This window comes from Dyadobacter sp. CY323 (genome assembly GCF_021390245.1).
GTDB lineage: Bacteria > Bacteroidota > Bacteroidia > Cytophagales > Spirosomataceae > Dyadobacter.
This window is the reverse complement of the sequence record NZ_JAJUXH010000015.1, coordinates 173,014-230,684: the sequence shown is the minus strand read 5'-3', so window position 1 is coordinate 230,684 and position 57,671 is coordinate 173,014. Positions and strand designations below refer to the sequence as shown.

The window sequence follows — 57,671 nt, the reverse complement described above, 5'->3', positions numbered from 1 at the left end:
ACAATTATTTTTTGAAAGCAACTCAGTTTGCGCGCGATAGTCTCCACTAAGCAGAAAGCGATTTTTCAGAGGATTCGGGCTATTATCGTACTGATAGGATATCGTATACTTCCATGCTTTGTTTTCATCCAAAACCTGTCTGGTGATGATGTTACCATTACTATCATACGTAAATGTCGAATATGACCAAGGTGCTAATTCTTGATACTCATAATTAAAGGCACTTAGCATTATCGTTTTATAGAAACACTCATTAATGCTAACGATTCTGCCGTCCTTCCATTTAAAATATGCTTTATACTGTGGCACTTTGTTCACTTCATTGGCCGTTCCTGGATTTATTGGGTCTTCATATGTGGTTACACTTTCAAGTAGCGATTGTTCATCGTACTTGAACCTTACTAGATTATTTACATGATCTGGGTTGCCGGCATTGTTATATGTTACAGTTCTTTTTTTACTCACTAGATTGCCCGCCCAAGGGTCTGTCCACGTTGTAACGTAATAATCAAGGTGAGGACCATTATAATGCTGGACAACGTCCCATGGAATACCAGTGCCCGTGTCCCATTTATATGAAACGATCCTACAAGATTCATCTTGCTCCAACAGTAAATTCGAAACTTTTTCGGGATTGAGTGCTTCCTTTTTACATGAAATTATCAGAACAAAAATGCCCAGCAAGGACATTGATTTTATAAATCGCCAATGACATAGCCTTCCATGATACTTGTTGCTGAGTAAGATTCCCCAGCTGGATATTGTCGCAGGCACCCATGATGGCGCCGCACCTGGTGTGGCCCAATACGGTGTCTGCCCATCTGCGGCTTTATTCACCTGTTCGAGCAGGTTGCGGTTTTGTTCAAGATTGTTGACGAAACGCTCATTTCCTTCTTTCAGAATCTGTACGGCTATTTCGGGCGTTATATTTTTGATGAAGTCTTCTGAAAGGGTATGCATGGCTTGAAACGGGTTTAACTATTTAACATAAAAATCAGTTGAAGTTATCGGCTGCGGAACATTTTTGTCATTGATCAGCTGCCGGAGGTTTATTTCTATTGTAGTTGCAATCGCCGTCATGGCCGTATCGGTCGGCTTGTTGCTAAACGGGTCCTGCAGGTGTGTTGCTGTGCGCTCCAAGAGAAAAAAGAGGGCGGCGATGATCAGTAGCAGGGGTATTTCAAAATAGCTTTCCAGGGTCCTCAGTGAAATAGAAAGCAGAATAATAAACAAATAGATGATCATATGCAGGAAAATGCGGTAAGTAACCGGAAAAACCGTTCCTTTTATCCGCTCGGCCATTCCCATGGAGTTGGTCAGATTTACCAGTGTATTGTTTAACTGGACGTGGCTGTAAACATCGACCTGCCCCTCGTTTTTTAGTGCCGCAATATCCCTGGCTGTCAGTTGCAGCAGGCCCAAGGGTTTATTTCGATGTTGCTCCAAGCCGCTCAAGTCCCGATGATCCAGGTATTTTTCCAAACCTTCTACGGGGTTGAGCTCCCTGAGCGTCAGCCCCAGCGAATAACACCAGGCAATATGTCGCAGCGCAATGCGCCTGATGATCTCCTGATTTCCTTCCCTTACGAAAGATTGCAACTGAATAATCAGAGTTCGCGAGTCGTTTACAATGCTTCCCCAGATCTTGCGCGCTTCCCACCAGCGGTCATAAGACTGGCTTAATTTAAATGAAAGAATGACAGAAATGGCAGTTCCTAAGAATGTGGGAATCGTGAGCGGAATCTCCGGTATTGCATAATTGAACAGCGTTTTGACCAGAAGTACGGCCAGTCCGATCAGCAATACATACATCAATTCGTGTTTGACCTTGTTGAAAATATACTTGAAAGGGATTGGTTTGTTTAGCAGCATAATTAATCCTGTTTTCTGTTTGACTATGTCATCGGAAGCACTGGGATTTAAACGCTGTTCCCAAGTCTAGAAAACTGAAAAAGTGGCAGAATTTGAATCGCATTCCGGGTATCCTGCTTGCCAAAATTACAGAAATAAGTGAAAAAATGACACAAACAGGCACATAAGAACGCATTTTTAAGCAATGGGGGCCGCTGGAATGCAGTTTGATAGGTAGCTGCTGATGCGAGAGCATATTGTACAGTTTTATTGTTTAACCAAAAAGGATAAAGTCATGTCACTCATCAAAAAGAACCGGAATTCATTTAACACGATCCCAGCTCTGTTCGACGATTTCGTTGGCCGCGAACTTTTTAACTGGGGTAACAGCAATTTCTCATCAACGCAGACCACCATACCCATGGTGAACATTAAAGAGTCGGCTGAAAATTTTGAAGTCGAAGTTGCCGCTCCGGGTATGGACAAAAAGGATTTCAAAATCCAGCTGGATAATAATATGCTAACGATATCTTCGCAAAAGGAAAATCAAGAGGAAACGCAGCAGGACGGTTACAGTCGCAGGGAATTCAGCTTTCAATCGTTCCAGAGAAGCTTTCTTTTACCTAAAGATGTGGTTGACCACGATGGCATTTTGGCAAGCTACGACAATGGGCTTTTACGTCTGACAATCCCAAAAAGAGAAGAGGCCAAACAAAAAGGCCCGCGATTGATTGAAATACAGTAAATAATAGTCTGGCCGCTTCAACTCAGAGGAAGCGGCCATTTGATTTCGATACTAACGGGATAAGTTTTTGAATATGTTGGACTATTGTTTTCTCACTCTTTCGGGTAACACCAATCTCAAAAAATTCAAATTGTGAGCGGTTTCCTTTCTCAGGAGAAATCAAAGTGTCCTTAGCAACAATATAGCTTGTTATGCGGTATTGACCTTCTATTTGACTTGCCGGGTCTTTTTCGACGTCTTTTTTACAATTCAGCAACAAAATGCAAAGGGAAGTATAAAAAATAATGTTTTTCATTATCCAATAAATTTTACCTAATAATTTGACAGAATTGAATGTTTTGCCTTATGCTCCTGACTGGCTGCAACATCATCTGGCCGTGAAATGTCCGTTTCGCCAGAATTCATGGCCAGATGAATTCCAAACAACTGAATCAAAGTAGCTTTTCCTGCACCGCCTTGTAGACTGTCCTAATTGCTGGCTGAAAACCTAAGCTGCGTGCAAGTGAACTGTCCGAATGCAGATACCAGGGATCTGTGAGAGGCTCGGATGATGATTCCATCGTAACGCCGACAAGCTTGCACAATTCATAAAGTGAAGTCGGGGCTTCATCCGAAATATTCACGGTGCGACCATCCATGGTTCCTGCCATCGCCATGTTCACTGCGGTGGCTATGTCACGGTGGTGAATGGTGCTCATTCTCATTGCAGGATGCCATTTGGCCGCAATCACGTGTTCTGGTAACGTTTCCAGATGTTTGTCGCCATCTCCATACACAAAGGGAAACCGCAGGACCGACCAGTTGAGACCACTTTCACGCAGCTCCTTTTCAGCTGCGACCTTACTGGCAGGATATGCGTGTTGCGGATCCTCAGGATCACTCTCCCGGCCCGGATGCGGGTTGTTCTTGTTGTAGACATGGGTAGTGCTTGCCAAAATGAAGCGGGCACCGGGTGCATGAGCCTTCGCTGCATTGATCAGGTTGCGGGTGCCCTCGAAATTACTTTTCCATATCAGATCGGTGTCTTGCGTGCGGAACACTGCGGCAAGATGGAGGATTGCTGAAACATCTTTTACCGCCGCCGCCAGTGACACTTCGTCCAGCAGATCCGCTTCCACAGCTGTAACCCTGGCAGGAATATCCTTCCCGCCACGCACTACTGCCCGGCAGTCAAAGCCTGCGTCCACCAGACGCGGTACAAGGCGTGCGCCAACAAGCCCTGTCACACCCGTTACTAATATCGTCTTTGATTCTTTGTTCATACCTTCATGTTTTTTGATGAACAAAGCTCGGGAGAATGTTGGCGGCAGAGCTGGACGAAAGCCGGTCAGCTCAGGACAAATCCTGGAAAAAGACAGCAACGGTTTTGCCTGTCACCTTCTTGAATAAGCGGGAAAAATAATCCGGGTCGTTAAATCCCAGATCGAAAGCCAGCTCTTTTACAGAAGTCCGTTCATTATAATACAGGCGCCTTCTGGCTTCCAGTATCAAACGGTTGGTTATAAATTCTTTTGGCGAAAGCCCTGAGAAATGTTTAACGATCTGATATAACCTGTCTGTACTTACCGCAAGTTCTTCGGCAATGTTTCGGACAGTGGGGTGATCTGTCAGGTTGTTTTCAACAAACACCTTGAAGCCAATAAACTTCTCAATTCTGTCATCAGCAGGCTTTCTGTCAGCTGCAAAATAAGCTGAATTAATCTCTGTCAAAAGGCTATTCAGATGGGCAAGGATCAGTTCTGGGTCGGTATCGGCAGTGCTCAACAGGCCAAGGATAATTTCAAAGATAGCTCCAAGCCGGATAGCCGCCGCAGGTGAAAAACTGATCTTTTGCTGGTTAAGCGGGTTGAGCAGGAAAGGGAAGCGCCGGGGTAGTCGTGAAAAGCATTCTTCATCAAATCCTAATTTGTAATAATCGGATCCATGTGTGGTAGCTGAATATTGCTGGATTTGATAGGGTAGTGCAAATAGCAATTGATGTTTTCCAATCTCAATTGTCTCCAGGTCCACAGTATGCTGGCTGCGCCCATCCAAAACAAACAGGAAAAAGTAATATTGCAAGCGGCGCGAGAATCCGGATTCAGCAGCGGTTTCCCTGGATAAATGGCCAAAGTCCGGGGTGACAATTCTGATGGGCAGTTGATCATTCTGGCTGAATTTCTTCGGAAACAAATTTATTTTTCGCATGCCTCAGATATATCAAGTAGTCAAATCACACTGAAAAGCAAATATGGTCAATAAATATGATTGGTTTGATCCCAAAGTAAGGAACGTTAAGTGCACTAGCAATTCGTCCACCTAACACGATTATTAATGATACGTTTCAGACACTTGTCTGTGATCAAAGCTTAGCCTTCCGCTGGCAAGTAGCTCCGGTAGCACAGCCTGCTCTGTTGTGTGTTCGGCAAGTTTGGCATGCCGGTTGTTATAGACAACTAACCTGGATATTGGGTTAGGGTTTCCTTCATATTGTAGATGATGAAACCGTTTCAAAATCTTCATGCCCGTTTCGGTAAGGCAACCCTAAACGCTCCCTGGGGGTAGTCCTGTGTATTCTGTGCGAAGTAAACCTCGTTTTTGCAGAATAGACAGGTCATTCGGTTACCACTTTTTTGTGATTAAACCCAGTCTTTGAGTGCATAAATGATAGGCGTCAGTGTCAAATCCGACAATCGGTTATTTCTCCCATTGTGTAGCTATCGACGTTGATGAAATCGGACGTTTTGAGTGTATAAAAATGGTGGTTTTATTCAGACCGGAGTGTTTTCACAGGATTTAATGAAGATACTCTAAGGGTTTTATACACTAGAATAAATGATGCGATCACAATTATAGTAAGAACGCAGCGAGCGACAGCACCAATTTCAATATTCCAATAGTGCTTCCATAACGACCCTAACACATGGTCAACTAGTGAGTATCCAATGAAGCTACCGAAAATCGCAGCACTGGACAGTATCAGAAAAAATTCTAAATTGATGATCCTGGCAATGTCCAATTCAGATGCTCCTAACACCTTTCTTATACCTATTTCTTTGGTCTTTTTGATAATATTGAGAGAAACAAGCGTGTATAAACCAGTAACCGACATCAAAATGGCAATGAATCCCAGGCAACCAACAATTTTAACGCCGTTGGTATTGACTCGGTTTGAAGATTCTTTGACAACCTCAATCGATTGGCTATCATAAATTTTGTCAGGGAAATTTTTCTTCCATTCTGATTTTAGAAAGGTATTCACTTTTGTTGCATTTTTGAGTTCTGCTGTTACAATGATTTCCCTATACTGCTCGGGCCTTGCATATTTTAGCAGAACCGGGCTAACCGGTTCATACAATGAATGGGTGTAAATGTCTTTCAGTACACCGACTATATTATACTGAACACTATCATTAATCGTGATCCGCTTACCTATCACATTGTCTGTCCATCCAAATTGTTTGACAAACTCTTCTGTGACCAGAACCGATTCTTTTAAGTCCGTTTCTGAACCCTTTTGAAACCCACGTCCAGATACAATTTCAATTTCCAGCGCTTCACAATAATTCTCACCGACATCCATCACATCGATCTGTTTTTCCATGGATTCGTAGCTAACCGATTGATTGTCTATGGATTGTGTGATATGATCCCTCGTTGCCGCAATCAGTCGAATTTCGGGGTTAGTTTCCGCTATATTTTTAAAAATTAAAAAATCCTTTGCTTCTCGTAAATGAATAGAAGTAATCCCTGTAGTTGCATAGCCAAGATCAAAATCTTTTTGATAACGGGCATTATTATAAAAAGCCATAGCAAAAATGATGGCAAGCAAGGAGATTGTAAAGGTCAGTCCCAAGAGTATCCGGGTAAACCAATTAGTGCTTCCCAGCTTTATCTTATCCTTTAAAATGCTGACAGGGGCAAAGTTCGTAATATAAATTGTCGGATAGCTGCCAGCGATAAGAGCTGTAGCAATCAGTAAACCCGTTAAAAAAAACATGAATTCGAGGTTGCCTGCATAGTTTAGATCCAATTTCAAGAATGGCCATAAGCTATTGTACGCAGGGATTAAGAACTCGGCAAGAATGAGTCCCGCAATAAGCGCGAAAAAGCACAACAGCAGGTTTTCACCCATAAATTGGAAAATGAGCTGTGACTTATTTGCGCCCATGACTTTCCTTACTCCGATTTCTTTAAATCGTTTACTGGATATCGCAATGGAGGTGTTTGTAAAATTGAAGCAGGCCAGTAACAAAAGAAGGAATGCAGTAACATTTGGGACTATTATTGCCTGCTGCGGAATTCCATATCGAAGTTGCTGCCATTTAACGTTTGGTTCCTGCATACTACGCTGGGCCATACCTTTAAAATTTTCAAGGTAATAGTCTTTTACTTTTATATTATTACCAGACCAATTCTGAGGTTGTATATATTGACGTAGTTGGCGTTGCATGACCGAAGCCTGCTTCGGATTGTCAAATTTTAAAAACGTTGTATTCCATGCGCCCCAATCCGTTGTACTGATGTTTAAACCGTTGGAGAAATCACTTAAATTAGTGAACAGTGTAATTGCACTGAATGAAAAACTTGAATTCATTGGCTGCTGTTCAAATACAGCCCCAACGGTAAAAACTCTTTTTTGATTATTACTGATCTGCGTTATTTCTTTACCTGAAACATGGACGGAATTAAAGTATTTTTGGGCTAAATCCTTGCTAATGAATATTTTATTTTTGTCTTTGAAGTTTGAAAAAGACCCATCTAACAGCTCAAAAGTAAACATATTGAAGAATGCTGAATCGGCATAAGCCATGTCAGTATTGAAGAGTTCAGATCCAATTCTAACAGTAGTGTTGGACGGGAAATACCGGACAATCGATGTTGCTCCGGCCTCAGTTAGTTTAAGTTGCTCTCCCAGGGGCATCGGGCAAACTCCGTATCTTTCAGCATTTCCCTTCGATTCTGCCGTAAACTCCACTCTGAAGATGCTGGCAGCATTTTTATGATTGCTATCCCAACTTTCCTTGAATTTCCAGTTAAAGTACCCGGCAATGCAGCATGCGATCGCGATACCCAGACCCAGTATATTTATGATTATAAATAACTTATTTCGTCTGAAGTTCCGGAATCCGATCAAGAAGTATTTGGCAAGCATAAAATCAGGGTTTACAAGTATCTTATGTAACCTATTTGCTGGTATGCATGAGTGGTAATATGGATAGTCAGAAAGATGTGCTGAAAGTCATTCAACCTCCTAATGTATATGCTTTCTCATAATTGGTCACAGTTTGAAGTGGAGATTGAATTTATACAAACAAAAGGCACATTAGTAATTAGAGGTAGATACTGAGGGCAAAGCTGTTCATTAATGAGACAGTTATCCTTGTTGTTTGTACCATCAACATCGATTGTAACAAAAATCTTTGCATTGGGTTTTACAAGGCTATCCGGGTAGTTCTTTATTACCAATACATTTTCATAAACTTTATCCCGATCAGTCCAACTTGTACCTAAATCTGAGTTGTCTTATGACTTTTGACATGGAAAGATTGCACTTGTAAGATTCAAAATTTGCACCAATAGTTGTAACATTATAATATTGCTTGAAATCTTATACTCAAACAGCTCGAGGAGATTACCTTCTCATTCGTGAAGCCAGGCCGGTCGTGCCGCCTTAAGTAACCTACACCGCTGACGGAGTCGGGCTGGAACTTCGAATTAATGAACAATGCAATGGCCAGCTGGGCCTACAAGGATATAAAGAGGAAAATGCAAACTATTCCATAGAAAATTGCTGTAATGGTACTTTTTTAAAAATTTTATTCTTGTAAGACTTATAGTTACAGAATTAACATTTTTTAAATTAAAAGTTGATGGTTATATTTACGGGTACGTACACATTTTTAATTTTCATTGCGGTAACGTAACCGGAAATTAGGTTTAAAAAATAGTAAAGACTGAACGTATATATCAATACGTGAAGGTGTTTTATATGTCATAATCTCAACTTTAACCCCCTTTTTTTAACTAAAACAATCGCCCGATAAACCCAGAGAATCCGCCTAGCAATGCATCTGTACGCATGGTTGAAGGGCTTTCATTTTCCCACTAAAACCAAACCACTTTACCTACATGGCAATACAACTAAAATTAAACCTTATTGCGCCCCACTTTAGCAAATCCCTGCAGCAAATCCGAAAGGTGATGGGATTTTCGATAGTACTGACGGGTGCCGCCTGTTTGCCACTGCTTGCTCACGCCGGGTCGGCAGCACGGTTCGGTACCCACGTGAGTAAAAGGGTCGCTTTCAATGTTACCGGAAAAGTTACCGATGAAAAAGGTGAAGGATTACCGGGTGTAAGCATTATGATCAAAGGGACCCAGACAGGAACCTTAACCGATGCCGAAGGAAAATATTCGCTGGAAGTCGCAGACGGAAAGGCGGTTTTGTTGTTTTCTTACGTCGGCTATAAGCCTAGTGAAGTGGTGCTGAACGACCGGTCGATCTTGGATGTGCAGCTGGAATCCGACAGCAAAGCGTTGGACGAACTTGTGGTGGTGGGCTACGGTACTGCCAAAAAAAGTGACCTTACGGGTTCTGTGGCACGGATCAGCGCCAATACATTTAAAAGCCAGTCGGTTACCCAGCTCACGGACGTACTGGCTGGTACTGTTGCCGGATTTCAGGCTAACCAGGGTACGTCGGCAGCCGGTGGAAGCTCGATGGAGATCAGGGGTTCCAACTCCCTGAACGCCGCCACGTCGCCGATGATCATTCTGGACGGGGTGATTTTTAATGGTGAACTCCGGGATATCAACTCTTCCGATATCGAAACGATGGACATCCTGAAAGATGCCAGCTCCTCGGCGATTTATGGTGCCAGGGCCGCGAATGGGGTCATTTTGGTCACTACTATTAAAGGTAAGTCAGGAAAGCCTACCATCAATTTCTCCACCAAGCTCGGGATTTCCGAGGCGCTCAATAAAAATTTCGGTGCACGCGGGCCGCAGGGTTACCTGGACTTCCGCAGGGATTTTTTCCGCACACTCGGCCAGACTCAGCCTGACTTTTACTGGTTTAACCCAAACCAGCTTCCACAAGGTGTGACACTCGACCAATGGAGAGCCGCTGCCAACAATCCCAATGCCGATAATACGCGGGAATGGCTCGCCAGGCTTAATTTTTTTCCAACTGAAATAGAAAGTTATATGGCCGGCCAGCCTGTGGATTGGGCCAATGAGTTTTTTCAAAAAGGTAAAAGACAGGAATATGATCTCAGCATAGGCGGAGGTACCGACAATGTTTCGTATTATTGGTCGCTGGGTTATCTGGATAACACTGGTATTATTCTGGGCGACAAATATTCGGCGATCCGGTCGAGGCTCAATGTGGATTTCAAAGTCACGAACTGGCTGAGCACCGGTATAAATGCACAATATACCAACCGGGACGAAAGCGCGGTTCCTGCCAACATCAATGGATTGTACACCGTCAGCCCTTATGCCCGTATATACAATACCGACGGCACCATGGCCTGGTTTCCCCATGGATATCCGGGAGGTGAAAACCCACTTGTCAACCCGAACGGACAAGACCGTTCCAAGGTGGTGAACAGCGTTTTTGCATCGATTTATGCGGAATTGAAATTACCACTCGGCATCACCTACCGCATTTCCTACCAACCGCGTATAGAGACATTCCGTGACCTCAATTTCTGGTCGCCGCTCACACTTGTGGGAGGCAATGCCCGCAGCGGAGGCTACGCGACCCGCCAGAACAAATCCACATCGGAGTGGATGGTCGACAATCTTTTAAAATGGAACAAGAAAGTAGGTATCCACAGCTTTGACGTGACCCTTCTTTACAATGCTGAGCGTTTTAAATCATGGGATGAAACCAATACCAATGAAGCATTTGCTCCAAGCTATGTGTTAGGCTACCACGGTATGCAGTTTGGCGGCAAACCTACCCTGACCAGTAATGATCTCCGCTATTCCGGTGACGGTCTGATGGGACGGATCAATTATTCGCTAATGGACAAATACCTTATTACTGCTTCCGTAAGAAGGGATGGTTTCAGTGCATTCGGACAGGAAAACCCGCGGGCTATTTTCCCCGCAGCAGCTTTTGCATGGAAAATTTCAAACGAGAAGTTTTTCACATCGGAAAAAATAAACGAGATGAAACTCCGGGTGAGCTGGGGTAAAAATGGTAACCGTGACATCGGCCCGTACGCTGCTTTCTCTCAGATGAATTCAGTTCAATATTACAATGGTTCTGCGACGCAGATCGGGGTTTTCACTTCCACGCTTTCCAACCCAATGCTCAAATGGGAAGAAACTGAATCGCTCAATGCCGGTATAGACCTGGGATTGTTTGCAAACAGAGTAACCGTTACGGTGGATGCTTACGATGCTACCACCCGCAACCTGCTGGTACGCCGGTCGCTGCCAAGGGTTACCGGATTCGAATATGTAACTACTAACATAGGGGCATTGGGTAACCGTGGTTTTGAATTTACGCTCGGCTCGACGAATGTCCGTAACTCCAATATTACATGGAGATCCAATGTCAATTTCTCGCTGAACAGAAACAGGATCAAAACTTTGTTCGGGCAAACCGGTAGCTATACCCTCGAAGGAAAACAGCAGCAGGGAGAAGTTCCTGACTTTTCGAACGGATGGTTTATCGGACAGCCGATAGATGTGGTATGGAATTACGATATCCAGGGAACGTGGCAGGTCGAAGAGGCGGAACAGGCCAAACGTTACAACCTGAAACCTGGTGACCTGAAGGCCGCTGATCTGGACGATAATGGAGCTTATGAAGCTTTGCAGGACAAAAAATTCATCGGTTATTCTGAGCCGAGATTCAATGTCGGCTTCCGGAACGAGGTGGAATTCCTGAAAAATTTCACGGCATCCATCTTTCTTCGTGCAGATCTTGGCCACATCCGCGATTTCCCGGAATCGGTTGCGGGCTGGTCGACCATCGACAGGAACAGCACTGCCAATTATCCATACTGGACACCCGACAACCGCAACAACGAATTTCCGAGGCTCAACAACAACGTAGCTCCTTTCGGTGGCGGGATCATGCCTTATAAGTCTGTTTCATTCCTTCGTGTTCAGGATGTGTCGCTTTCATACAATGTACCGTCGGCCATTGCAAGTATAGCTAAACTAAACAGCGTACGTGTTTTTGCAGCGGTTCGTAACCTTGCCACTTTCACAAAATGGCCGGGATGGGATCCTGAAACCAGCCTTGACCGTACAAAGCCAAGCCTGGATCCGATGCCAAGAACTATCACGTTCGGCTTGAACGTGTCTCTGTAACGAACCGATTTTAATCCAAAATTCCAACCAATAGTAATATGGAAATCAAAAAGAAACTAAGCTGGGTTCTGTGTGCCGGGCTGGCATTTATATTCTCCTGCTCCGAAAAATTCCTGGAACCCAGGCCGGAGTCGTTTTTTACGCCTGAAAATATTTTTGTCAATGAAGGTGGCTACCAGTCTATGCTTGTGACGATGCGTAAGGACCTTACTCGGGAGCAAACTGCGCAAAAGAACTTTATGGCGCATCAGTGGGCTGCCTCAGAAGCCGGAGTTCCCTGGCTGCAAATGGACTACCGCGCGTTGACGCCAAATTCTGATCAGTATCAGCAGTTTGTAAATCAGATCAATGATATTTTTCAGATGGTCAAAAATGCGAACACGGTCATCAGCCGTATTGATGAGATCAAATGGAGCAGCGAGGAAAACCGTAACAAAGTGCTGGGCGAAGCCCTCTGGCACCGCTCCTACTGGTACTACCGCCTGATCGGAAACTACGGCGATTTGCCTTTTATCAAGGAGGAATTAAAAGGTGCTAAACTGGATTTCAATACGCATAGCCGCTGGGCGATCTTAAACCAGATCCAGAAAGATGCAGAATTTTCGGCTGAGTGGCTTCCGGTAGTGACGAGCGCTGGCGTTCCGTCGAAAGGTGCGGCAAACCACTTGCTGACCAAAATTTATCTCGCTAATCTTCAGTTCGAGAAAGCCGTAGCAACTGCAACCAAAGTGATCGAAGGCCCGTACAAACTGATGACCAATCGTTTTGGACAGGATGCGAACGATCCGAGAAAAAATGTGATCTGGGACTTGCACCGCCCGGATAACAAAAATATTGCCGCCAATACCGAAACCATCCTTGCTTTTGTTGATCGCTGGGAAGCGCCCGTGACGGCACGTTCGGCGGGCTTGTTTACGATGCGCGTATACCATTGTGCCTATTATAACAGCGTGAGCGCTAAAGACCGGGAAGGGAAACTGGGAATGATCGACAGCGGGCCGTTGTATGATTCATTGGGCCGCGGTAACCCCGACGTGGCGCTCAGCGACTGGCACAGTTACCGCATCTGGGAAGAAGGAACGTATAATTACAAAACTACGCCTGATCTGAGAAGAGCCAACATTAACTGGTATGACCGGGAGGAGCTGTTTTACAACAATCCGGCCTCTGTTCAGTATCGCCAGCCTTTTGACCCTAAAAACCTAGACATTCCCGGTGAATACTGGGCGCGTATTTTCCCGATGCCTTTTTACAAAACCTACTCGCCCAAAAAGCCTGATCAGACCGGACAGCCGCTGGGCAGCAACGGCGACTGGTATATTTTCCGTCTGGCCGAAACATATCTTCTGAGAGCTGAGGCTTATTATTGGCTGGGACAAATGGGCAATGCCGCTGCGGATATCAATGTGGTACGGGCAAGGGCCAAAGCAACGCCGATCACCGGCGCCAATGTTACAATCGATTATATTTTTGATGAAAGCGCAAGGGAGCTTTTTGCCGAGCAGCCACGCCAGAACGAGCTGAACCGTGTTTCATATATCCTTGCAAAACGTGGAGAAATGGGATACAGCCTGACCAACATTCATGAGAAAAACTTCTTCTATGACAGGGTTTTCAAACTGAACGATTTCTATCGCCGGTCGGGCGAGGTGAGGCAACTCGGACAAAGTCCTAATATTCAGCCTTACCACTTCCAGTGGCCGATCAGCGACCCGATTATTACTGCCAATACACTGGGGCGCATTAATCAGAACCAGGGTTATGTGGGTGCTCAGAATAATAAGCCGCCGTTGGAAACGATAGAATAACCTGCCGTTATTCATCTCGATACATTCCCCAACATCGGGCCCGGTTTTCCGGAAACCTTGGTGTTGGGGGTTTTTAATTCAATAATGCTGTAACCTATCTCTCTCAGATATTTTAGGCATTTCTGATTAAACGCCATCGAGTAAGAAATTGGCTTGAGATCGGCTCAGAATCGAGCTCTTCGATCACTTCATTCTATTAATCATTGATAACTGTGCAATGGCAAGTTGGCTTTGATCATCCGTAACCTGGTGAAACATACGCGCAGCTTCGGCGTAAACGCTCATAGGGTAGGAGGGTGTAAAATACAGGTCACGCTCGATCTGTATACCCAACTTCGGATGACAGGCAGCTTCCAGTTCGGAAGTAGATACATTACCAATGTTCCGGGTAACCCACTCCAAGGTCACACAGCCCGAAAGCGATATCATCATAGAGCGGGTTGATCTCGGATAGGAGCCAGGTCGCGTTTGCAATGAACAGCTTCACAGCTGGTGGGTTATCTTCGGCGCGTTTCTCCATAGGTATGATTACGAGTCTGGATTCTTTTTACAGAATAATTCAATAAATATGCGCTGCTGGTTCTTTATTGGCTCGATAACTTTCTACTTATTTCTGGGATCGTGCCAGCTGGCTTATGGACAAACGACAGCCCTGCTGACCGGATTCGTGACAGATGCCGCGACAGGAAAACCTATGCAGTTTGCCAATGTATATATTAATGGCAGTTCGCAGGGGGCCGTTACGGACGAAAAAGGAGCATATGCGCTTGCTGCAATTTCACTTGGTACGGTCGATATTGTTGCTTCATTTGTTGGGTATGAATCTGCTAGGCAAAGTATCCGTTTTGAAAATACGTCTCCGCAAAAAGCCAATTTCCAGCTCAAAGCAAGTGAACAAATGCTGGACGCTATCACAGTACGGGGCAATCTGAAGCGGTCGGAACGGCATTTACGTCAGTTTAAAAAGCAACTCTTTGGCGAGCCGTTTGGCGGGCAGTGCCTGCTTGTAAATAGTGAAGTTCTCAACTTTAAAGAAGATAAAGGTCATCTGTATGCGAAGGCTAATGAGCCGTTAATCGTTGATAACCAGGCGCTGGGTTATAGACTTATCTATGATTTGCGACATTTCGATGCTACTCTGTCGGGGAAGGTTTATTCTGCTGGCACGGCCCGGTTCGAAGAACTCAAACCCGAAAGCGAACGGCAGGCCGACCGATTCCGGCGCAACCGGCTGATTGCATACCGTGGATCTATCCGACATTTAATGGCCAGCTTGATAGACGGTACTTTCGAACAGGCTGGCTTCCTGGTTTATCAGGAAGATGTCACTAAGCCAATCTCGGTCGAACGTCGGATCATTACGCTTACCGCTGCGATAAGCGAATACAAACGTTTGGTTCCAATTCAGGTTTCCAAGTTGATTCAACCCGGTCGGTTACCGAGCGAACGCAGATTGGTTTCGCCCATGAAACTAATCGTATTCTATACCAAAGCCTCCTCAGGTTTCTCACCGTATCCCGATGCCCGTTACGCCTATACGGAGCTGCAACTGCCCAGCGGGCAGTTGCAGATGACCGTTGATGGGGTTATTACGATGCCTGAGGGCATGGAAGCGGAAGGCTCAATGGGTGATGACAGACTATCAACGATGTTGCCCGCCGACTGGAAACCCGAAGGGCGCGAGACGGAGCCAGATATAACTGGCTCATTGGCCAGACAAGGAAAACTTGCGCCATCTGACACCTGCCTGGGCAGTATCAGTGCGGCTTTCAACGGACGATTTAAGTTGCTGGCTCCGACATTGTTTGTTCACATTGATAAACCTTTTTATGCCACTGGCGACCGGCTCTGGATGAGCACCTACTTACTTGACGCTACCAGTCACCAGCGGGCCGGTGGTGAAACCGCCGTTCATGTTGACCTGCTTACGTCAACCGGGAAACTGGTGCAGCACCAGTGGGTACACATCGCTGAGGGACGTGGCCAGGGCAACTTTCGTCTGTCCGATACCCTCACGACAGGAACGTATCGCCTACGCGCCTATACCGATGAAGATGATGCCCAGCGACGCCCGGCTTTTGAGCGGTCGGTGGCTATCTATAATTTGTTTCGTAACGACGTATCAATGCGTAGCGATTCTGTTGCTCAGCAATTAGACATTCAGGTTTTGCCTGAAGGTGGTCGCTGGATTTCAGGATTACCAGTGCGTCTAGGCGTGAAAATTGTACAGTCCAACGGTCGTGGTTTGTCCACCGCAGGGAGTATTGTTGACGATTTAGGTGTTGAGGTAGTTCGTTTTGAGACCAACCAACAAGGCATGACCAGCGTGTTGATAGAGCCGAAGGCGCAGCGGACCTACTACGCAGATGTATCCTACAACAACCAACTGCAACACGTTCCATTGCCTAAACCCGAAAACGAAGGGCTGTTGCTTTCAGCCGATGCGATTAGCGATACAACCCGTCTGGCATTAACCATCTTGAGCTCCAACCGGGCCCAGGCCGACTCCGTATACATTCTTATCCAGCAGCGCGGCCTGATAGTCGATCAGCGAAAAATTTTCTTGCAACATGGGGTGGCGAAGATAAGCTTGCCAGTGATGGGCTGGTTTCCCGGTCTTGCGCAAGTCACCCTTTACGATGCAGCAGCTAAGCCACAAGGCGAGCGGCTATTTTTTGTGCCGGAATTCGTTGCGCCAGTTCGTGTGACATTGAAATTGAACAAAACAAAATATCAGCCCCGTGAACACGTTATCCTAGGCATCAATCTGAAAGATAACGGATTGAATGTGTCCGCAGCCTTATCGGCGTCGATTACCGATGCCAGCATAGTGCCTGAGGATACCGCCGAGGCGACTCTTCAAGCACACTTGTTGCTTACGGGAGAGCTGCGGGGACGTGTTGAAAACCCCAATCACTACGTATTGAATCACTCTACAGAGACCCGTAAAGCTCTGGACGACCTGCTGCTGACGCAGGGTTGGCGACGGGTTAGTGGCACACCGGACACTGATTCGCTCGGTGGGGTTTCGCTGAGCGGCCGCATTTTGAATTCGGAAAATCAACCCATACCTGGTGCGCAGATTATTGTGGCGACCACAGGGGCTGGGCAATCATTTGTAAAATCGGCTGGGGCTGACAAAGAGGGGCGTTTTCGCATGGCGGGTATGGCTATTGTTGATACTGTAAATTTAATGGTACAAATCGCTGGGCGTAATTCAAGAAAAATGCCTGCCAAAGAAGCCATCCTGGTTCAGGAAGGGCCTGGCAAACTATGGGAACTCGGTAAAACGACTGCCACGCCAAACTGGCCGATGCTGCAAGCTCAACTGGTAGCTGCCCGGACCCGGCAAGAGGCAAACACCGATTTTTACCGTGATAAAAAGGTAAGACTGCTAAATGAAGTGACTGTTCGAGCGCAGAAATACAATGAAAGGCCAGATGATATTAAAATGCGTAGTCTGCACAATGATGCCGATGCCGTGATCACGTTCAATGAGAAATCGCTAATTTACTCCAACCTCTATGAAATGATTCAGGGGCGATTTGCGGGTGTGACGGTCGTGAGAACTACACCATCGCCAGGCGGCCCGCCAGCCCCCCCCGGATATCAGGTATCCATTCGGGGCATGAGCAGCTATAAAAGTGGTACACAGCCGCTGTTTCTGATGGATGGCGTTCCTGTTCCAGACCCTGATGGAAGCGCTTTGATGAACTTCAATCCAAGAGACATTGAACGTGTCGAAGTGCTGAAAAATGCAGGTACGGCGGGGATATACGGAGTTCGGGGAGGTAACGGAGTAATAGCATTTTATTCAAAAGGTGCACGGTCTATGCAGGTAAATGCGAAACCGAACGAGGGTATGGCACCGATTCAATTCATTGGTTATCCGTCGGTGCAGCGCGAATTTTATGTGCCACGCTATGATGTGGACGTGACTACCAGCACCATTTCCGGCCCAGTTGATGACCGGGATGTGCTATATTGGAAACCAATAATACTAGCCGATGCTCAGGGAAACAGCCAGCTGCGTTTTCCGCTATCAGACGTAGTACGAACGCTGCGCGTCGTGATTCAAGGCATTACAGCTGATGGCCGTGCGGTGCTGGGTATTCACTTAGTACAAATTCAATAATATTTTTGTCTATATCTCAAATATTGTAGGTATGAGCGCAGGCCATTTTCGTGCCCATGTTACGAAGTTCGGGCGGAGAGAACAAACACTGCGGCAGCGATATTTTCTAAGCAGTTGCCTTGCAACTAAACGATTGCGCCGAGACCTGGTCTCAACGGGTCTGATAGAATCATTACACACCAAGGTCGTTGAGAGGGATCTCTATGAATACCTGGGTTCCTCCTTTCTGCTGAACCTTAATTTTGCCTTTTAACCTACGAATTCTGGCCTCCGCATTTTTTAGACCCATCGAAGGTGCCCTTACTGCCGTATAGTCAAACCCTTTGCCGTTGTCATTAATCCAGATACGAAGGGAATTGCTCTTTATGTGTATCTCCAAGGTGATTTTTGAAGCATCCGAATGCTTATGGGCGTTGTGAATTAATTCCTTAACGATGAGCGAAATCTCTCGTCGATTACGTCCGGAGACCACAACCTCAGGAATTTCATTTGGAATGTGCGCTACAAAATCGACATTGACGTGTGCAAACTGTGCGTAAGCCTGATCTTTAATATAAGTGATTAGATCGATCAAAGTGTCATTCTCAACGTCTGTGGTCCAGATGGTACCGCGAATTTTATTGGATATATCATTTATCATTTGAGCAATCTGGGTCAATTCATCTCGGGGGTTCTGCTGTCTGCTTGCTACTTCCGCGAACAGCCTGATGGCAAAGATCCCAGCACCGATGTCATCGTGAATTTCACTGCTGATCCTCTGTCGCTCTTCCAGAATAACCTGTTGCTGCCAGTCAATTTTTCGTTGGAGGTGTCTGCGGTCGACAATGAATCTAAATATCAAGTAACTGACAAAACAAATGAACATCCCGATTACAAAGTTCTGGAACAACGGGTTTTGCCACCAGGAATGTAAGATTTCAAAATGATAAATTATCGGAATTTTGGCTATGCCCAGCTCAGGATTTACGGCAAACGCTTTGAGGGTATACTTTCCTGGTGCTAGTGATGCGAAGGTAATTGTCCGCATTCCCGGACTGGTAACGTTCCAGGTGCAGCCTTTTCCAATAGTAAGACAGTATTTTATGAAGGTTTGCCTTGCCTTATTATAAACTGGTACGGATACGGTAAATTGTATGTTATTCTGATTGCGATCGAAAACATGCTGATTTGCCATCATTCTGTTATTTACCAGTACACTGTACAAATAGTTGGTAAGCGGCTTATCAACTGCCTTTTCGTTCAATGCAATTTTAAATAGCCCGCTTACAGTGGCAAGGTATACCTGGTCTTCGACAACTAACAAGTCGGTGGTAAGAACGCCATCTGATGTTGACAGATTTTTACTATTACCAAACTGATTTTTTTGAACGTCCAGCACTTGCACGGCGCCCCCTGTGAGTAGCCATATGGCATTATTACTCTCGCGCAGCTTAAGAATGCTGTTTGAAAGTAAACCATCCTCAACGGTAAATTGAGAAATATGTTGATTATGATAAACTAAGAGTCCATCATTGACTGTGCCTACATAAATCTTATTGTTATAATATCGCAAAGCTTCACAGTATACGGGTTTACCTCTGAACAAAACGGGTGTTATTCCTTTTTCATTTATTGAAAACAATTCATTTTTGAAAGCGACAAACAATGTCCTTTCTCCTGGATGATAGGCAAGGGCATCACATCTCTTGCCGTAGCGAAATAAATTAGACTCCTCATGATATTCAGTAACCCCTCTCAGTTGACGGACGACCTGTTTTCTTAGTTCATCATTTCGGTGCCTGAGAAGAATAACCAGCCCGTTGGCTGTCGTGGCAAAAATCAGGTCGTGTGTACTGTCAATTTGTTTCAAAGAACTGAGGGTGGGGATTATTTGCAGCTTACCGGTAAGGATGCTATACTCGTACGTATGAATAGGTGTTCCGATCATCACACTGCTTTCATCGATTGGGGCGATCTTCCGGATGGAAGGAAAATCTTCGGGGAATTTAAGGTTATGTCGGAAATCATTGAGCTTATAGTCGTATGCATAGATCCTGCCGTTCTGAGTACCCATCAACAGCATATTCCTATGTTTAGCCATTGTTCTAACAATATCATTGGTGGGTAGCCCGGGAAGAATAATCCGCTGTCTGACTGTATGGCTCTTTTTCACAAGTAAACCATTGTTTAGACTTGAAAACCAGATATTACCTTCGTGATCTTTGACAACATCGCTGAGATTTTGTCCGCTTATGGATGCTGCGCCATTTAGCTGAGTACTTCTTTTCTGGGTATTAATCCATGTCGCATTACTTGTCTGAGAAATCGTATTGATGAATTCCTTATAGATCTTTCGTTGATAAACAAGCAGCGAATCGCCACGCACCCCCAACTTGGTAAGCGTCCCTGAAGGATTGGAAAATAGCAACAGTGTGTCGCCAAGTGTCCCAGGGTGCAGCGAAGACGCCGGATAGGACCGCATATCCTTGGGTAGGTTCAGTTGTTTCAGTTCAGCATGCGGCCCGGGCCGGTAAATGTACCAGCCGTTTTTGCCATGTGCCACTAACCCCTCATTGAGTATCGCCAAGGAGTTGGTCCCCCCGGAAGCTTTATTTTCAGCATCTACGTACTTACCTGAAAGTGTTCTGGTATCGCAGACAAATAGGCCCTTGTCAGAGGTTGCGTAAAGGAAATTCTTATGTACAACTATTTTACCAAACCTGGATTCGGAATGTGAATCATAAGACCTTAACAGATGTGTTTGGTCATGCTCTATATAGAAAATCTGCCCTGTAAAGTTGTGAAACCATATTCTGCCTTGTTCATCCTGGCTTAATCCGGACACACTCAATGAACTTTGTTCATTGGAGGCAAACGGCGTAAAACTGATTCCATCATAACGATATACACCTACCTCCGTTGCAATCCAAAGAAAGTTCTGCCGATCCAAAAATAAATCGTAAATGGTTTTTGATGGAACTTCCTGCACTGCTTCAACAAGTATCTGGCTGCTCTGGGCCATCGAACCTGACCAAATCAGCAAAAACGGCAGAAACCTAATCATCATCAGAAGGAAATTAGTAAGAACGGGTAGCTCGATTGATTTCAACTTCGGCATATGAACTCTTTCAGAGGCGATTCATCATTAGAGTGCCAGTACAAGGATATTTACTTTCATTGATGATTGGGATCACATTTTTGCATTCAGCTTTTTTCTTCTTTCTTAAAGTAACGCAATACACTCTACTGAAATTAATATACCTGCCGGGAAAGGCATAACCTGAGGAGTGCTGCGTGCAGGTGCATCTGTTGGAAAGAACTCTATGTAAACTTTGTTAACTATTCCAAAGTCGTTACCTGCTACCATAAAGAGCGTTGTTTTTACAACCTTATTCATGCTGCTACCAGCTTCTTCCAGTACAGTCTTGATATTCGAGAATGCTTGTCTGGTTTGATCTTCAAACGAGTTGCCGACTACTTGACCCGAGTCAAGGTTTAAGCCTGGCATACCGGACAGGAAAATTAAACCGTTTGCAATTACTGCCTGTGGAAACGCCGGATTCATTCGCGGGGCTTTCTCAGTATTGAAATTTGTCCTTTCATCCATAATACACTTGATTTAATTGTATGAGTTAGGTATGCTGCTTGTCAATGGCTAACTCATACACTTTGATGAGACTGCAATAAGAAAACCCATATCCTAGGTGTCTGTGATCGAAACTTTGCCGGGCTGATAGGATCGAATGCCCGAGGTTGAATACTTTGCCCACAGCAGCAATCATTGCCCATACAAAGATTCACAGCGGTCTTAGACCAGTAATTTTTATTTAATATACGATATAATCTTTTGTAGTTGCAGGGGCCAAGAGATTTTAATCTCTGAGTAGTTGTGCCTGGCGAAAAGCCGCTTTTACGTACCACTGTCCATTGGTACGTTTTTTTGTTATTGGCCGTAGTCCCAAAAGCTTTGTACCCTATTCAGGCGCGGCAAATGTCTGGCGGCTCATCTCAAACTAAAATCAAATTTTATCAAATGGAAACTTTCAAAAGCATAGCGTACGGCGCAACGGGATCATTGATTGGTGGGGAAACTCTAAAACCAATGGAGATAGACCGGCAGCAACCCAAGGACAACGAGGTGCAAATCAAAGTTTTATATTGCGGGGTATGCCACTCAGATGTCCACCAGGTGGCCAATGACTGGTCGAATACAATTTACCCATGCGTGCCGGGGCACGAAGTGATTGGCCGAATTGTCAAAGCTGGAAGTGCGGTTATTGAATTCAGCATAGATGATGTTGTCGGTGTAGGTTGCATGATCGACAGTTGTCAGCGTTGCTCTGCATGTCAGCAGGGGGTAGAGCAGTTTTGTGAAGGGCCGGTTGGGCAAACAATGACCTAAAATGGATATTGGAAGCCCGATGGGAGCGGGTACAATACCTATGGCGGATATTCGGACAGCATTGTTGTCAATGAGGCATTTTTAATCCGTATTCCGGAAAGTATGGATATCAGCAAGGCCGCGCCGATACTTTGTGCAGGGGTCACCACATACTCGCCGCTAAAACAGTGGAAGGTAGGTCCGGGCGACCGGGTTGGGGTAGTTGGGATCGGTGGCCTGGGGCATATGGCCGTGCAGCTTGCCAAAGCGATGGGCGCAGAAGTGACTGCGATCACCAAGTCAGAGGATAAGCAGGATGCTGTGCTTGAGCTAGGTGCTGACCACGTGCTGATCTCCACGGACAAGGATCAGATGAAACAGTATGAGGGCAAACTCAATTACATATTGTGCACCATCCCAGAGGCTTTTGATGTTAATCCCTATGTGGAACTTCTGTACCGGAACGGTTCATTGGTAACAGTTGGCTTGCTCGGGCCGTATGAAAAGCCGGTCAATAATATGCAGGTAGCCATGAAGAATCGCACTGTCGGTGGGTCAATCATCGGTGGCGTGGCGGAAACGCAAGAGGTGATCGACTTCTGTGCCGAGCATCAAATTTTACCGCACGTTCAGATGATTTCTATGGAGGATATCAACGATGCCTTCAAAAAAATCAAAGACGAGACGGTTCGTTTCCGATATGTAGTCGACATGAAATCGCTTCATACAGCCTCTTAAGATGTTTTTTTATCAATTTTATCAAATCGATAAAAGCTCAATGTCAAATCGCAGCTCTAAGCATAATTACCAACTTGCTTTAACCGTTAAAAGGTAAAGCTGTACGTGTGTTCCTGAGATATTTTTCCATTTTTTTCTTCTGTTTTCAATATGCTGCCGCACAGCCGTTTTATACGCGCATACGAGGCGGATTTGGCGTTGACTTATACGGTATTACTCCGCGAGGCGCTATTACTGCCGAAGCAGCATTTGGCTATTCAAATAGGTCATTTTGGAATGTCCAAGCAGGACTAGGCGCTGTCAGCAGGGCTAATTTTCGCAGTCCAGCTCTTTCCGCTGCCTTGACGCATTGCGTTATTTTAAATCCCTACAAACGTAACCCCTGCTTTCCACAGCTCAGACATTATCTGATTGAAACTTACTTCGAAGGGGGATTAGGCTGTTTTATGGTAGACCGATACGATAATGGCATATATTTAGGAACCAACAGACAGCGACTGCTGACGCCATCTGGCATAATCGGTTTTCGCTTCAACATGCTTACAGGTAAATGGATATATATTTTAAGGTTACGCTACACGCCCCATTTATTACCTAATGACCTTGCTTCATATGTCGGTGTGGGAGTTGGTATAGGCTGGCGTTAAATAACCCATCAACTCTTCTTCCCAACTTCTTCCTCAAAAATGCGCATTGCAAAGAGACCGTTTCCAACCGCCCCACCGGCCCGAAGCGCCGCTGCAATAAACACGGTCTCACCAACCTCCTCCTTAGTAGCACCCGCATCGATGGCATTTTTCATATGGGCTTCAATACAGTAAGAGCATTGTGTCGTTAGTGCAACTGCCACCGAAATAAGTTCTCTATACTTGATGGGAATGACGCCATCACTCCGTTCAGCTGTGTGTTTTAAATTCAAAAAAGCTGCTGCCTCTTTCGGGGCAGAATTAATCAGTGTATCGGTGTATTTTCGATCCTTTGGAGTTTGATATTCAGTCATCTTGTTTAATATTATATGATATATTGTTAAGGTGATTTAACATTTCCTATACTCGTTTTAGCGTATGAAATCCACATCCCTGAGACATTTGTTTATGTCCCTCAGAAGTAAGATCTTACCGTTCGAACGATGGCTTAATGAATGAATTGCTGGAACGTAAAGTCGGGCTGATGAATCTGAAATTCATTTTCGCTAGAGGACCGTTGGGCTTCGGACGCATAGATGAACATCTTTTGCTCGTAATTGTGGATAGCGCTTTTATGGTTTCATAATTCCCTTTTGTCAGATTATCTGCTAGCACTGACGCGTCCATCAGGCCGGTATTTACCCCTTGACCGGAAAAGGGCGGCATCAAGTGGGCGGCATCACCAATCAGCGTAATCGGCAAAGGTCGATTAGCCTTCCAAGGCTTATCTAACGGCAGTTTTCTGGTTGTCAAACCGACAAAAGTGGATGTATGGTTGAATAATTGATGGAAACGTTGATCCCAATCCACAAATCTTTCGGAAAGAAACGTTCGGATGTGATCCGGCCTTTGGAAATCCAGTCCATGATCATCTACCCACTCGTCGGGCTTTCGAAACGTTATGCCGTAAGCCAATGCCCCGTGGTTGCTGGGGTTTGCCACCAGTATGTTGCCCTCATAGGAACTCATCAAAATATTGCCGCTGCAAAATCGGTAGAAGTCAGGACATTTCCACTCCGGTTCAAGCACTTCCCCTTGGATAATAAAGGTGCCCGTCTCTTCGACTTGCGCAGCAGTCACATAAGGTCTTACCCTGGACATTCCGCCACTAGCCCCGATCACCAAATCAGCTATTACATCCGGCTTACCATCGAAATGCAGCCGCCATTTTTCCCTATACTGGGCAAGTCCCATAAATTTTCGGTCCCATACCACAGTATCACTGGCTAAACTATCCAGCAGCATGGTTCGTAAATCGTTTCTGCTGATTTCGGGATTATCATATTGATTCTCAACTGTCGGTCTCTTTGAAAAAAATACATTACCATGGTGATCTGCTAATGTCCTTCCCATCGGTTTTGCAAGAGCAAAATAGCGTTCCAGTAAACCTGCTTTTTTCAAGGCAGCCTGCCCTGACTCTTTATGCAGGTCAAGCGTTCCACCCCAAATCCTTGCCTGAGGATCCCTGTCTCTCTCGTAGACTGTTACGTCAATTCCTTCCTGCTGTAATAAGCGCGCCATTGTCAGGCCGACGGGGCCTGCCCCAACGATGGCTACTCGTGTATCATCATGTATCATAAGTTTTGCTTTGAGCTTGACGCAAAGGCATGCAGCCTTATAAGGATAAAATAGCTATACTTGACTCATAAATAGTCATAAAAGACTTTCTATGAAAGAAGATATTCTACCAACCGTACCGAGCGTACTAATAGAGCTGGCTCATCGATTAGGGACAGAAGTGAAAAATCATCGGTTGGACATCCCCGAAACATCCGGGACTGGTTACTGCGCCGGGTTTGTGTTTAATGAGTATATACGAATGATGATCTTCAGCTATGAACTATATGAAGACCTGGTAATTGACAATCCCGAGGTCGACACCATGAGGAGAATGATCTTGTTTAAGTTTCAGAACGTGATCCCTACAACAAACAGCATTTCAACGGGTAAGGAAATCCCTTCTGTTTTAATTGTTACCAGCCGGGTGAATCCGGACCTGGTTATCCCGATCCAACGCAACCGGGCAATGATCAATATTGAAGTAGACGCCAATTACCTGAGGGGTCTCTTTGACTTGTCTGAAAAATCGACTGTCTTGCAAAGCTTGTTAGAGAATACGCAACCCTTGTTTTTTGAAGAAATAGTCTTCCCCTCTTTACAAACCCTCGTTGATGAACTGGTGAGCGAAGTGGTTGACAAAACGTTTGCACTATTTTTCCGGCGGGTAAAAACCGAAGAACTGATTTGTCGATTGTTAATGGCCTTGGAAAGGCGTGATAAACTGCAGCTTTATGCGTTAAACAGCCAGGATATACGGACCATTTACCGGATAAAAGAGCAAATGCTTGATTGTCTGGATACTCCGCCGGTAATCAACGACTTGGCCGAAAGCGCCCACATGAGTCCGACCAAATTAAAACGGTTGTTTAGACAAATTTTCGGCGACAGTATTTTTAGTTATTATCAGGCATTCCGTATAAACGAAGCCGCTCGTTTGTTGAAAGCAGAAAAGCTGTCGGTTTCCGAAGTGGGTCATCAAATGGGTTTTGACAACCTGAGTCACTTTTCCAGGGTGTTTGAAAAGCAAATTGGTATCAAGCCGAAGAAATTTTCAGTGATGAAGCGGGTTCGCTGAAAAGTCGCAACGACATTTTTTAGATCACCAACATAATAAGTTTGTATGTTGACTCTTGTAGGCTCTTTAAAGCAAAGACAAAACAAAGCCCACTGGGATTCAGGCAAAAATGATGGCAAACCTGGGAGTTACCCAGACCATAATGCCTTTTTTCCATCATTATTGGTTTAATGCTGCTTTTCCCCCGGACTTTTTTCAATAGCAATGTACTCAATGCAATAACCATCGTTTTGATCCTGGCATTGTCGTAGAGGACATGGGATGTAAGGAAGGCATTAATTGAAATCCCATTTCTCGCATGAATGAGTCAAATGGACCTGGTGGAGAAATTGCAGGTGACACCGCAGACTGTGAATTCTGGGTGAAAGGGAATAACAATTTTACGATCGAGACGATTGTGCGGATCGAGGAGGTTTTGGGAGTGGAGTTGATTGGGGTTAGGGTTGGGTGATTCAATTGCAAGGTTACAGAATATCTGCCCATATGTTTTTGAGATCGCGAATGGAAGTCACTCTTCCAGCCTTCACGTCTTCAATACCTTCTTTGATGGCATTCAATACTTGCGGGTCCGAAAAAAAGACATCAGTTTCAGTACTTTCATCAATTGGCGTGAGTAAAACTGACTTCTTATTCTTTCCCTGGTGAATGATCACCCGCTCTTTGTATGGCATATGGTAGTGTTATCAGAATAGAGGTTTTCGACTCAGCCGCAAGCCAACTGGCTTTTTTCTTTTATTAATAGTTTTGGTGAGTTTATGAATTCTCTTCGTACGAGTTTCGTATAAGTTTCCTAGTACGTATTCCAAAATTTCAAACGCATCTAAAATATCATTTTTATCTATGGGGTCATGGTTATGACTTCCAGAGTTTCCAATCCATTTTATAGCCATCAATGAGTCAGCGTACTGAGGAAAGTTTGTTTTAAAGAATTCAATTCGTTGATGTAATGAATAAGATTTTCTTTTATTAGAAGATTTATATGTTTTTACAACTTTCAAACTATCCATTACCCTCTCAACCACAACACGTATTTTATTAGCACACGAAGCTGCGTCCATCCAATACAAATTGAAGGCACTAATTATTTCAATACGAATGGCCTCGGGTACATCATCATTAACATGAAATATGTGAATTGGAGGATGGAAAGTTGTGGGGCTAAGAATTTCAAAAATTTCCATTTCTGGCTCACCGGTCACCTCGTCGTAGTAGTTGTGTTCAGAACATCTATAATAACCAAGAATCCCAACCCTTTCACCGCAAGTCGAATTGCTGCAAGTTAGTGCTCCTGACAAGTAACCTGTCATCCACTCAGGTTCCCAAGCTTCATGACGGTGAGCTGCCTTCGATGAAACTTTTTCGTGAGTCCTTAATTCTTTTAGTTCGTTTGTTAAAACTCCTCGTTGGCAACTTGGGCAGACCCACGCTGGAATATTGTCCATCGAAAATTCATTTAGATAGAGGTTTCTTTTGATTGGCATATATGTTCTTCCTGCTAAGATTTTGACTTAGCCGCAGAGCGGCTCCCTGTTTGTAGAAAGAAAGATATTGAATTTTTTCACAAAGGCCCCAGCGGGGCCTCCTTATTGTTGGCGAATTTGAGTAGGCTGCGAGGATGCAGACAAACATTAACTAATTTTCAAAAACCTTTTCTCCCGCTCAATCTCCGCAATCAATTCTTCCTCTGTTGGCAAATAAAGCATATACTTCGTAGCAAATAATTGCTTACTATCATTCAAAATACTATACTTCACAACAGTTTCATCTTTTTCAGTACAAAGAATAATTCCAATCGTAGGATTGTCATCATCTTGTTTTTTCAGGTCGTCGAACATTCGAATATACATATCCATTTGCCCCGTATCCTGGTGTGTTAGCTTGCCTGTTTTTAAATCGAAAAGTACAAAGCATTTAAGAAGGTAATTGTAGAAAACGAGGTCAATATAGAAATGACTTGTTTCTGTGCTGATCCTAAATTGTCGTCCGACAAAGGAAAAGCCTTTTCCTAATTCTAGTAAAAATTGTTGCAAGTTTCCGATTAAAGCTTTTTCAATATCTTGCTCCAATGCACTTACTGGTTCGGCAATATTTAGGAATTCGAAAACATATGGATCTTTAATAAAATCGTTGGCTGGAATCTTATCGGAGTCTTGATCAAGAATAGAAACGTCTGACTTGGTTTGAGAGGAAATTAAACGTTGATAATAATGGGAATTGATATTGCGCTCCAATGTCCGCGTACTCCACATTTGGTTTGTACATTCATTTAGGTAATACACCCTTGCTTCTGGAACTTCTACTCTCATAATGAGCCTATTGTGGCTCCATGACAATTTGCTACACACTGTGTAGCAAATTGCTTCGTCAGGATATGTAAGATAAAATTGTCTGAAATTTCTAATGTTAGCGTAAGAAAACCCCTTGCCTAATTCAGCGGTAAGGGCGACGGAAAGTGTTTTCAGTATCGCCTCGCCATAGGCAGCTTTTTGCTCTCCATGCTGCTCTTCCTGCACTATACGCTTCCCCATTTTCCAATAGGCAATTACCATTTCACTATTTACTGCTTTATAAGCGTTTTGCCTTGCAGATTGTAAAATTTGTACAACATCTTGTATTAAAGACATTGACGGAGCGTCAGATTTATTCATCAGTGTGATGGTTTCAAATGATTCAATTCAGAGTTGAGCCTAATCCTCCCCCCAATCAACCGCTCCAACCGCCCCATTATCTCATCCTTCTCCTTCAACATCCGCTCATTCAAATAATCAATGAAATCAAACAACCTCTGAATTCTCTGAGGTATCATAATTTGCGATGCTATGCAGGTTGTAACGCCTTAGGCTGCCATATCGCATGAATTTTAGATACATCCACACGCTTTCGAGCTTGCGCTAAGTTATAATCTTCCTGCACACCTAACCAAAATTCCGCGGTTGTATTAGGAAACGCTGCACCTAAACGAATTGCCATTTCAGGTGACACTGCAGATTTTCCGTTAATAACCGCGGACAGGGTTTTACGGGTTGTCCCTAATGCTGCTGCAACCTGCTCAACTGTAAGTTTTTTTCCGGTTTCCTCATAAATTCCGTCAAGCGTTTCGCGGATAAGTTCGCCCGGGTGGGCGGGATCAAATAAAATCATATTATTCCTCCTGTTTAATGATAATCTATACAGTCAACGTCTGCGACATTCTCTCCCTCGAAACGCATAGCCGCAGAGCGGCTCCCTGTTTATAGAAGAACAAACAACAATTTATTTAAAGGCCCCAGCGGGGCCTCCTAATTGATTGCCAATTCACAGGAGGCCCCGCTGGGGCCAAAATATTTATGATCATTGATCTTTTTCTACAAACAGGTAGCTCCTCCGGAGCTTCAAGCTATCTCTTCTACTTCCCCCCAATCAACCGCTCCAACCTTCCCATCATCTCATCCTTCTCCTTCAACATCCGCTCATACAAAGCAATCTTCTCTTCGTGCAATTGAATGATTTTGTCTATGGGATTAATGTGTTGAATATTTACACCATTGTTGTTTACGGCATTACCCGAGAAATTACAGGATATGTTATTAATCGCTTGCTGCTCATCAAAATTTCGAATCGCCTCAGCCGGGATTTTCAAAATCGCCGCAACCTGCTCCAAAATGTCTGAATCGATCTTTTCCTTTTGTTCGAGCAAGGAGATCCTTTGCTGGTTCCATTCCTCGCCCAGCTCAAACGCGAGCACATCTTGTTTGATACCGAGCATTTCCCTGAATCGCTTCAAATTACGGCCTTCGTGGATCTTTGGATTGGATGTAGTATGTGCCATTCGGAGAGGTGTTTTGGTTGAAAAGGCAATTTATGTAAAACTGCCGGGAAGTGCCCGGATATTTTACGGACGTTTCGATGTAAGTTACCGGGCATTTTTTTGCCTTTATTCTTTCAGACGCTTTTTGTAAGTAGCCTCAATTCCGGCCAGTGTTTTATCGTAATCGGCCCGACCCGAGAAGGCTTCGGGACGGTGTGGATCGCCCGGTTTGTGCTTTTTATGAAGGTTAAATTGGCTCGCGTGAGAGGCAACCCAAATGTCGAATTGCTCTTTTTTCATCACCGACAAAGTATAACCGTAATCTTTCCCGATCTGCGGATAGCCGGGCATACCCGAGAGCTTGGTTTCTTCGAGGATCGACGGAATGTTGGCAATCAGGACTTTATAGGAACTTTTCTGGTCTTTAACGGTCAGTGAGAAACTGCTGGCACCGGGCGTGTGTCCCGGGTGGTGCAGCAGTTTGACGGAAGCATTGCCGAGCGTTACGATTTCCTGGTCCTTCAATATGCGGTCAGGGACAACGGGTGCGAAGGTAGCGCCATGCTTGCCGAGTACCGAGTCTGAGGCGCCGCCGTCTTTCATAAGCTGAACATCGGCCTGCTGGATCATTAGCAAGGCACCGGTGGCCTTTTTGATCGCCGCCATTCCCGCAACATGATCGTAATGAGCATGAGTCGCCAGGAGGATCTTGATATCAGAAAACTTAAAACCTAACGTCTCTATATTCTTTTTCAGCTGCGGGACCGACTCCTCCAAGCCCGTATTGATCAATATGTGCCCTTCCTTCGTAGTCAGCAAATAACTCGCTAAATCGTCTGTTCCGACGTAGTACAAATCCCCGGCAATGCGGAATGGAGGATAATCTTTTGTCCAGGCAGCCTGCTTGAAGGGCAGCTTATATTGCTGGGAAAAACCCACAACTGGCACGATGGCTAGCATCGCTAAAATGAACATTTTGAGCACGTTTTTGATCGGGGACATAAAGTGAAGGATCGTGCCCCGAAGGTACATTTAAATCAGCGATCACAATAGTTAAATTCAAATTGGTCTCGGATCGAAAAACTCAATAAAGCTGCGGAACTTATGTTTTACCCGCACCCGAACAAATGCCGATCCAAATGCAAGCCGATCTAAAAACAATCACAAGGTTAATTGTCTTGCATGAGCGAAGGCGCACCTTATACTTTACGCTCGGATTAATAATTACATTATATTTAGGGAATAGAAGCGGCTGATTAGAAGTGTTTTAGGTGACCTAATCAACTGGAAGTATCACAATCAACTTTAAACAATCGTGCTACAATGAAAAAAATTTCTTTACTCTTTCTGCTTTCCCTACCACTTATTGCTTCACGATGCGCTGATCATGCTTTGCAACCAGTCCAAAAGGTAGAAGCGACCTTGTTAGGTATAAATGAAGTCCCGGCAGTCACAACACAAGCAAGTGGAAAGTTTACAGGGACGTTTGACCCCAATACCAAAATGTTAAAATTCAACCTGAGCTACACGGGACTTAGTCCCGTTGCCGGACACATTCATTCAGGTGCGGCGGGTACGAACGGACCGGTGGTCATCCCATTCCTTTCTGTGGCTACCAGCCCGATTGCTTACGAAGTAATCCTGACAGACGCTCAAGTGACAGGATTGCAGACAAATAATCTTTACACAAATCTTCACACGCCAATGTATCCGGGGGGGGAAATACGTGCTGGCCATTGTGCCATAAGAAACTGGCTGACCGCAGATCGCGAGAGACAGATCAGTTATCCGATCATTGATTAGTGGAAGTGTCTCCAGGAATAACTACTTGTAGGTTAATCCCTTTCAGTAGACGTTCAAAATTTGCGGCGGCGGATCGCTACAGCTAGGCGAGGGGATATACCAGCGATGGCTTCAACTACACAGGCACAATTTCCGGTGATACTTTTGCCATAATAGGTAAATAGGCTTGTTTATGACGATTTTATAAAACGCGAGTTTTTTGATTAAACCTGTAGCGTATCCCCCAACTACCTCTGATTATCGGCGAGCCTTCTGAAATTATTGGCGCCAATTCAATATGAAAGCCAAAATTCTTTGAGGGAAAAGGAAAAAAATGAGCTCCTATGGGCGCGACCAGTCCAGCAAGATTATTAGCTCGCCCTCCCAGTCCTGCATACACTTCCACATCCTCTTTATTAATAAACTGGTAGGTAGCGACTGCTTCTATCGACATGTTATCCAGATGCGTGTCTATCCCCACGCGTAGTTCGGGAACAAACCGGTCTGCCAACTCATAGTTAAATCCTACGAAAGGTAAGTTGGATTGATGAAGGCTAACCCCGAACTGGGCAAAAGATATATTTGCAGTGAAAAAGCAAAAAATTACTGTCAATGGTTTAAGCAAGTACTGGATCACTTGGGTTGAATTTTGTGCTGAACTAACTAATTAAGTCACAAATAGAAGAAAAAATCCTTCCGCACAGCTATGGCCACTAAAAATAATAACTTTCCAAGTAACCGTTTGGGCGATGAGTTGCTTATTATAACAAAAAAATCCTCCCTAAGGGGAGGATTGAGCACTTGCATGATATGGTTGATCAGATAATGCTTACATTAACTGCATTCAGTCCTTTTCTGCCGTTTTCAATATCGTATGACACACTGTCATTTTCACGGATATCATCATTAAGGCCAGATGTGTGTACAAAAATATCATCTCCACCATGTTCGGGAGCAATGAAACCAAAACCTTTGGTGCCATTGAAAAACTTAACTGTTCCTTGGTTCATAACTTTTTATTAAAATATTCTACAAAGATAGTATAAAATTCTGGAAGTCTAAGTTTTTGTAGAAATAATTAGAATATAATTTTCTTATACAGTTTATCTGCCTATTGAATTCTGCATCTAATCACTGATGAGAAACGAACCTGATTCGGACAAGCGTGCCTTGTCCTGGGCTGCTTTCTATGTCCATACTGGCCTTTAATAATTCGCAAAGCTTCTTGACGATAAACAATCCAAGACCTTCGCTTTCCTTCATTTTGGAAGACAGATCATTTTTGATTGTTTCTGTTGAAGGTGGCTGGTCCATCGGATATTCTGACTTTCCACCCTTTCGATGACTGCTGCCCTGCTGGCTTAAAGGTTTTAGCTGTTCAGCTAAAAGGCCTGAGGGGCTGCTTGCAGGAAAGCCCGGCCCGGTATCCTGAATGCTAAGTATCCAGCGTGTGTCGTTTTCTTGTGCCCAGGAAATATATATGCCTCCTTCGACAGTATACTTAAGAGCATTCATTAATAGGTTTTGAAGGATTCGCTGAATCTTAACAGGATCACTCTTCACTTTAAGTTTTTCAGGTCCCTCGCCGCGTAAGTCGAGATTGCGATGATCTGCGAAAGGACGTGCGGCGGCCACACTTTTGCGTAGCAGGTCTGCCGCATCAAATTCTTTGATTTCCAGCGTTTCCTGCCCGGCCTCAATGCGGGAAAAATCACTTAATTGCACAAGCATATCGCGTATTGAACCCAAATTTCTATTGAGCATTGCGAAAAGCTCCGTCCTATCTTTTTCATTTCCAGGCAGTTCCAGCAGGTGGGAAACCCCAAACAATGTGCTAAAGCCAGATCGGAGGTCATGGGTGGTTTCCCGCAAATGCTTGTTTCGTTTTTCCCCCAGCTCTTCCAGTTGATGTAGTGCCTTTCTGGTAGCATTGACCTGCTCAGCTGCGTTGGTCTGGCGTAGCTCATCATAGTAAAGTACGCTGCCACGGCTTGCTTCCTGCGAAACGCATAGCACATGCTGATAAACTTCCAGGAGCACGTTAGCCGAAATACCTTGCTCCTTGTGAAACTGGTTAATTGTCTCCATCAGGATATTGAACAGCAGCTCTAGCTCAAATAGTAACTCTGGAAGTGAATAACCACGCTGCCACCGGTGAAGGCCGTGTTCCTGCGCCACAATGACCACCTCTGATTCCTCCGGCAATTTAGCCAGGCGCTGATTCAATATATTTAAAATTGCGGGCACCTGGTCATTGAATTCTTCTCTGGAAAAACTGGTTTTACTTAACATAACCAGGTCTTCTGCACAGGTTGAACGCCATTTATTTAAGATACTTTCCCGCTGCATTTGTAAATGCCGGACAATATCACTCATTTGGTTTTCCGTTTTGGAAGGTGCCTTTGCCATAATTCTTGGTTTTTTTATTACGCAGCTTTGCCCTTCCTATTAATAGTGTGCCAATTTCTGTTCCTGATGCCATGAAAGATGCTTACGATAGCCTGGCTCCTTCAGTTGCAGGTTTCTCACTTTCCAGTATTTTATGAGACAACAATTGTATTGACTTATGAGACCTTAAACTCATATTTTAAATCACCGCTCAGGATATCCTGTCTCAAAATCGCATCGTGAACGGATCGCGACTGTTTTTCGACCTGCTTGGATTTATCATAAAAAACTTCTGCTATGTCTGTCTTTTTTTGAGAATCGAAATATTGGCCTAGCCGGGTTAGTAACATCGTGCTTTCTTCCAGGCTCTTCATAGCTTGGAAAAGAATGGCCTCGATGTTGGTGCTCACTTCCGATAACAGTGAATTAATCGTGTATGCATGCCCCGTATGGCATCGGAAACGTATGATTTTGCCCTCTTTTAACTGCGTAAGGGCGCCATGACATTCCGGGCAAGTAAATGAGGTTAACTCTCCGAGCTTGGTGATACCGAGCTGGAAAGAATGGTCACCTTTGGCAATTATAAACTCAGTTTCCAGAAGCTTTTGTTCTTTTTTACTCAATCTTAGATCTGATGGTGCCGCTTCGTTACTTAATCGGGCTAGCAAAGCGCCCATTTGCTTAGCAGGAACTGAATAATTGATATTTACTTGCTCTTGGGCATTAAGCGGCATCTGAGGGAATAAGGCGTCATCTGGGTCTTGCGTAACAGTGATGCCACCCATCCGGTTTATTGTCCAGCACCCCGAGGTCCCGTCATCCAAAGCGCCTGATAGCACAACACCAATCACCCGGGAGCCATAGGTGTAAGCGGCGGAGCGAAAAAGCGCGTCAATAGAAGGTCGAAAACGGTTCTCTTTCGGGCCCCTTCTGACAAGGATTTTACCCTTTTCTATAAGCAAGTGATGATCTGGCTTGGCCACGTAGATCGTGCCCGAATGGAGTAGGTTTCCGTCCTGAGCAACAAGCACGGGCAGCGTTCCCTCTCGGTTAAGGATATGATGTAAGTTGCTGTCTGAATAGGGAGGCATATGCTGTACTATCAACACGGCCGCTTCAAAATCTTCGGGCAAATTCGCCACCAACTGTTGCAAGGCTGGCAGGCCGCCGGCCGAAGAACCAATTACGACTATATCGCGCTTTGTACGCTTACTTTTAATTTTAAACATTACGTTTGATATACAGTTTTGTTCCTTCCAGATTACAAAAGACACAATGAAGGCTTTTTTCCTTAGCTGCGCTTAGCTAAGGAAAATTCTTAAAAAGGTGGACCATACATTCACCCAACAGGCGAACGATTTGGAAGATGCCGGTTCATTCACAATTCCATCTTCGACCGACTCCTGTTTTTATTATTTCTGCCTCTGGCCTTCTTTCGCTGTCGTCGTAGTCTAAAAGAAAACGTGCTGCCCAGCACTTTTTGGATGGCGCTACCGAAAAAGTTGATGCTGACAACAGATTTCTAGTAGCGCCCCATTGATTATTGTTAGTTAACCTTGCCGAAGAATTGCCTTCAGGTTTTCATATCATCACTAATTTTCTTATCAACAATCTTGGCATACTGCTGAGTCGTTTTGATATTCCGGTGCCAATCATTTTCGAAACACTTTCCAGCGGTACTCCCTTAATAAGTGTCACAGTAGTTTCGAAAGTATGCAATTCTGCTCGACTTTCCACTTTCAGTTAATAACCTGGATTTTGAACAATTTTAGCTTTGTTAATATCAATTTGGCTCTGTGGTATCGGGAAAACCAGATTTTTCTCGGATAGATCAGAAACCAGCCGGATCTGCTCTTTTTTACCGTTCAACACCGGAATTGCGCGGCCGGTACGGACCAGATCAAACCAGCGTTGCCCCTCAAATGCCAACTCAACGCGTCTTTCCTGCTCCATTGCCAGGCGGAAGGCTTGCTGTGTAGGAATTTCGGTTGACGTTTTCTTGGCTAACCCAGCCCTGGTACGAACCATGTTCAGGTAAGTAAATGCGTCTCCGTTCGCCTGATAGCCCACGTCATTCAGCGCTTCTGCGTACATTAAAATAACGTCAGCGTAACGGATGAGCGGAATATTGTTACCGTTGTCACCTTTTGCAACCGGCACATCGTAGTATTTTTTGATATACCTATCAGGAATCACCTGACCGGCCGCATTGGTGTAAGAAGAAGCTACCGATGCGTCTTTACGGAGATCACCCGCCTCATAAGCATTGATAATGTCAAGGGTGGGCGCATTATTGCCGTCGCCTCCAAAAGCAATGACTGCATTACCCGAGTTTTGAGGTGCGAAAGAATTAGGCCAGGAATTTCCTTCACCGGCACCCCCCGATTTATACTGCACATCAAACACGGATTCCTTGTTGTTTTTGTTTGAAACTTTAAAAACATCCGCATAAGAAGGCAGCAAGGCATAAATGCCAAGATCGATGACCTCTTTTAATTTGGAAACGGCTGGCGCATATTTTTTTTCAGTTAGATACACTTTGCCCAGATAAGCCTTTGCCGCTCCTTTTGTGGCCCGGCCGACGTCAGCCGCCGGGTAGGAGACAGGAAGTGCGCTTTCGGCCTCGGTCAGGTCCTTTTCAATTTGCGCGTAAACCTCCGCTTTTGGTGTCCGGCTGAAAGAATAGCCTTCATCCGGGGTAGCCACGGGTTTGAGTATCAGGGGGATGTCCCCAAATGTTTGCACCAGGGTAAAGTATACAACGGCACGTAAAAACTTACTTTCAGCGATGTACCTGTTTTTTAATGTTCCATCCATTTCCACCCCTTCAATTTTGTCCAGGATCGTGTTGTAGCGCGCGATCGCATTATAGCCGTCGTTCCAGCGACCAGAGATAAATGGGTTGGTTGTTTTGATATAAAACCGGTCAAATTCGTCCTGATCGGTGACAGAGCCTGACGCTACTGCTACTGTATTATCCGAGGTAATTTCCCCGAAAATGTAACTGTTTCCTACAAGTCCGCCGGATTGTAAGGCGGCATAACCACCGTTTAATGCATTTTTGAAATCATCCGCAGTCCGGTAAAAATTATCGCTGGTCGCCGTTGAAATGGGCTTCAAGTCAAGGAATTCCTCACTGCAGGAGCTCAGGAAGGCGGTGAGGAGCAGGATTATAAATGGCTTTAAAATTTTCATTTTGCTTTTAATTTAGGATTGAATTTTCGCCTGATCTGGACAGAATGTGGTTATAAACCAATGTTGATCCCAAGTGTAAAGGTCTTGGCCAGTGGATAAACCCCATAATCTACACCGGCCGTGAGCGGACCTTCATAGTTGCTTACCTCCGGATTAAAGTTGAGGTATTTGCTAAAAGTAAACAGGTTTTGCGCCGACGCGTAAATTCGGACTTGTTGCATTTTGATCTTGTTGATCAGCGATGCAGGCAGCTGATAACCCAGGCTCACATTCTGCACCCTGAGATAGGAACCGTCTTCTACCCAGCGTGTGGAAACCGCATTATTGTTACCGGTTGTGCGGGCATTGGCACGGGGCGTCACACCATCGCCGGGATCCGAGGCAGAGCGCCATCGGGTTAAAACCGTGCTCAGCTGATTGGCATTCCCTTCCAGGTTTTCAAAAAAACGGCGGCTCAGGTTCAGGATCTCTCCGCCCTGCGTTCCCTGGATTGCAATGTTGAGATCAAACCCTTTGTAGCTGAATGTGTTGGTGATCCCATAAATGAAGTCCGGCTGGTTGTTGCCAATAATGGTACGGTCATTTGCATCGATCTTTTTATCACCATTGATATCCTCATATTTTACGTCGCCGGGCTTGGAAGTGGCATCGTGCGGATAACTGTCCAGATCAGCCTGGTCTTTGAAAACCCCCAATTGTTTGTACCCGTAAAAGCTGCCGATGGGTGAGCCGATCTGCGTAATGTTCGTCTCGCCTACACCACTGCCGCTACGGATCGGATCTCCGGTGGGCCCTAGTGCGATGACTTTATTGCGGTTGAACGATAAATTTAGACTGGTGTTCCAGGTGAATTCTTTCGTCAGGTTCCTGGTATTTACCGCAAATTCCCAGCCCTTATTTTGCATCTTTCCGATGTTCTTCACGGCAGTACTGAAACCAGTCAGCGTAGGCACGTTCACAGAAAGCAACAGATCTTTTGTAGTACGCTGGTAATAATCTACGATGACGAAAACGCGGTTGTTGAAGAGTCCCAGGTCAATCCCTGCATCCAGCTGTTGGCTGCGTTCCCATCCCAATTGCGGGTTGGCCAGGGAAGAAGGCGCCAGACCATTCACCAGACCATTGTTAAAGCTGTAATTGTCAGATCTGAGCGTCGCTACGTAAGGGTAATTATTGGTGAATGCATTGTTTCCCGCCAAACCATAACTGACACGCAGCTTGGCCTCGGATACCGATCGAATGGCTTTCATAAAACCTTCTTCACTGATTCTCCAACCCAAGGACCCGGCCGGGAATGTTCCCCAGCGGTTGTCAGTCCCAAAAATGGACGACCCGTCACGGCGGACCGAGAAGTTCACGAGGTATTTGCCCATATAGTTGTAATTCGCCCTCGCAAAATAGGAAGCCGATGCATTCTCAACTTTGGACGAAACGGCCGTTGTCGTAGTGCCGCTCGCACTTCCGTTTAAGGTTTCCACTACATCATTGGGGTAGGAGCTGCCTGTGCCCTGGCTTTCCTGATACTGGAATTTGGTGGACTCCATACCGATCAGCACATCAAAATTGTGGATGTCATTGAGCGACTTACTGTAATTCAGTGTTTGGTTGAAGAGCCAGCTCATGCTCTGATCCGAATAGGCCGTTCCGGTTGATACCGATGGTGGCAGGATCTGGTTCAGTGGCATTTTTGAAGTGCGGTATGCGTTGCGCCGGTTACCGCTGAAATTTACATTGCCTGAAACCCGGTAAGTGAAATCCTTGAATAATTTGAGTTCCGCATACGTATTACCCAGCACAGTAGCGGTTAGTAACTGGCTGTTATATTCGGCAATGTTGGCCACCGGATTCGTGATTCCGGGATAATTATAGGGAGCAGCAAATGCAGTTTGTGATGTGTAGGAACCATCTGCCGCGAAAATCGGTATCATCGGCATGACCGACAAAGCTGAATTGACCACCGCATTGTCGGCCCAGTGCCCGGCATCTTTTACTTCCTGCTGCACCTTGTAAGATGGGTTGAGGTTCATCCCGATTTTCAGGGTCGGCAATACATTCACCTCCACATTGGCCCTCAAAGTATACCGGTCCAATGCGGATCTGCGAATGATACCATCCTGCTGTAAATAGCCGCCGCTGATGCTGTAACGTGCTTTATCGGTTCCGCCGGAAGCAGAGAGCTGGTAACTGCTCATTTTAGCGGTTTTGAATATCTTATCCTGATAGTCAGTGTAAGGAAGTGCTGCAACCTTGGCCGGATCGTCAAAGTTCAGCCAGTCAAAAACTTCACCTCTCGGATAGCGGTATCTCAGGTAATCTGTCGGCCGCACACTATTGGGATCGGTTATATTGGCACCTTTGATGTTGTCCAGATAAGCATTATTCGAAGCATCTCTACCAAATTCTGCAAATTGCTGAGAATCGATCAGGTCAATTTTTTTGCTGACCTGCTGAAAACCCGTAAATACATCCAGGTTCACGCTGGGCTTACCGGCTTTTCCTCTTTTGGTAGTGATCAGCATGACGCCATTGGAGCCTTTGGAACCATAAATGGCCGTCGAAGAAGCGTCCTTCAACACATCCATGCTCTCAATATCAGTTGGATTTAACGTGCTGAAAATGCTGGCCCCGACGATGTTGCCGTCGACAACAATTAAAGGAGAGTTACCTGCACTGATAGAACCAAAACCGCGCACTTTAATGGCCGGTGTACTTCCCGGCGTACCATTGTTTTGCTGGATGACCACACCCGGTATTTTTCCCTGAAGCGCAGTGGCCACGTTAGAAACTGGCATATCTCTCACCTCGCTCATGGGAACAGAAGAAATAGCTGCGGTTACATCGGCCCTTTTCTGTGTACCGTAACCTACTACCACAACTTCCTCCAAAGACTTGTTGTCCACGGCCAGCTGCACATCGATGATGCTACGCGTTCCTACCTGTATTTCCTGTGAGGCATAACCTACAAAACTGAATACAAGTACCGCGTCGCTGTTTACAACAGTGACTTTAAAATTTCCTTCGGTATCTGTCGTCGCACCCTGAGAGGTGCCTTTCACGAGTATACTCACGCCCGGCAGCGCCTCACCATTGTTGTCGGTAACCTTGCCTGAAATGTCCGTGTCCCATGTAGCGGAAGAGGCCGGTGCCGAAGGGGACGCCTGTTGTTTTGTCTCTGCTTCTTTGGCAGCCGGTTGCCGTTTCAGCACGATCTTATCGCCGGATACTTCATACGTCAAGTTTAGCGGACGTAAAATCCCATCCAGCACGGCGGACAGCGGCTGGTCTTGGGCCGTAAATGATACTTTTCGTTTCGACTGGACAATTTCGCGGCTGTACAAAAAACGGACTTTTACCGATCGTTCGAGTTTAGATACGATAGCTTCGATGTTTTCATTTTCAATCGAAATGGTAACGTGCTGATTAAGCGCTTCCTGGGCGATTCCAATGCTGGCCCAGCTCAAATTGGCGACCAGCAGCATTAGTAAGCTTTGCAGGCAGAGAAGGCTGCCCATGTTTTTACCCAAAGCAGGTTTGTAGATTTTCATTTCTAATTTTTGATAATGGTTTAATGATTAAAGGAGATCAAGGGATGGCTAATGAGATCGTTTTTGCATATCAGCGTTGGTTTTGGGTTTAAAGATTTTGGTGGGATATCGTTAGGGGCAGCCTGCGCCGGTTATGCTAATCTGGTCGCCGCGGATCTGGTAAGTGGTTTCCGTAGCCAGACAAATCAGTCTTAGCTTTTCAAGAAAAGGCTCATCCTTTAACGAAGCCGTGATGGTGCATCGGCGCATTTTATCGGTATCGTACTGGATCCTAACCGCGTAGTTCGATTCAAGGATTTTGTATGCCTGGGCCACCGGCGTAAATTTGAATTCAAATTCTTCTTTCTGCACCAGGGTCATCTCTGAGGGCGCAATTGTTTCTGATACTTTGGTGGTCAGCTTGTTATTGATGTCGAAAACCTGCATTTGCTGGTTGGGCAGCAAGGTGATCCTGGAAGACCCGCCATGCGTTTTGCTTTTTTGGTCTACAAACACTTTCCCGGTTTTGACAGCCACAAGTGCCTCGCTGCTATCCGGAAAAGCTTTCACCCGGAAACTGGTGCCGACAACCGTAGACGTCAGTTTATCAGTATACACCAGAAACGGCCGTTTGGCATCTTTTACGACTTCAAAAAAACCTTCTCCTATTAGGCTGACAATGCGCTGCCGGCCTGTCATATCTTCTTCAAATGAAATGCTGCTGCCTTTTGAGAGAAGCACCGAGGAGCCATCGGGAAGGTTCACCAACATGGTTTTCCGGTCGGGATTTTGCTTCGTTATCCGCTGGCCCGAACTGATATTGGCCGGCCATAATTTGTCTGCCTGCAAGGGTTTCTTGTAAGCATGTTGCCACCAGATGCCAATGGAAATGACTAACATTGCCGCCACACCCCAGCGCAGCCATTGCCAGAGCGGATACCTATTTTCGTGGGAGGTTTCCCGGAATAGCAGCTTACGGACCTGTGCAGCTCGATTGTTTTCATAAGTTTCAGGTGAATTTCTGCCTCCTACAACGAGGATAATGGCGACCGCCTTTTCGTACAAAGGGGTTTTGTCGGGGTATCTGGCCAGCAATTCCTGCCAGAAAGGGGCGTCTTCCGGTGCCTTGCCTCGGGCCCACTGCTGAAAACGGACATTTTCCAGAAAATCCTCTACGGTTTCAAAAGCATCGTCAGGTATCCCCATTCTTGACTCATTCGAATGATTTCTATGATATTATGAATAGCATAGACCGGGATACCCTTCTTTATTGTAAAAAATTAAAAAATAAATGCAAAACCATGGTTACGAGCCACTTAGTCTTGAGTTTGTTCAATGCTTTCTGGAGGAAGTTGGAGACAGACTGCTTGTTGACTTCCATAATCTCGGAAATCTCTGCAACACTGAGGTTTTCGAAGTAGCGCAGGTACAATGCTTCCCGCTCTCTTTTTGGTAACTCTGCCATTTGAGCATTAACCTGCGCGATCAGATGTTGCAATGTTTCCTGCTCGATCAGCAGGGATTCCGCATTAAAATAATCAGGCAAAGCAGTGTCCCAGTGCAGGCTTTCTTCACTGATAAAACGCTTCTGATACCGTAAGTATTCGATAATGCTGTTCCGGACAGATTTAAGAAGGTAGAATTTGACAGAAGGCGTTTGGGAAATTTTATGGCGGTTTTGCCATAATTCGAGCAGTACATCCTGGATACAATCGTCCACTACGGTTTCATCGACCATGAATTTAAGCCCGTATCTTTCTAAGGTGCTATAGTAACGCTCAGCCAGAAAGCCCAGCGCCCTGTTATCACCCCCAAGATAAGCGTCCCAAAGTACATCATCGTCACTAGAAGAATGTACAGGCTCCGATGACTGGAAATACATGCGTGTCTTTTTACATGTATAAAGACGACATAATGACGGATTTCACTTACAGGGGTTTAAAAACAATACAGTCTTGCAAATTCAGCTGAGCATGTCATTGGAAACAGAGATGTCAGAAGCAAAAGGACAATATAGCCAAGCATTCAGCAATGCCTCGTTTAATTGAGCAATGTTTTTAATCAAGACTAGCAATCATTCGCTTCTCAGCGACGTTACAGGGTTGGTTAGCGCGGCCTTGATGCTTTGGAAACTGACCGTAAGCAATGCGATAACCAGAACTGCGGTAAAAGGAACCAGGAACAGCCACCATTGAAGGTCGGTTTTGAATGCATACCCATCGAGCCACTGGCTCACCGCATACCAGGCCAGCGGGGTCGCAATCACAAAAGAAATAGCAACCAAAACCACGAACTCGCGGTATAGCATTTCAACAATCGCAAAAACCGACGAGCCCAGTACTTTCCGGATGCCGATTTCTTTGGTGCGTTGGGCGGTTGTAAAAGAGGCAAGCCCAAACAACCCGAGGCAAGCTACAAGTATTGCGAGGCCGGTAAAGATCCCGAAAACCTGCCCGAACCGCTGGTCTGCCTTGTACTGCGCATTAAAGCGATCGTCGAGATATTCATATTCAAATGGGTTACCCGGGAAAAATTTGTTCCATTCCTCACGGATAGTCCCGATTATGCTGCCGGCTTCACCGCCCGTGAGCTTAACGGAAAAATAGCCCCTTAAATCAGGGATCAAACGCAGGATCAGTGGCTCGTAAGCGTCTCTTAGTGATTGCTGGTGAAAGTTATCTGTGACGCCAACGATGGTAAAAATCTCGCCCCAAAAGTCAATTTCCTTTCCGATAGCGTCTTCCGGATTGCTGAACCCCAATTGCTGGATCGCCATTTTGTTGAACACAACAGCCTTGGGATCACTGCCAAACTCTTTGGAGAAATTGCGTCCGGCAATGAGTTTAAGATCGTAGGTTTTTAAGAAATCATAATCTACGCCAATCACCCGATATTGTTTTCCGACGGCTTCATCGGTTCCTTTGAGTCGAATTCCCCCCGCATTCCAGTCAGAGGCTTGGCCTGGCACTACCGTGGAAGCGGTAACACCTTCAATATTTGATTTTCTTAATAACTCATCCTTGAAGGCTGCGAGCTGACGCATGTAGGTAGAGTCGTCGGCAACAATGGGCGGGTTAATGACCAAAGTCTGATCGATATTAATGCCCAGGCTTTGTGCCCTCATAAATCGGATCTGTTGGTAAACGGCCAGCGTACCTACCAGCAAAAACAGCGAAGCGGCAAACTGAAAGACAACCAGCGACTTACGCAGTACTATGCCCTGACGGGTAGCCAAAACTTTTCCTTTTAGGACAGCGACTGGCTTGAAACCCGATAAGACAAATGCAGGATATAATCCGGATAGAAATGCGCCGATCACAAACAAAGCCGTGAACGGGATCCAGAATATTTTGCTTTTCAACAGTGCGAAAGACAATTGCTGCCCGGATATTTCATTGAATTTTGGAAGCGCCAGACCGACAAGAATTAATGCGAGAACAACAGCAAATCCGTTCAGCAGGACCGATTCGGTCATAAACTGACCGATGAGCTGCCCACGTAAGGAACCTACTGCCTTACGGACACCCACTTCTTTCGCACGGTTGACTGCCCGTGCCGTGGCAAGGTTAATGTAATTTACCCAGGCGATGACGACTATGAAAAATGCGATGCCCAATAAAAGATATACCGTTTTTCCATCACCGTTAGGCTCGGCCTCCATCATCAGGTGTGAGTAGAGGTGAATGTCTTTAAGCGGCTGGAGGAGGTATACTGCGGCCGATTTATATTTTTTATGATCGGCACCTGCGAGTTTATCTATCAATGCCGGGAATTTGGCTTCCAGGGATTTAGTGTCCGTGCCGGGCCGGAGCTTGATATACGTAAGGCAACCGTCCCACTGCCAGGCAGTTTCAGGGTCGTTAGGTTTTACGTCGGCCTGGAACGTTGCATATGATACGAGCATTTCTGCCTTTAAATGGGTATTTGCCGGCATATCCTTGTAAACGCCTGTCACTTTAAGCGGTCTTCGCTTGTTCCCACGAACGGTTTTACCCAATGGATTTTCGTTGCCAAATAATCTTTTTGCAACCGATTCGGACAGAACAATGGTATTGCTTTCGTTCAGCGCAGTTTTTGGATTCCCAATAATAAGAGGGTAAGAAAACATTGTAAAAAAAGAGGAGCTGGCCAGGTAGTACTTTTCCAGCTTGATGCTGCGGTCGCCATAATCAAGCAAACTCTTCCCGCGGGCCAACAACTTTACATAGTCCTGGACTTCTGGAAATGCGTCTTTAAAAGAATTCCCGACCGCATAAGCACCCGCGGCCCATTGCGTGCTGAGTTTTCCGTCGTTGTAACGATCCTGCTTCACCCGGTAGATCTGCGCGCCATTCTTGTGAAAGCTGTCATAGCTCAATTCAAATGCAACATACTGCAAGATGAGGATGCAGGCGGCCACGCCCAAAGCCAGACCTACAATGTTGATAGCCGAGAAGGCTTTGTTGCGGAGCAAATTGCGCCAGGCGATTTTAAAGTAGTTTCTGATCATGGCTAATGATGGTATCAGACCCACAACTTTCTAAAATCGGGCCAGGTTTTTAAAAAACTGATTATCAATAATCTAGGATAAACGAAATGTAAAAATCGTCCGGTTTTGAACAATATGAAAACAAAATGTGCGGGAGACGTCTCGTGTAAGGTAGGTTTCGTTGGGACATAGTGATCGTGCCTTCTCCGCTGTTAATGGTCGAAACCTAAAACCGGGGGTTATCTCAGTTTGCCGGAATTGACATAGAAATCCGAGAGCAATGCAAGAAATTCTTCCTTGCGTCGCCGGGATACTTCTATTTCTGTGTTGTCGCTCATCCAAACCTGCCCGCCGTCGCCCTTTACATATCTTTTAATGTGTTCAAGATTAATGATATGAGACTGATGCACACGCACGAAGTAATAATGGTCTAGAATTTCTTCATATTCCTTTAAAAGCCGCGAAACGACGATAGCAGGACCCTTTAGGAGGTGGAATTTGGTGTAGGAACCCAGTGATTCACACTGAACAATGTCTGTCATCTGCACGAAATGGATACCTTCCGCGGTCGGTAGTGCAATGCGCTGATGATCGTTGCGTTGGCGCTCCATCAGCCGAGGACTTTTGCCGGGATCCAATTGCTCTTGCAAAATCTGTAATTGCTGCGGATTGACATTCCCTGCCTGGGATTTATACCTGGCAACTGCTGCTGACAGTTCGTCCGGGTCGATCGGTTTGAGCAAATAATCGATCGCGCTGAAACGAAAGGCACGGATCGCATATTCCTGGTAAGCCGTAGTGAAAATGACGCCAAAATCGATGCGGTCGAATGTAGCTAGCAGATCGAAACCGGTTTTGCCAGGCATTTGAATATCCAGAAACACCAGGTTCGGCTTCTCTTTTTCAATCAATGCAATACCCAGATCGGCGTTCCTGGCTTCGCCGCAGACCTGCACTTGGGGACTTACTATCCTGAGCAAATTAGCCAGCGCCTCGCGTGCATTGGTCTCATCGTCGATGATGACGGCGCGTAGAGTTTGATCCATTAATTTTATACGTTATCGATTGGAATAATCATGATCACACGGGTCCCAGCCGCCTTTTGGTTTTCGTCGAACAGATCCACTAATTCGAGTTTTGCTTCGCTATCCTTTCTGCGCAGCGATTCAAAAATACCCTTGGTCATTTCCTGCCCCCGGGATATATGTCCTTCCGTTCGGGGCGAAAAGTTCCTTCCTACTCCGTTATCCTCAATGGTACAGACAATATGCCTGTTTTGGAGCCGGGCGGTTATCGTTAATTTCTTTTCGCCCTCCTTCGGCATTAACCCATGCCAGATCGCATTTTCGATATAGGGTTGCAAAAGCATAGGAGGGAGCAGCACGTCGAGCAGCGCTTCATTTTCTTCTATATCAAACACATAGCTGAATTCGTGATTGAACCGGAAGGATTCGATCTCGACATACATTTTCAACGTTTCGATGATTTTCTCAAATGGCAGATACTGGTGGTTGGAGTTTTCCATGATCCGCCGGACCAGCTTTGAAAATTTGGACAAATACTTGGCCCCCTCCACACCACGATTGGTCAGCAGATAGTTCTGGACAGAATTCATTGAGTTGAACAGAAAATGCGGGTTCATTTGCGATTGGAGTGCTTTTAACCGCCACTCCGCGATCTGAAGATCGAGTTTGTTGCGCTCGTCGAGCGTACTGACCCGCCAGCGCATCATGCCTACGATCAGCCCGGCAATGCTCAGCCCGATCAGGATTCTAAAAAACCAGGTGTTGGTAAAATGCGGCTCGATTGTAAAATGTACAGCCAGCGGCCTAGGACTCTTCATGCCTGAACTGTTTCTGCTCACCACATTCAGCACGTACGAACCTTCCCTCAGATTGGTAAACGATACGGAGTTGAGGTTCCCGATATCGACCCATTGTTTTTCAAAACCTTCCAGCCGATAACTATAATGGTTTTGTGACATCGGCTCAAAACCAAGTGTGGTAAAGTTGAAGGTGACCGCATTTTCATCCGGTTTCAATACCATCTCCTTTGAAAAATCCTGGTGCCGCACAGTCCCTTTCACTTCCGCCGTACTCAGCAAAATCCGGGGCAAATTTACATTAGAGCTCAGCTGACTGATGTTCAGGATATTCAGCATATTAGTCTGCCCGAGAAGCAACGTATTCTTGCCATCATGAAAGAATCCCACCGGTGAATTGCTCCGCAGGCCTTCGATGGTGGTGATATACCGGAGCGAGTTCGTTTTCAAATCAGCGATATGAATGCCTTCATTGGTGCTGAACCATAGATTTCCATCGGGGGTTTCGGCCAGGTTGGCGCAGTAAGTATCTTTCAGCGGATCAGTTTTGAACGATACAACGTGCAGTACTTCTCCGGCTGCCGAAACCTTGGCGACCCCGCCCCAACTGGCAATTAGCACGTTACCTTCCGTTGTCAACTGGATTCCATTGATGCACGCCCCTCCAAGGATTAACTTCTTATTGCGATTTATGGGGAGCATGCCGATGTTGATGAACTTGCGCTTGTTTTCGTCAAAATAAAATAATCCACGCGAGCAAGTAGCGATCCAGATGCGGCCGTCGAGACCTTCCACCATCCCTTTAATGTAACTCTGTTCCACCAGTTGCCGCACCTCGTCGGGTGGCCACAGTTTCAGTTCTTTATTGGTTTTTGGATCAATCACTTTCAGTCCTTCATTCAGATTACCGATCCAGAGCCGGCCTTTTTTATCCATCAGCCCGTCGCGAAAATCCTGATTGGAGAAAAAACGGGTACCGGGTTCCCAGGCTTTGAAAATGCCTTTTTCAAAATCTCCCTCAAATAATCCTTTGTCGGTAAATGCATAGGCACGGCCATTTATCCAGCGAAGTTGCTGCGTCAATGCATTGTGTGGAAACCGCATGAGCCGGAAGTGATGGGTCGAAGGTTTCCATTCCATAACACCTGAATGGGACAAGCCAAGAAGATAACGGCCCGCATCCCGACGGTCGTCTGGAATCGCCTGGATCGTAGTGACCTGCACAGGCAACCGCACGATATCTGCCGGAATCGCAGCGGTCGTGATGCCTGCATTCCGGTAACGGTATTTGTAAACACCCTCATTGGTTCCGATCCAGAGAATGCCGTTCACGCGGTCGTCGAACATGTCTTTGACCTGCACGCCGGTATTGTAGAATTCTGGCAAATGGTAAAGTGCGCCGGTTTGGGGGTAGAGCAGGCTCACCCCGTCGCTGGTGCCTACAAAAAGCAGTTTACGCCCGTTTTCGTCGAGCGATTCCTGCGCGCAAAGGACGTTATTATGTTCAAAACCCGGTTTTCTGATATTGAAACTTCCATCTTTTGGCGAGAAATGTACCAATCCATATTCGTAGCCACCAATCCACAAGTCACCTTTGGAGTCCTCGGAAGCCTTGCAAAGCCGCACCTGAATGCGGTTTTTAACCAATTCGGCCTCTTGTCCTAAAACGCACACCAGCTTGTCGCGCCGGCGATCATATCTGAACAAACCAATCTCGGAGACGATCCATAATGTCCTGGATTTATCTTCGAAAAAACTGGCATACTGGTAAACGTCCCCTCCCGAGGCGAGCTGCTTAAAGATGTAACGGTGCAGGGTATGCGTTTTGGGATTATAGCGCTTGACAGAAGTATAGTCGCACACCCAGACCTGGTCATGACTATCGACCATGCTTTGCTCATGCAGATCGTTGGAAGGGTCCCGATCGTCGTAGTTATTAAATGCGACCGTTCTCACTTTCATCGTTTTAACATCGATCTTACACAAGCCCCGCGTGTCAACCGAGGTATAAAGATCCCCTTTTGAATCCGTACCGATCCCCGAACAATAACCCAACTGCAGGCTATCCAGGCGAAGAAAGCTGTAACCGTCGTAACGACAGATATTTCGCCCGGTACCGATCCAGAGAAACCCTTTTTTGTCCTGATTCAGACACCATACGTCATTGGAGGGAAGTCCTTCTTTGGTAGTGAGATGTTCGAGGGTGAGCACGGGCATTTGTGCCAGGACGGTCAGGTTAAAAAATACCAGCAGCGAAACCCCACGCAAACCCTTAATTACCATATCAATGTCAATGAGAACCAACTAATGCCTAAAAGCAGTGCCCGCCTCGGGCTTACGCATTCCGGTTTGTAGTAAAATGTGGATCGGTTACTGGCGGACCTCGTCTAGCAGAAACGGGTGCAGATATGTGCTGTTTACTTTTGTCCAGATCCCGGAGAGGCGCATGAGTTTATTGCTGCGACTTACGAGCGTGCCTTTGAAAGTACCGGTGGTTTTTCCTGCGGAAGTTTCGACGAGAATCAGCTCGTTGTCATTGTTCATTGCGCCTACCAGCTCAACTTCTATCTCAGCATCAGCCGGTTTATAGGTACCCTGCACAAAGTGGTCGTTAATGCTCAACTTCATTTGCAAAGGCATGTCGAGCACCTCCTGGCCGGAGGAGAATTGACCAATCAAATGCATGGCCCTGGGCTTGGCGTGGGGTATCTGTGCAAGTTGCGAGTATTTCTTCACACAATAACAACTGAACATTAAAGCGGCAAAGGTGAAGTAGTTGAGGATCGTTTTCATGGACTACGGGATGCGATTTGGCAATTAGAAGAAAATGAGCGTGAGTAAAATAATCAGTGTGATCAGCACAAGGGCAATCCAGTCGAAGCCGCGTTCCAGGAAACGACGTACGCCACTTTTGGCAGTCTGTAGCCTTGCCCTCTTCATCGATCGGTCGCCTCTTGTCATGTCGCGTAAGATTTGTTTTTATAAAAATGCTAAAACCTTAAAGCATCGGATTCAGTGATTGGAATGCGGGACTATATTTCTTAAAAGTGGCAGGGAGAGATTGATAAGTGGTGAGCCCCCATAATTCTTTTTGCTTCCGGGCTTCCCACTTTCAGTGTTGGCATTTGATTATCTTGGAATAGCAGCACCCTGATGTACCTTGAAAAAAGCACATTTACGGGATCAATGAGGTTTTTTTTGGATTAACCCATTGCCAACTTAATGACGGCTTACACGGATGGTGTAAGGCTACTCCGTATAATACAGTTCCCTAAACCCTTCGATTGCTTTCTAGATATGGCAGGTGGTAGCGTCTCAAAAAATCTTGTTTTGAATCCCTGTAAGTCGAAACTGCTCCAATAAGATGCATGAATTTAATGTAATACCAGGCTAGATCTATTTGATAAGGCTTAAAACCGCTGCGCGCACTTTTTGGGTACAAGTGATGATTGTTATGCCATTCTCCCGCAACGATTCCTGGCCATACCTGGTTGATGGATTTGTCCTTTGTGTTAAAGTCGACACCGCTGACTTGCAGGTTTTTCCCTTTACCATGTCCTTCATAATTGAAAGTGCGCACACCGACGGCCCAAAATCCAGCGGCACCGAAAAGACAGCATGCCAGTGCATGGCCGCCAATTGCATAAAACGCAAGGTACCAGAACGACCAGTTAAGAAGCCAGGCGAGCAATGCCCGCCCCGGATTTACATACGATCCCCATTTCTGGTATTGCTTATACGTATTACCAGGGACGCCTGTATGCTTCATCAACAGTTTTACGCGGTTATAGTCAGCCTCACTAAGGTCTTTTGCGATCGGCTGATGATTGACATCTGCCAGAAAGCAATACAGAAAACCAGCTTGGGCATTGTAAGGGTCGCCCGGCTGATCTGATTTTGCGTGATGGACATGATGGGAGATCACATAGATTTCTTCGGGGATCATGCTGACGGTCAGATTTTGGGTAAAGAAGCGCCAAAACTTGTTGCGGAACCTATAAGCGCCATGGGTACAATACCTATGATGCCAGATCGTACCATGCGTGCCCATGATAATCATGCTATACACAAAGGCGGCCGCCAGCAAGGGCATGCTGAAAAACTGAATAAAAAACAGAAATAACAACGGGACCGTCAACAACACTTTGGTCCAACTCATGAGCGGTAGCCAGTTGCGGCGGTCTTTCAATAGGTTTAGCCTCTTGAAAAACTCTTGGAGAATCTGACCAGTACGTGGTCTGATCAATTCATTCCTTTCATCCTTCCACCCATAGGACGGTTCTTGTAATACATGATCTATAAATGCCATAAAATCCAACGTAAGTGTTTTCGGGCATTCACTTTAGCAAATTTTGTTCCATGATCCATTGGTAGGGGACAAGTTTGTACAAGTTTACCAGCCAACGCCTTTTCACAGAGGACATTAATGGTTCTAAAATGGCCCAGACAATTCATTATTTTACGTATGGCAGGACAAACATTTTATTCATGGAAGAGTCACTTTCCATTGCCGAATATATCTGGGAATTTTGCGAGTATGTTAAAAAATAGAAAATAGATCTCTTGATCTGGTTGGAATTTCACCCAGGTATTTGGAAGGAAAGGGTTTTAGATACTGGTGAAGCTTGTAGGCAGGTATTTGATGATCCGTAATCATCTTTAACTGCCCAGGTGTGGCATAAAAAAAATATGACCACCCATCAGCACTACCAATAAAAAGTGCCTGGTGCTTTTTATTGTAATTTGCATACAACCGATACCAGGATGTCGTTTCGAAAGAACTTGCTTCATAATAAGTTCTATTAAGAAAGTTCTCTTGGACAAGTTTATTAAGCTCCTTGATCGCAGGGACATCCCCGCCGCTGCTGCCAACGCTATCAGCTTTCACAAAGGTATAATCTACTTCTGTCGAATTGGTTTTAGAAACTTTTGAGGCAATGAAGATGACCAAAATAAACGAGAAGATATAAAATGCTGCTTTTGATTTTTTTTTGATAGCGGTATGCATGGGAGATCTGTGCAGCCTGTCTTATACGGCCAGTCCGACCATGATCTACCGGCGCTTAAAGAGCAAAGATATCTTAATTTCTGCTGTCGTTGTACTTAGCTTCCGCCGTTTTGGCCTTTTCAAAATCAAGCACAACTCCATTGATGCAATACCGAAGTCCCGTTGGAGGCGGGCCGTCGTCGAAAACGTGTCCAAGATGCGACTGGCAGCGTCCGCACATGACTTCAATGCGGCGCATGCCCAGGCTGTTGTCTTTGGCTTCGATTATGGATTTCTTGCTGATTGGTTCAAAGAAGCTTGGCCAGCCGCAGCCACTTTCGTATTTGGCATCACTCCTGAAAAGCGGATTGCCGCATACTGCACAGTAAAACGTCCCTATTTCCTTGGAATGCTCGTATTCACTGGTAAATGGTCTCTCAGTACCCTTCAATCTTGCCACCTCATACACTTCCGGCGAAAGAAGCTTTTGCCATTCATTGTTGCTTTTTTTTACCGGGGCTGATTCTGTATGTGAATATTCTGCACTCTTCTGTTGTTTAGGAGCTGTTTTAGACTGTCCATAACAATTCTGAAGCAGTAACATCACGAATCCGGAAAAGGCAAGAATTACTATTTTTTTCATGCTGATCATTTAGGTTTAATGTTTCTTATATACGATTTCAAAGACCAGATTGATCGAAATGCGTTTATTTTTTATAACAACATTCAGCACCAAAAAATCAAATAAACTGCGAGATATCTTTTACCCCCAGCTTTCTTGCCGTTGTAAATCCTTCGCCGAAAGTAACGCCGATTGCATGTCCCATTTCTCGAGCCCGCGCAATGATGAATTCCAGGAACTCAGGGGTTGAAATGTAACTTTGCGGCTCATCACTGCCATTGTATTCGGGTATATGAAACTGACTTTTAAATGCCCGGATTGCTTCCACCTTCTTGTCGTGAAAGTCGGTAATGTCTACGATGAAGTCAGGGACAATGTACCTGTCCTGAACCGATTGGAAAACCTGTCCCGGCCGCCACGCTTCCTGTTGGTTGCCATCTTCATCAAATGTCTTCACCATGCGCAGCCCGGAGTAAAAACAGCTGTCGGAAACAAGTTGGGCACCACGCCCGTGGTCCGGGTGCCGGTCGTGAATGGAATTTGTAATGACAATATCAGGCTGGTATTTCCGGATGAATGGAATGATCGCTTTTTGGTGTTCTTCATCATTTTTGAAAAAACCATCTGCTAACCCTACATTCTCTCTTACTGTCACTTTCAGGATTGCCGCCGCATCCTTTCCCTCCTGAATTCGGCCTTCGGGCGTCCCCCTTGTTCCAAGTTCTCCGCGGGTCAGGTCGAGGATCCCGACTTTTTTACCTAATGCAATCTGAGACAATAATGTCCCTGCACAACACAGCTCCACGTCGTCGGGGTGGGCTGTGATGGCTAGAATATCTAATTTCATAAGTTGGATGATTATTTTATGCGAAGCTTTTGGCCAATTCGCAATGTTGACCGGGCCGACATCCGGTTCCGGCGGGCAATGGAAGAAATACTGACGCCATATTTGCCGGCAATCGAGCTGAGCGTATCACCCGATCTTACTTTATGCAAAATCGAGCGGCTGTAAGCAACTGGCGCATCTCCCGATTCAAATTCGCTTTTAGTTGTTTTTCCCCGAATGTGGTTCCAGGCGGCGCTGGTCAGCAAAAAGTGATCGGATTTAATATTGGCATTATCCCAGTCAAAAATATGTCTTGGATCAAAAGGGTTACCTTCATAACGGTTCTCATAATGCAAATGGGATCCCGAGCTCCTGCCTGTATTACCACCAAGACCAATCATTTCACCGGCTTTTACGAGCTGGCCGGATTCCACGGATTGTTTGGAAAGGTGACCGTAAAGCGTTTCAAGTCCATTGTAATGTCTTACTACAATGAACTTACCATACCCGCTGCCGTCCCAGGCCACTATCCGTACCATTCCATCGTAGGTGCTGCGAACGGTATCGCCGGTCTCAAGGTCCAGGTCGGTACCATTGTGCCAGCGGCCCCAACGATAGCTGAAATTAGAGGTAGTTGGAGTTCTGGTCATGGGTGTACTCCATTTCCGGTTCAGGGCTTCATTATAGAGTGTCAGATCAACCGGTTCGTCAAATTCAAGGGGGTTTAACCCATATGGATTAATTGTCCGCGCATCCCAAATCACATAATATTCGGCAGCTTTCACCCATTCGTCTCCAACCTGCAATGAATCTTCTACGATCACTACCTCTGTTTCGGCTTCATCGAGCGTCGTAGTATCTTCGCTGACAACCGGGTTGAGCGGTTTTACGGGTTCAAACTGGTTTTGAAATTTAAGATTTGAAGTTTCCACCTGGTATTCATCCTCAGCCTGAGGAGCAGTGGCTTTCGTGGTTGGTCCTTCGTTGGCGTTGTTTCCAGACTGGTTAATCTTGGGGTTTCTTTTAAATTTTCCTCGTTCTTGAGCTTGCGCGTTCCAGCAGGCCAAACACACAGTCATTAGCAAACTTAATACAAGCTTTACTTTCATAGTATTAAAACTGGATCAGACTACATACACCCGGTTGGGTATACATAGTCTGATTGAATTTTAGGGGTTGGGCAAAAATTAAGCTGTCTCTTCGATAATCAATTCTACTTCGCGTTCCATCAAAAACCTTTCAGCATCCAGTGCCGCCATACAACCGGTACCGGCTGCTGTAACTGCCTGTCTATAAACATTGTCCTGCGCATCCCCACAAGCGAACACACCTTTGATATTGGTGCAGGCACTTCCTTTTACTGTCTGAATGTAGCCGGTTTCATCCATATTCAGATATCCCTTGAAGATATCCGTGTTTGGTTTGTGACCGATTGCTACAAAGAAACCGGTTGCATTCAAAAGTTGCTCCTCACCGGTTTTATTATTTTTAACCAAAACAGATTCCAGCTCGTGCTCGCCATTCAGCTTCACCGTTTCAGTATTCCAAAGCACTTCAATGTTTGGAAGCGTCTCTACCCGTTTCTGCATGATTTTCGAAGCACGCATTTCATCACGACGAACAAGTAAATAAACCTTTCTGGCTAGTTTGGCAAGATAACTGGCCTCTTCGGCTGCCGTATCACCCGCGCCGACCACTACCACATCCTGACCTCTAAAAAAGAAGCCGTCACAAACCGCGCAGGCCGACACACCTCTTCCATTCAAACGTTCTTCGCCTTCGATCCCGAGCCATTTGGCCGAGGCCCCGGTGGAGACAATCACAGACTCAGCCGTGATCTCATGTTTGTTATCAATGATTACTTTGTGTGGATAAGAGGTAAAATCGACCGAAGTAGCCAACCCGTAGCGAATATCGGTTCCAAAACGTTTTGCCTGCTTTTCAAAATTAATCATCATTTCAGGGCCGCTGATCCCGTCGGGATAACCTGGATAATTATCTACTTCTGTGGTGATGGTAAGCTGGCCACCAGGCTGCGTACCTTGGTAAAGTACAGGATTTAACCCTGCTCTGGATGCATATATGGCGGCTGTGTAACCGGCTGGCCCGGAACCGATGATAAGACAAGAAATTTTCTCAGATGACATGTTAATTTAATACTAAATGTGAATGACGACTCAGCTCTTTCCCATTCAAATTGAGTCCGGCTGATACTTATTTTGAAGTGTGCGGATTGAGGTAAACCAATTTAAGTACTCGTCAAATACAACATTGGCAGATCGACAAAAGTGCGAAATTCCAGTTCTTTATGCAAATTATTCAGAGAATGCGCCATTCGATCCGGCGGTTCTTTTGTCGGCTCAGTTCCGAATCATTAGCAGCTACAGGCCTGGTTTCACCGTAGCCAGTAAAGGTAATTCGCTCAGGAGCAATACCGGATTTGTGCAAATACTCCTGCACGGACTGCGCACGTTTTTTTGAAAGTTCCAGATTCTCCGGTGCCGAGCCGACATCGTCGGTATGTCCGGATATCTCTACTCTAATGGCTTTATTCCGGCTGAGAAAATCCGCCATTTTGTCCAGTTCCACTTTAGATTTTTCGTCGAGGGCATATTCCCCTGTTTTGAAAAATATATTGTTTAAAACCTCCGCACGGTCTTTCTCAATGGCTTCCAGCGGAACGTCCAGATTTATGAAGGAAGCCGAATCACTTACGGTAAATGAGAGGCTTTTGAACAAATAGCCATTTTTAGAAACATAAAAAGCATATTCGCCGCCCGTATTAAGGACGGTCAGAAAACTTCCCGTCTTGCTGTCAGAAGTGAATGCACCCACTTTTTGTTGTGTTTTTAAATCAAAAAGGTCAATATCGGATGCGAGTGGCGCGGATGTTTTTTTATCAAAAACCTTCCCTTTTGCATAGCGCGTCGGGATGATCATCTCCTGTAAAGATTCGGGAACGTCGAATGTATAAAGCAGCGATCGGCCTTTTCCTTTGTCCGAAGTATCATCCGTATAGTAAGCATGCTGGCCGTCGGAGGCAATAAACAGTCCCACCTGATCTGCGACTGTATTGATGGGATAACCGATGTTTTTGGCTGGCGACCAAACCGTGTCCATTTTTTGAGCAATGAAAATATCGAAACCACCCATTCCAGGGAGTCCATTTGAGGCATAAAATAGTGTGCGGTTATTGGCATGAATGAAAGGTGCATTTTCATCGTCAGGAGTATTAATGGCCGGGCCAAGGTTTTTGGGGGCCGTCCATTGCAGTTTATTGTTCAGGCTGGTCACCCAAATATCCCTCTTTCCCTGTCCGCCTTTTCGGTCGGAAGCAAAATAAAGCAAATGCCCGTCGGCCGAAAGCGACGGCTGCGATTCCCATTCGCGGGAATTCACCTGCTCACCCAGGTTTACGGGCGCAGTCCAGTCTTTTCCCTCCTTACGGGTAATGTATAAATCGCAGCTCCCAAATCCATCCTGGCGGTTGCAGGCGGTGAAAACGAGCGTCCGGCCGTCGGCAGAAACCGTGCAGGTACCTTCGTTATTAATGGTATTGATCGCCGCAGAAATTTCCTCAGGTTTTGCCCAACCATTTTTAGCACGTTGGGTTGTGTAGATATTCTCGTCCCGGTTTTGAGTTAATCCCGTGAAAATCAATACCTCATCATCAGCAGTCAAGACAGGGAAATATTGAGTTTCCAAAAAATTGACGGTATCCCCTAATGATTTCTTCTGGATGTCCAGCGGATTTTTAATCGCATTCTGAGCGAACTTGGAGGAGGCAATTGATTTTTCAGTCAATCTGAAGAGGCTGGATCTGGCTGGGAAAAGTGGAAGAGCTTTTTCAAAATAAGCCTGGGCAGAGTCATATTTTTCAGCTTCGAGATAATGCCGGCCAAGCCAGTGAAACGCTGTCGCGGATTGCGGTACGCCTGGTTTTAGTGAAATGGCCCGCAAGTAATATTTTTTTGCAAGATTTGGGTTTCGCTGCAAT

47 protein-coding genes and 1 pseudogene (2 of these 48 only partly in view) are annotated in these 57,671 nt (G+C 45.5%); 10 read left to right on the top strand and 38 right to left on the bottom strand.

All coding sequences use genetic code 11. The features are described 5' to 3' along the window. Positions 1–960: the 5' portion of a hypothetical protein gene (locus LZG72_RS29355; RefSeq protein WP_310590565.1), read on the bottom strand. It extends 141 nt beyond the left edge of the window; 960 of the gene's 1,101 nt are visible here — the first part of the coding sequence; the start codon lies at positions 958–960; its stop codon lies beyond the left edge, outside the window. An 18-nt stretch (positions 961–978) separates the two neighbouring features. After that, the gene (locus LZG72_RS20540; RefSeq protein WP_233876619.1) at positions 979–1,872 is read right to left on the bottom strand and encodes a bestrophin family protein; all 894 of its coding nucleotides are present in this window, start codon (positions 1,870–1,872) and stop codon (positions 979–981) included. Positions 1,873–2,146: 274 nt separating this feature from the next. On the opposite strand from LZG72_RS20540, the gene LZG72_RS20535 reads away from it, so the two are divergent. Beyond that, positions 2,147–2,596, top strand: a complete 450-nt coding sequence (locus LZG72_RS20535; protein WP_233876617.1) for an Hsp20/alpha crystallin family protein — start codon at positions 2,147–2,149, stop codon at positions 2,594–2,596. Positions 2,597–2,618: 22 nt separating this feature from the next. Here the strand turns inward: LZG72_RS20535 and LZG72_RS20530 are convergent, their stop codons facing one another. The 4 genes from LZG72_RS20530 to LZG72_RS20515 form a co-directional block, all read right to left on the bottom strand. Beyond that, a complete protein-coding gene (locus LZG72_RS20530; RefSeq protein WP_233876615.1) occupies positions 2,619–2,891 on the bottom strand; it encodes a hypothetical protein in 273 nt (90 codons plus the stop codon). A 136-nt stretch (positions 2,892–3,027) separates the two neighbouring features. Then, complete coding sequence (locus tag LZG72_RS20525; protein ID WP_233876613.1) at positions 3,028–3,858, bottom strand: NAD(P)-dependent oxidoreductase; 831 nt, start codon at positions 3,856–3,858, stop codon at positions 3,028–3,030. 70 nt (positions 3,859–3,928) lie between these two features. After that, the gene (locus LZG72_RS20520; protein WP_233876611.1) at positions 3,929–4,783 is read right to left on the bottom strand and encodes a helix-turn-helix domain-containing protein; all 855 of its coding nucleotides are present in this window, start codon (positions 4,781–4,783) and stop codon (positions 3,929–3,931) included. Positions 4,784–5,342: 559 nt separating this feature from the next. After that, the gene (locus tag LZG72_RS20515) at positions 5,343–7,730 is read right to left on the bottom strand and encodes an ABC transporter permease (protein ID WP_233876609.1); all 2,388 of its coding nucleotides are present in this window, start codon (positions 7,728–7,730) and stop codon (positions 5,343–5,345) included. 1,049 nt (positions 7,731–8,779) lie between these two features. Between LZG72_RS20515 and LZG72_RS20510 the strand changes: the two genes are divergently transcribed. Further along, positions 8,780–11,911 (top strand): TonB-dependent receptor, encoded by a 3,132-nt coding sequence (locus LZG72_RS20510; RefSeq protein WP_233876608.1) that lies wholly within the window; start codon positions 8,780–8,782, stop codon positions 11,909–11,911. A 38-nt stretch (positions 11,912–11,949) separates the two neighbouring features. Then, complete coding sequence (locus LZG72_RS20505) at positions 11,950–13,719, top strand: RagB/SusD family nutrient uptake outer membrane protein (protein ID WP_233876606.1); 1,770 nt, start codon at positions 11,950–11,952, stop codon at positions 13,717–13,719. Positions 13,720–13,902: 183 nt separating this feature from the next. On the opposite strand, the gene LZG72_RS20500 is transcribed toward LZG72_RS20505, so the two are convergent. Both LZG72_RS20500 and LZG72_RS29495 read right to left on the bottom strand, forming a co-directional pair. Continuing rightward, positions 13,903–14,151: a DUF2958 domain-containing protein gene (locus tag LZG72_RS20500; RefSeq protein WP_233876604.1), complete on the bottom strand. Its 249-nt coding sequence runs from the start codon at positions 14,149–14,151 to the stop codon at positions 13,903–13,905. Continuing rightward, the gene (locus LZG72_RS29495; protein WP_409017724.1) at positions 14,093–14,239 is read right to left on the bottom strand and encodes a DUF2958 domain-containing protein; all 147 of its coding nucleotides are present in this window, start codon (positions 14,237–14,239) and stop codon (positions 14,093–14,095) included. Before LZG72_RS29495 ends, LZG72_RS20500 begins: the two co-directional genes overlap by 59 nt. A 48-nt stretch (positions 14,240–14,287) precedes the next feature. Here LZG72_RS29495 and LZG72_RS20495 point away from each other — a divergent pair, with 48 nt between their 5' ends. Beyond that, entirely contained in the window at positions 14,288–17,854 is a 3,567-nt protein-coding gene (locus tag LZG72_RS20495) for a carboxypeptidase regulatory-like domain-containing protein (RefSeq protein ID WP_233876602.1), read from the top strand. Between the two features lie 172 nt (positions 17,855–18,026). Here the strand turns inward: LZG72_RS20495 and LZG72_RS20490 are convergent, their stop codons facing one another. Both LZG72_RS20490 and LZG72_RS20485 read right to left on the bottom strand, forming a co-directional pair. Continuing rightward, entirely contained in the window at positions 18,027–20,900 is a 2,874-nt protein-coding gene (locus LZG72_RS20490) for an ATP-binding protein (protein WP_233876600.1), read from the bottom strand. 156 nt (positions 20,901–21,056) lie between these two features. After that, a complete protein-coding gene (locus LZG72_RS20485; RefSeq protein WP_233876598.1) occupies positions 21,057–21,440 on the bottom strand; it encodes a RidA family protein in 384 nt (127 codons plus the stop codon). Between the two features lie 426 nt (positions 21,441–21,866). Here LZG72_RS20485 and LZG72_RS20480 point away from each other — a divergent pair, with 426 nt between their 5' ends. The 3 genes from LZG72_RS20480 (at position 21,867) to LZG72_RS20470 (ending at position 23,599) form a co-directional block, all read left to right on the top strand. Further along, entirely contained in the window at positions 21,867–22,235 is a 369-nt protein-coding gene (locus tag LZG72_RS20480; protein WP_233876596.1) for an alcohol dehydrogenase catalytic domain-containing protein, read from the top strand. 102 nt (positions 22,236–22,337) lie between these two features. Then, entirely contained in the window at positions 22,338–22,952 is a 615-nt protein-coding gene (locus LZG72_RS20475) for a zinc-binding dehydrogenase (RefSeq protein ID WP_233876594.1), read from the top strand. Positions 22,953–23,059: 107 nt separating this feature from the next. Next, positions 23,060–23,599, top strand: coding sequence for a hypothetical protein (locus LZG72_RS20470; RefSeq protein ID WP_233876592.1), 540 nt, complete (start codon positions 23,060–23,062; stop codon positions 23,597–23,599). A gap of 8 nt (positions 23,600–23,607) precedes the next feature. Here LZG72_RS20470 and LZG72_RS20465 read toward each other — a convergent pair whose 3' ends face one another. Both LZG72_RS20465 and LZG72_RS20460 read right to left on the bottom strand, forming a co-directional pair. After that, positions 23,608–23,952 carry a carboxymuconolactone decarboxylase family protein gene (locus tag LZG72_RS20465; protein WP_233876590.1) on the bottom strand — a complete coding sequence of 115 codons (345 nt, stop codon included), beginning with the start codon at positions 23,950–23,952 and terminating at the stop codon, positions 23,608–23,610. Between the two features lie 134 nt (positions 23,953–24,086). Beyond that, a pseudogene (locus LZG72_RS20460) lies at positions 24,087–25,216 on the bottom strand (FAD-dependent oxidoreductase). A 91-nt stretch (positions 25,217–25,307) separates the two neighbouring features. Here LZG72_RS20460 and LZG72_RS20455 point away from each other — a divergent pair. Both LZG72_RS20455 and LZG72_RS20450 read left to right on the top strand, forming a co-directional pair. Continuing rightward, on the top strand, positions 25,308–26,273 hold the full coding sequence (locus LZG72_RS20455) for an AraC family transcriptional regulator (RefSeq protein WP_233876586.1): 966 nt from the start codon (positions 25,308–25,310) through the stop codon (positions 26,271–26,273). 298 nt (positions 26,274–26,571) lie between these two features. Next, positions 26,572–26,724 carry a hypothetical protein gene (locus tag LZG72_RS20450; protein WP_233876584.1) on the top strand — a complete coding sequence of 51 codons (153 nt, stop codon included), beginning with the start codon at positions 26,572–26,574 and terminating at the stop codon, positions 26,722–26,724. 13 nt (positions 26,725–26,737) lie between these two features. Here LZG72_RS20450 and LZG72_RS20445 read toward each other — a convergent pair whose 3' ends face one another. The 6 genes from LZG72_RS20445 to bla all read right to left on the bottom strand — a co-directional run bounded on the left by LZG72_RS20445 (position 26,738) and on the right by bla (position 31,035). Continuing rightward, positions 26,738–26,944, bottom strand: a complete 207-nt coding sequence (locus LZG72_RS20445) for a hypothetical protein (protein ID WP_233876583.1) — start codon at positions 26,942–26,944, stop codon at positions 26,738–26,740. A gap of 12 nt (positions 26,945–26,956) precedes the next feature. Continuing rightward, entirely contained in the window at positions 26,957–27,715 is a 759-nt protein-coding gene (locus tag LZG72_RS20440; protein ID WP_233876581.1) for a DUF4145 domain-containing protein, read from the bottom strand. Between the two features lie 186 nt (positions 27,716–27,901). Then, complete coding sequence (locus tag LZG72_RS20435; protein WP_233876579.1) at positions 27,902–28,921, bottom strand: YhcG family protein; 1,020 nt, start codon at positions 28,919–28,921, stop codon at positions 27,902–27,904. A gap of 169 nt (positions 28,922–29,090) precedes the next feature. Then, on the bottom strand, positions 29,091–29,414 hold the full coding sequence (locus LZG72_RS20430) for a HigA family addiction module antitoxin (protein ID WP_233876577.1): 324 nt from the start codon (positions 29,412–29,414) through the stop codon (positions 29,091–29,093). A 244-nt stretch (positions 29,415–29,658) separates the two neighbouring features. Then, entirely contained in the window at positions 29,659–30,081 is a 423-nt protein-coding gene (locus LZG72_RS20425) for a helix-turn-helix transcriptional regulator (RefSeq protein WP_233876575.1), read from the bottom strand. A 105-nt stretch (positions 30,082–30,186) separates the two neighbouring features. Then, the gene (gene bla / locus LZG72_RS20420) at positions 30,187–31,035 is read right to left on the bottom strand and encodes a subclass B3 metallo-beta-lactamase (RefSeq protein WP_233876573.1); all 849 of its coding nucleotides are present in this window, start codon (positions 31,033–31,035) and stop codon (positions 30,187–30,189) included. Positions 31,036–31,383: 348 nt separating this feature from the next. On the opposite strand from bla, the gene LZG72_RS20415 reads away from it, so the two are divergent. Next, complete coding sequence (locus LZG72_RS20415; RefSeq protein ID WP_233876572.1) at positions 31,384–31,863, top strand: CHRD domain-containing protein; 480 nt, start codon at positions 31,384–31,386, stop codon at positions 31,861–31,863. Positions 31,864–32,044: 181 nt separating this feature from the next. On the opposite strand, the gene LZG72_RS20410 is transcribed toward LZG72_RS20415, so the two are convergent. The 20 genes from LZG72_RS20410 to LZG72_RS20320 form a co-directional block, all read right to left on the bottom strand. Further along, positions 32,045–32,479, bottom strand: coding sequence for a hypothetical protein (locus LZG72_RS20410; protein ID WP_233876570.1), 435 nt, complete (start codon positions 32,477–32,479; stop codon positions 32,045–32,047). Between the two features lie 181 nt (positions 32,480–32,660). Continuing rightward, complete coding sequence (locus tag LZG72_RS20405) at positions 32,661–32,852, bottom strand: cold-shock protein (RefSeq protein ID WP_233876568.1); 192 nt, start codon at positions 32,850–32,852, stop codon at positions 32,661–32,663. Between the two features lie 121 nt (positions 32,853–32,973). Next, entirely contained in the window at positions 32,974–34,218 is a 1,245-nt protein-coding gene (locus LZG72_RS20400; protein WP_233876566.1) for a sensor histidine kinase, read from the bottom strand. Positions 34,219–34,406: 188 nt separating this feature from the next. Further along, the gene (locus LZG72_RS20395; RefSeq protein ID WP_233876564.1) at positions 34,407–35,459 is read right to left on the bottom strand and encodes a chemotaxis protein CheB; all 1,053 of its coding nucleotides are present in this window, start codon (positions 35,457–35,459) and stop codon (positions 34,407–34,409) included. Between the two features lie 514 nt (positions 35,460–35,973). Continuing rightward, positions 35,974–37,425 carry a RagB/SusD family nutrient uptake outer membrane protein gene (locus LZG72_RS20390; protein ID WP_233876562.1) on the bottom strand — a complete coding sequence of 484 codons (1,452 nt, stop codon included), beginning with the start codon at positions 37,423–37,425 and terminating at the stop codon, positions 35,974–35,976. 50 nt (positions 37,426–37,475) lie between these two features. Then, a complete protein-coding gene (locus tag LZG72_RS20385; RefSeq protein ID WP_233876560.1) occupies positions 37,476–40,970 on the bottom strand; it encodes a TonB-dependent receptor in 3,495 nt (1,164 codons plus the stop codon). Between the two features lie 111 nt (positions 40,971–41,081). Beyond that, positions 41,082–42,155 (bottom strand): FecR family protein, encoded by a 1,074-nt coding sequence (locus tag LZG72_RS20380; protein WP_233876558.1) that lies wholly within the window; start codon positions 42,153–42,155, stop codon positions 41,082–41,084. Positions 42,156–42,216: 61 nt separating this feature from the next. Further along, positions 42,217–42,831 carry an RNA polymerase sigma factor gene (locus tag LZG72_RS20375; RefSeq protein ID WP_233876556.1) on the bottom strand — a complete coding sequence of 205 codons (615 nt, stop codon included), beginning with the start codon at positions 42,829–42,831 and terminating at the stop codon, positions 42,217–42,219. Positions 42,832–43,023: 192 nt separating this feature from the next. Beyond that, positions 43,024–45,438 carry an ABC transporter permease gene (locus LZG72_RS20370; RefSeq protein WP_233876554.1) on the bottom strand — a complete coding sequence of 805 codons (2,415 nt, stop codon included), beginning with the start codon at positions 45,436–45,438 and terminating at the stop codon, positions 43,024–43,026. A 218-nt stretch (positions 45,439–45,656) separates the two neighbouring features. Next, positions 45,657–46,463, bottom strand: coding sequence for a LytTR family DNA-binding domain-containing protein (locus LZG72_RS20365; RefSeq protein WP_233876552.1), 807 nt, complete (start codon positions 46,461–46,463; stop codon positions 45,657–45,659). A 5-nt stretch (positions 46,464–46,468) separates the two neighbouring features. Then, entirely contained in the window at positions 46,469–49,522 is a 3,054-nt protein-coding gene (locus tag LZG72_RS20360) for a two-component regulator propeller domain-containing protein (protein WP_233876551.1), read from the bottom strand. Between the two features lie 87 nt (positions 49,523–49,609). Continuing rightward, positions 49,610–50,032, bottom strand: coding sequence for a hypothetical protein (locus LZG72_RS20355; protein WP_233876549.1), 423 nt, complete (start codon positions 50,030–50,032; stop codon positions 49,610–49,612). A 24-nt stretch (positions 50,033–50,056) separates the two neighbouring features. Continuing rightward, positions 50,057–50,179 carry a hypothetical protein gene (locus LZG72_RS29185; protein ID WP_255701082.1) on the bottom strand — a complete coding sequence of 41 codons (123 nt, stop codon included), beginning with the start codon at positions 50,177–50,179 and terminating at the stop codon, positions 50,057–50,059. A 331-nt stretch (positions 50,180–50,510) separates the two neighbouring features. Next, complete coding sequence (locus tag LZG72_RS20350) at positions 50,511–51,398, bottom strand: fatty acid desaturase (RefSeq protein ID WP_310590564.1); 888 nt, start codon at positions 51,396–51,398, stop codon at positions 50,511–50,513. Positions 51,399–51,779: 381 nt separating this feature from the next. After that, on the bottom strand, positions 51,780–52,247 hold the full coding sequence (locus tag LZG72_RS20345) for a hypothetical protein (protein WP_233876545.1): 468 nt from the start codon (positions 52,245–52,247) through the stop codon (positions 51,780–51,782). 73 nt (positions 52,248–52,320) lie between these two features. After that, on the bottom strand, positions 52,321–52,869 hold the full coding sequence (msrB, locus tag LZG72_RS20340; RefSeq protein ID WP_233876543.1) for a peptide-methionine (R)-S-oxide reductase MsrB: 549 nt from the start codon (positions 52,867–52,869) through the stop codon (positions 52,321–52,323). A 97-nt stretch (positions 52,870–52,966) separates the two neighbouring features. After that, on the bottom strand, positions 52,967–53,695 hold the full coding sequence (gene bshB1, locus LZG72_RS20335; protein ID WP_233876541.1) for a bacillithiol biosynthesis deacetylase BshB1: 729 nt from the start codon (positions 53,693–53,695) through the stop codon (positions 52,967–52,969). Between the two features lie 11 nt (positions 53,696–53,706). After that, positions 53,707–54,753, bottom strand: a complete 1,047-nt coding sequence (locus LZG72_RS20330) for a peptidoglycan DD-metalloendopeptidase family protein (RefSeq protein WP_233876539.1) — start codon at positions 54,751–54,753, stop codon at positions 53,707–53,709. Positions 54,754–54,861: 108 nt separating this feature from the next. Further along, positions 54,862–55,821, bottom strand: a complete 960-nt coding sequence (gene trxB, locus LZG72_RS20325; RefSeq protein ID WP_233876537.1) for a thioredoxin-disulfide reductase — start codon at positions 55,819–55,821, stop codon at positions 54,862–54,864. Between the two features lie 172 nt (positions 55,822–55,993). Beyond that, positions 55,994–57,671 carry the 3' portion of an OmpA family protein gene (locus LZG72_RS20320; RefSeq protein WP_233876535.1) on the bottom strand. The gene runs 149 nt beyond the window's last position, so 1,678 of the gene's 1,827 nt are visible here — the last part of the coding sequence; its start codon lies off the right edge, out of view; the stop codon is at positions 55,994–55,996.

Coding starts and splice junctions, on each gene's coding strand:
- LZG72_RS20355 (WP_233876549.1), bottom strand. CDS start 50,032: ATGAAAACGATCCTCAACTACTTCACCTTTGCCGCTTTAATGTTCAGT.
- LZG72_RS20495 (WP_233876602.1), top strand. CDS start 14,288: ATGCGCTGCTGGTTCTTTATTGGCTCGATAACTTTCTACTTATTTCTG.
- LZG72_RS20365 (WP_233876552.1), bottom strand. CDS start 46,463: ATGGATCAAACTCTACGCGCCGTCATCATCGACGATGAGACCAATGCA.
- LZG72_RS20430 (WP_233876577.1), bottom strand. CDS start 29,414: ATGATTTTATTTGATCCCGCCCACCCGGGCGAACTTATCCGCGAAACG.
- LZG72_RS20450 (WP_233876584.1), top strand. CDS start 26,572: ATGAATGAGTCAAATGGACCTGGTGGAGAAATTGCAGGTGACACCGCA.
- LZG72_RS20480 (WP_233876596.1), top strand. CDS start 21,867: ATGGAAACTTTCAAAAGCATAGCGTACGGCGCAACGGGATCATTGATT.
- LZG72_RS20535 (WP_233876617.1), top strand. CDS start 2,147: ATGTCACTCATCAAAAAGAACCGGAATTCATTTAACACGATCCCAGCT.
- LZG72_RS20390 (WP_233876562.1), bottom strand. CDS start 37,425: ATGAAAATTTTAAAGCCATTTATAATCCTGCTCCTCACCGCCTTCCTG.
- LZG72_RS20395 (WP_233876564.1), bottom strand. CDS start 35,459: ATGTTTAAAATTAAAAGTAAGCGTACAAAGCGCGATATAGTCGTAATT.
- LZG72_RS20505 (WP_233876606.1), top strand. CDS start 11,950: ATGGAAATCAAAAAGAAACTAAGCTGGGTTCTGTGTGCCGGGCTGGCA.
- LZG72_RS20330 (WP_233876539.1), bottom strand. CDS start 54,753: ATGACTGTGTGTTTGGCCTGCTGGAACGCGCAAGCTCAAGAACGAGGA.
- msrB (WP_233876543.1), bottom strand. CDS start 52,869: ATGAAAAAAATAGTAATTCTTGCCTTTTCCGGATTCGTGATGTTACTG.
- LZG72_RS20385 (WP_233876560.1), bottom strand. CDS start 40,970: ATGAAAATCTACAAACCTGCTTTGGGTAAAAACATGGGCAGCCTTCTC.
- LZG72_RS20360 (WP_233876551.1), bottom strand. CDS start 49,522: ATGGTAATTAAGGGTTTGCGTGGGGTTTCGCTGCTGGTATTTTTTAAC.
- LZG72_RS20435 (WP_233876579.1), bottom strand. CDS start 28,921: ATGAATAAATCTGACGCTCCGTCAATGTCTTTAATACAAGATGTTGTA.
- LZG72_RS20455 (WP_233876586.1), top strand. CDS start 25,308: ATGAAAGAAGATATTCTACCAACCGTACCGAGCGTACTAATAGAGCTG.
- LZG72_RS20515 (WP_233876609.1), bottom strand. CDS start 7,730: ATGCTTGCCAAATACTTCTTGATCGGATTCCGGAACTTCAGACGAAAT.
- LZG72_RS20345 (WP_233876545.1), bottom strand. CDS start 52,247: ATGCATACCGCTATCAAAAAAAAATCAAAAGCAGCATTTTATATCTTC.
- LZG72_RS20525 (WP_233876613.1), bottom strand. CDS start 3,858: ATGAACAAAGAATCAAAGACGATATTAGTAACGGGTGTGACAGGGCTT.
- trxB (WP_233876537.1), bottom strand. CDS start 55,821: ATGTCATCTGAGAAAATTTCTTGTCTTATCATCGGTTCCGGGCCAGCC.
- LZG72_RS20465 (WP_233876590.1), bottom strand. CDS start 23,952: ATGACTGAATATCAAACTCCAAAGGATCGAAAATACACCGATACACTG.
- LZG72_RS20405 (WP_233876568.1), bottom strand. CDS start 32,852: ATGAACCAAGGAACAGTTAAGTTTTTCAATGGCACCAAAGGTTTTGGT.
- bshB1 (WP_233876541.1), bottom strand. CDS start 53,695: ATGAAATTAGATATTCTAGCCATCACAGCCCACCCCGACGACGTGGAG.
- LZG72_RS20475 (WP_233876594.1), top strand. CDS start 22,338: ATGGATATCAGCAAGGCCGCGCCGATACTTTGTGCAGGGGTCACCACA.
- LZG72_RS20415 (WP_233876572.1), top strand. CDS start 31,384: ATGAAAAAAATTTCTTTACTCTTTCTGCTTTCCCTACCACTTATTGCT.
- LZG72_RS29495 (WP_409017724.1), bottom strand. CDS start 14,239: ATGGAGAAACGCGCCGAAGATAACCCACCAGCTGTGAAGCTGTTCATT.
- LZG72_RS20370 (WP_233876554.1), bottom strand. CDS start 45,438: ATGATCAGAAACTACTTTAAAATCGCCTGGCGCAATTTGCTCCGCAAC.
- LZG72_RS20485 (WP_233876598.1), bottom strand. CDS start 21,440: ATGGATGAAAGGACAAATTTCAATACTGAGAAAGCCCCGCGAATGAAT.
- LZG72_RS20380 (WP_233876558.1), bottom strand. CDS start 42,155: ATGGGGATACCTGACGATGCTTTTGAAACCGTAGAGGATTTTCTGGAA.
- bla (WP_233876573.1), bottom strand. CDS start 31,035: ATGTTCATTTTAGCGATGCTAGCCATCGTGCCAGTTGTGGGTTTTTCC.
- LZG72_RS20425 (WP_233876575.1), bottom strand. CDS start 30,081: ATGGCACATACTACATCCAATCCAAAGATCCACGAAGGCCGTAATTTG.
- LZG72_RS20375 (WP_233876556.1), bottom strand. CDS start 42,831: ATGTATTTCCAGTCATCGGAGCCTGTACATTCTTCTAGTGACGATGAT.
- LZG72_RS20540 (WP_233876619.1), bottom strand. CDS start 1,872: ATGCTGCTAAACAAACCAATCCCTTTCAAGTATATTTTCAACAAGGTC.
- LZG72_RS29185 (WP_255701082.1), bottom strand. CDS start 50,179: ATGAAGAGGGCAAGGCTACAGACTGCCAAAAGTGGCGTACGTCGTTTC.
- LZG72_RS20530 (WP_233876615.1), bottom strand. CDS start 2,891: ATGAAAAACATTATTTTTTATACTTCCCTTTGCATTTTGTTGCTGAAT.
- LZG72_RS20520 (WP_233876611.1), bottom strand. CDS start 4,783: ATGCGAAAAATAAATTTGTTTCCGAAGAAATTCAGCCAGAATGATCAA.
- LZG72_RS20350 (WP_310590564.1), bottom strand. CDS start 51,398: ATGAGTTGGACCAAAGTGTTGTTGACGGTCCCGTTGTTATTTCTGTTT.
- LZG72_RS20400 (WP_233876566.1), bottom strand. CDS start 34,218: ATGAGTGATATTGTCCGGCATTTACAAATGCAGCGGGAAAGTATCTTA.
- LZG72_RS20490 (WP_233876600.1), bottom strand. CDS start 20,900: ATGATGATTAGGTTTCTGCCGTTTTTGCTGATTTGGTCAGGTTCGATG.
- LZG72_RS20500 (WP_233876604.1), bottom strand. CDS start 14,151: ATGATGATATCGCTTTCGGGCTGTGTGACCTTGGAGTGGGTTACCCGG.
- LZG72_RS20440 (WP_233876581.1), bottom strand. CDS start 27,715: ATGGACAATATTCCAGCGTGGGTCTGCCCAAGTTGCCAACGAGGAGTT.
- LZG72_RS20510 (WP_233876608.1), top strand. CDS start 8,780: ATGGGATTTTCGATAGTACTGACGGGTGCCGCCTGTTTGCCACTGCTT.
- LZG72_RS20445 (WP_233876583.1), bottom strand. CDS start 26,944: ATGCCATACAAAGAGCGGGTGATCATTCACCAGGGAAAGAATAAGAAG.